Below are 55,057 nucleotides of genomic sequence, written 5' to 3'. Positions count from 1 at the left end.
CGGCCTCGCTGCTGGAAAGGACAGGGAACGAAGGATTCTCCGCCAGGAAAAGGGCCAGATGGGCCATCTCCCCTTCCGGGGAAAACCCCAGGGCCTTCAGGCGCTTTCCGATGACCCCGGCAGTATAGAGATCGTCCAAGGCCATCTGGCCCTCCTTCCCCGCACAGACCAGGTGTACCTCCTCCCCGGTTTCCCTGGCTTTCTCCGCCACCGCCTGGGCATTTTGCAAGGAACCGAGAAGGATGTGCCTGGCTCCTAGGGCGGCATGGGCGGCCCGGGTGCCGTTGGTGGTGGCCATGACCACGGCCTTACCCACCACCCCATTCACCTCCCGGGGGGAGTTGCCCAGGTCAAACCCCTCTGGGGGAAGCCCTCCCACCTCCCCAGCCAGGAGCTCCCCATCCTGGCGCAAGGCCCGGGCGGCCTCCGCTCCCCGGGCCAAAACCAGGGCCGTGGCCCCAGCTTTGAGGTAGAGGGCGGCAGTGGTGGCCCGGATCACATCCACCACAATGGCCGTGCCCCGGTAGGTGCCGGGAAGGGGCAAGGGATCCACCCTGAACCTCATAGGAGGTCTTCCAAGGCCTCCGCCACCCGCTCCGGGGTGAAGCCCAGCTTCTCGTAGACCTCGGGGTAAGGGGCGCTGGCCCCAAAGCGGTCCAGGCCCACCACCTTGTGGGCGTACCGTTCCCAGCCCAGGGTCGCCCCCGCCTCCACCGCCAGGGTGGGGAGGCCGGGGGGAAGCACCTCCTTCCGGTACGCCTCGGGCTGGGCCTCAAAAAGCTCGAAGGAGGGCAGGCTCACCACCCGCACCCGACGGCCCTTTTCCGCCAGGAGGGCTTTGGCCTTCAAGGCCAGGTGCACCTCGCTCCCCGTGGCCACGATTACCCCTTCGGGCCTTTCTGCATCCTCCAACACGTAGCCGCCCCGGAGGAGCCCCTTGGCCTTCTCCGGGGAAAGGAGGGGCACCGCCTGCCGGGTGAGGATGAGGGCGGTAGGGCCTTCCTTCCGCTTCAAGGCCACCTGCCAGGCGTAGAAGGTTTCGTAGGCGTCGGCGGGGCGGATCACCCAGAGGCCCGGCATGGCCCTAAGGCTCATGAGGTGCTCCACGGGCTGGTGGGTGGGGCCATCCTCCCCCAGGGCGATGGAGTCGTGGGTGAAGACGAAGACCGTGGGGGTGCCCATGAGGGCCGCCAGGCGGATGGCGGGGCGCATGTAGTCGGAGAAGACCAGGAAGGTGCCCCCGTAGGCCCGGTAGCCCCCGTGAAGGTTGAGCCCGTTCAGGATGGCGCCCATGCCGTGCTCCCGCACCCCGTAGTGGATGTAGCGCCCCGTGGGGTTTTGCGGGGAAAAGTCCGCCATACCCTGAGCCTGGGTGTTGTTGGAGGGGGTGAGGTCGGCGCTTCCCCCGAGGAGTTCGGGCATCCGGGGGGCGATGGCGTCCAGGGCCTTGCCGCTGGCCGCCCGGGTGGCCACGGGCTTGTCAAAAGCTGGGGGCTCCTCGGGAAGAGAGGGCAGGTCGCCCCTTAAGCGGCGCAGAAGCTCCTGGTGCAGGTCGGGATAGGCCCGGGCATAGGCCTCCATGAGCTCTTCCCAGGCCTCCTGCCAAGCCCTTCCCTTCTCCCGCATGTCCATGTGCCGGTAGACTTCCTCGGGCACTTCAAAGGGCGGGTAGGGCCAGCCTAGGTTTTGGCGGGTGGCCTCCACGGCCTCCGGACCCAAGGGCTCCCCGTGGGCCTTGTGGGAATCCTGCTTGGGGGAACCGTAACCAATGTGGCTCCGCACGGCAATGAGGGAGGGCCTTTCGTCCAGCTGGGCCAGACGGATGGCGTGGCGGAGGGCCTCGAGGTCGTTGGCATCCTCCACCCTTTGGGTGTGCCAGCCGTAGGCCCGGTAGCGGGCTAGCACATCCTCGGTGAAGGCCAGGTCCGTGGAGCCGTCAATGGAAATGTGGTTGTTATCCCAAAACACGATGAGCTTGGAAAGCCGCCAGTGCCCCGCCAACGAGCTGGCCTCCCCGGAAACCCCCTCCATCAGGTCCCCGTCCGAGGCCAAAACGTAGGTGTAGTGGTTCACCACCTCGTAGCCCGGGCGGTTGAACTCCGCAGCCAGCTTCCTCTCGGCCAGGGCCAGGCCCACCGCGGTGGAGATACCCTGCCCCAAGGGACCGGTGGTCACCTCTACCCCTAGGGTGTGGCCGTACTCGGGGTGGCCCGGGGTCTTGGAGCCCCATTGGCGGAAACGCTTGAGCTCCTCCAGGGAAAGGTCGTAGCCCGTAAGGTGCAAGACCGCATAGAGGAGCATGGAACCATGGCCTGCGGACAGTACAAAGCGGTCCCGGTTAGGCCAGCTGGGGTTCAGGGGATTGTGGCGCATGACCTCCCGGTACAGGAGATAGGCCAGGGGAGCCATGGCCATGGGCATACCGGGGTGGCCGCTTTTGGCCTTTTCCACGGCGTCTATAGCCAAAAACCGGATGGCGTTCACCGAAAGGCTGGTAAGGTCCTTGGTCTCGGTCATGGTGCCTCCAGGGTACGCTCCCGTGAAGGAGGGCACAAGCGGAGCCAGGGGGCCCTACTATAAGCCAAGGCTTATGTAGAAGCCCTTTTTCCCCGGTGAAAGACTATACCATTTCCGCCCTCCTCCCTCCTTGCTGAGGCTCTGGCCTAAGTACCCCGTCGTGGCTTGCCCCACGACGGGGCCCCAAAGAAGCCATGGGCACGCCACTTTGGCTTTGGCCGATGGGGCGGGCTTTGCGTGCGGGTGCTTAGCTTTCAGGGAGAAACCCGAGTGCCAAAAGTCCGCTGGCAATACCACCCCGAACCTCTCGGCGGCGGATAGCCAAGTGTTTTCCAAATCGCTCCCTTACCCGAGGAACCATCCGCTTGCCTTGGCCCCCCAGGGCTGCTAGAATCCTCTAGGTGTGGGCGCCCGTAGCTCAGCAGGATAGAGCGGGGGCTTCCTAAGCCCTAGGCCGGGGGTTCGAATCCCTCCGGGCGCACCAAGGCCAGAAGCGCTTTCCCCCCTCCTTTGCGGAGGGGGGAAGCCTTTTCAAGCCTCAGGAGCGCACCGGCCGCCTGCCGCGGGCGGGGGCTTCGGGCAGGGCCTCCACCCGCTTGGCCCGCTCCAGCTTCACCCCCTGCACCTCGGCTAGGCGAGGCAGGTCCTGGGGGCGCAGGTCCACATAAAGCGCCTCCTCCCCCTGGGCGATCTTGCCCACCTCGAGGCCCCTCTCCTTCAGCAAGGCCACCAGCCGAGGCAGGGTGAGCCTAGGCCCCGTGGCCTTGAAGGTGAGCCAGCCCTCCTCCCCGGTGAGGAGGCTCTTCTCCTTGGGGGCTCCGCCCAGGAGGAGGGCCATGAGGGCGGCCACCACCTCCACCCGCCCCTCGGCGAAGAGCTTCCCGGCAAAGTCCAGGTAGAGCTTGTAGTCCCGCTCCGGCACCCGGGCCAGCCGGGCCAGGAGGTGGTGCCACTTGGCCTCCAGGACCTCTTCCGGCGTAGGGGGGTTCACCCGCTTGAAGGTGCGGCCCACCGCCCGTTCCAGCTCGGAAAGCTCCCTCCTCTCCCGGGGCCCGTAGAGGATGACCACCTCACCCCCCCTCCCCGCGCGGCCCGTGCGCCCGGAGCGGTGCTGGTAGGTTTCCGGCTTGTCGGGGAGGCGGTGGTGCACCACCAGGTCCACCTCGGGGATGTCCAGGCCGCGGGCGGCCACGTCCGTGGCCACCAAGATCCGCACCTCCCCCTCGCGGAAGGCCCGCATGACCCGCTCCCGGTCCGTCTGGGAAAGGTCCCCGTGGATGGCCCGGGCCGGATGGCCCAGGCGCAGGAGGCCCGTGGCCACCTCCTCGGTTTCCGCCTTGGTGCGGGTGAAGACGATGGCCCGCTTGGGGGCCTTCACGTAGAGGAGATCGGAAAGAAGGGCCAGCCGGTCCCCGGGGGCGGGCACCGCCTCCTCCTGGTAGGTGACCCCCTCCTCCCGCACCACGTTGATGACCACGGGGGAGCGCATGTAGCGCTCGGCGAGCCTCCTGGCCCAGGAAGGCAGGGTGGCGGAGAAGAGGAGGGTCTGGCGCTCAGGGGGGGTGGCGGAGAGGAGGGCCTCCACCTCCTCCTCAAAGCCCATGGAAAGCATCTCGTCCGCCTCGTCCAAGACGGCGATCTTCACCTGGGAAAGGTTCAACACCCCCTGCCTTAGGTAGTCCAGGGCCCGGCCCGGGGTGGCCACCACCACGTCCGCCCCCCGGAGGAGGTCCTCCTTCTGCTTGCCGTAGCCGGTACCCCCGTACACGGTGACCACCTTTAGGTGGGGGGCCACCGCCTGCAGCTCCCCGGAGACCTGGAGGGCCAGCTCCCGGGTGGGGGTGAGGACCAGAGCCCTGGGGGCACGACCCCGCTCGGAGGAGGCCTCGAGGCCTTGCGCGATGGGCAGGGCGAAGGCCAGGGTCTTGCCGGTGCCCGTGCGGGCCTGGCCGATGAGGTCCTTGCCCTCCAGGGCCAGGGGCAAAGCCGCCGCCTGGATGGGGGTGGGGGCGGTGATGCCCCGACGCAACAGGGCTTCCTTGATCTCGTCCTTCAGGGGAAAGTCTTTGAACTCCATTCTCGCTCGCTTCCCGGGCCCCACCCGCGCCCGAGGAGGAGGGGTAGGGCCCGTAAACCTTTCAATCTTAGCGAACCAAGCACCCGCACGCAAAGGTTACCCCATCGGCTAAAGCCGAAGCAGCGTGCTTATCGCCTCTTTGGGGCCCCCGTCGTGGCTCGCGCCACGACGGGGTACTTAGAGCACGAATGTCAAGGGGATGACCTCCACCTCCTGGCCCTCCTGCACGTTCTGGTCCGGAGGGATCACCACCAAAGCGTTGCCCTGGGCCATGGAGCGCAAAACCCCGCTGCTTTGGTTCCCGGTGGTGCGCACCACCAGCTCCCCCTCAAAGGACAGCACCCCCCGGCGGAAGACCTTCTTGCCCGGCGCTCCGCGAAAGGGGGTGAGGGCCCTGGCCTTGAGGGCGCGGTAGGGGGGCTCGGTGCGCTGGAGAAGCCGGAAAAGGAAGGGTCTCCCGTAGAGGAAAAAGGTCACCATGCTGGAAACCGGGTTCCCCGGCAGGCCCAAAACGGGTAGCTCCCCCAGACGGGCGAGGAGGAGAGGCCCCCCGGGCTGCTGCTTCACCTTCCAGAAGAGGACCTCTCCCCTCTCCTCCAGCACCTTCCGCACCACGTCGTACTCCCCCATGGACACGCCCCCGGAGGTGAGGAGGAGGTCCAGCCGTCCCGCCCCCTCGAGGCGGGCAAGCACCTTTTCCGGCTCGTCCTCCACCTTGCCCAGGAGGACAGGCTCCCCCCCGGCCTCCCACACCAGCCCCAGGAGGCTATAGGCGTTGGAGTTGTAGACCCCCCCATAGGGCAGGGGTTCCCCCGGCTCCACCACCTCATCCCCGGTGGCGAGGATCCCCACCCGGGGGCGGCGGAAGACCTTCACCCGGGGGTGGCCCATGGCCGCGGCCAGGCCCAGCCTGCTGGGACTGAGGAGGTCCCCCCGCTTCAGGTACACCTCACCCCGCCTCAGGTCGTCCCCCTTAGGCCTTATGTCCTTGGGACTCGCAGGGGCGAAGAGAAGGACCTCGTCCCCTTCCCGCCGCGTGTCCTCCACCCGGATCACCGCATCCGCCCCTTCGGGAATGGGGGCCCCGGTATAGACCGCCACCGCCTCCTTCGGCCCCACCCGGCCCCCGAAGGGCTTTCCCGCGGGAGATTCGCCAATCACCTTAAGGCGCACCGGGCTTTCTCGGGAAGCCCCCAGGGTGTCCTCCTGGCGGCAGGCGTAGCCGTCAATGGCGGTGTCGTCCTGGTCGGGGTGGTCCACCAAGGCGGCGAGGTCTTCCGCCAGCACCCGTCCCAAAGCCTCCTTCAGGGGGAGTACCTCCACGCCGGGCTCCCCCCTGGCCTCGGCCAGGACCAGCTCCAAGGCTTCTTCCACCGTGAGGCTCGTGCGCATGAGGCCAGTCTAGGCCAAGGGAAGGCGCCTCAGGAAGAGCCCTCCCCCTCCCCGTAGGCCGCCCGCAGGCGGCCAAAGGCCCAGGGCCAGAGGGCGATGCCTAGGGCGTAGAGGGTGAGGGTGGCGGCAAAGAGGTAGTGGAAGGCGGCCAGGCCCAAGGCCTCCTGGGCCACCCCGGAAAGGGCGCTTCCCAGGGCGAAGAGGAGGCTCCAGATCCCCGATTCCACCAGGAAAAAGCCGGGCCGCTCCCCATCCTCCAGGTAGTCCATGACCAAGGCGGCGTAGACCGGCCCGGCGGCGTTCATGAGGGCCCCCCGCACCAGGAGGGCCAGGGTGACCACGGGAAGCCAAGGAGCCCAGGCCAACAGGGCCAGGAAGGGCAAGGAGAGGGCCTGCACCAGGACGATGGCCCCGAGCTTCCCCACCCGCCGCACCAAAAGGGGCTGGAGGAGCATGGCCAGCCCTGTGGCCAAGGAGGAGAGGGCAAAGACGAACCCCGTGGCCCCATAGGTGAGGCCGAACTTCTCCTTGAGGAAGAGGTTCAAGAAGGGGATGACGAGCCCTGCCCCAAGGCCGATGACCACTTGGGGCAGGAGGAGTCTAAGCCACACCCCGAAGCGGCCCCGAAACCGGGGTGCCTGCCCTTCCCCCTCAGGCAGGCCCAAAACCAGGGGAACCGCCATGAGGAAAAAGGGAAGGGCGAAAAGGAGCACCCACCGGGCCCCCACCCACTCGGAGAGGAATCCCGCCAGGAGGGTGGAAAAGAAGCCGCTGGCCGTGGTGAGGGCCGCCTGCAGGCTGAAAAGCGCCACCCGCCTCCCCGGGGGCACCAGCCGGGCCATGAGGGGGGCCGCCGCCCCCTGCAGGAGGGCGCCCGCCAGGCCGTAGCCCGCCAGGGAGGGGAAGACCAAGAGGCCAAGGCCCAGGAGAAGGCCGCTTCCCACCGCCAACAGGAAGGCCAGGTGGAGGCTTCTCAGGTAGCCCAGCCTAGGGATGAGGTAGGCCAGGGGCAGGGCGAAGACCACCCCGGTGAAAAGGAGAAGGGCCTGGGCCAGGCCGATGGCCTGGCGGCCAAAGCCCAGGGCCTCGAGGTGGAAGTTCAGGAAGAAGTAGACCAGGTTCCCTCCGAAAGACCAGAGGAAGCTGGCCAGGACCAGGCGGTAAGCGGGGGAGGCAAGGAGTCTTGTCATGGGCAATCCTTTCCAGATGGATACTCCGCGCCAGGGCCCACCCAACCAGCAGGCAAGGAGAGAAGCCCACGCCGTGCGCACCCCCCCTGCGGCATAGACCCTAGCGGGACGCCTAACCCTCCCTGCGGCTCGGGCAGTGGGGGGCCAACGGGCAAGCGGGGCACCGGGGCTTCCTAGCGGTGCAGACGTACCGCCCGTGGAGGACCAGGGCATGGTGGGCGAAGACCCAGTCCTCCTTGGGGAAAAGGCGCTCTAGATCGGCCCCGATCTTTTCCGGGCTCCTGGCCTCGGAGAGGCAAAGCCTTTGGGCCAGGCGGGCCACGTGGGTGTCCACGGCGATGCCCGGTACCCCGAAGGCCGCCCCCAGCACCACGGTGGCCGTCTTCCAACCCACCCCAGGAAGGGCCATGAGGGCCTGCTTATCCTGGGGCACCTCCCCTCCGTGCGCCGCCACGAGCCGCTTTGCCAGAGCCACCAGGTTCCTGGCCTTGGTTCGGTAGAGCCCGATGCGCCTGATGTAAGGCTCCACCTCCTCCGGATGGGCCTCCGCCAAGGTCTTGGCGTCGGGGAAGCGGGCAAAGAGGGCGGGGGTGGCCTCGTTCACGCTCTTGTCCGTGGCCTGGGCGGAGAGGACCGTGGCCACCAGGAGCTGGAAGGGGCTATTGTGCTTGAGCTCCGTTTTGGCCCCTGGATACGCCGCCTTTAGGGCCTCTAGGATGGCCAAAGCCCGCCGTTTCTTTGCCTTTTGCCCTTCCTTAGGGCAACCCACGCCCTCCACTCTACAATGGGGGTGTGGAAAGGCCAAAGCTGGGGCTTATCGTCCGTGAGCCGTACGCCAGCCTCATCGTGGAGGGCAAGAAGACCTGGGAGATCCGCAAACGCAAGACCCGCCACCGAGGCCCCTTGGGCATCGTCAGCGGGGGCTACCTCATCGGCCAGGCAGACGTGGTGGGGGTGGAGGGCCCTTTTCGTGTGGAAGAGCTTCTCCCTCACCAGGACAAGCACCTGGCGGAAGAAGCTTTCCTCAAGGCCTACGCCGGGGATGAACCACTTTTTGCTTGGGTTTTAGAAAACGCCCTCCGCTACGAAAAGCCTTTTTACGTGCCCCGAAGGCCAGGACGGGTCATGTTCGTAGACCTCTCCGAGGTATGGCCATGAGTCCGCCGTAGCCCACGTAGACCAGGAGGTCCGGGTCCAAGGCGGCGATGACCTCCGGACGATGGGTGGCGGCCACCAGGGTGATGCCCACGCCCCGCACCAGCTTCCCCAAGCCCAGGGCCACCCGCCGAGCGGTGGGCACGTCCAGGTGAGCGGCAAACTCGTCCAGGAGAAGGAGGTCCGGCCTCTCCGCCAAAAGGAGGGCCAGGCGGTAGCGCTCCCTCTGCCCGGTGGAAAGCTCCCGGGGGCGGGCGCGGTACAAGACGGCATCGGAAAGACCCATGCGGTTCAGCACCTCTATGGCTGCACCCACGTCTTTCAGCTTCTGGTACAGCCTTTCCAGGATGGGTTCCTCCCCCAGCTCCACCTCCCGCTCCCCCGGGATGTAGCCCACCCGCCTCCCCGGCGGCACCACCACCTCGCCGGCGTCGGGGGGCTCCCCCAAAAGGAGGCGCAGAAGCGTGGTCTTCCCCGCCCCGCTGGCCCCCGCCAAAACCACCACGCTCTTTGGGGGTATCTCCAGGTCCGCTCCCCGGAGGACCGCCCGCTCCAGGATGCGCGCCCTCACCCCAAAGGCCGACAGGGCCTCCTGCACATCAGGGGAAAGGTCCGAGAGGTCCAGGTGGCTCCGGTAGGCCTTGTGCACCCAGAGAAGGCGGATGGGCCCAGGAAGCCCCTGGAGGGGCGTGAAGCGGGAAAAGAATAGCCTGCCCCCGTGGGCCCGGGCATAGGGATCTTCCCGCAGAAAACGCTCCAGGTAGTCCTCGGCCTCCCCGGTGAGGGGGTAAAAGAGCACCGGCCGGCCGGAGGCGGTATCAAAGAGGTAGCGGAAGCCCACCTTCTCAAAGAAGGGGTGGTAGCGGGCCATCTGGGCGATGGTGTAGACCAGGTGCTTCTCCCGGCGCCCTTCCGGAGCGGCCCGCTCCCGCACCCACTCCAGGGCCAAGCGCACCAAAAGGGACCCGAACCCCTCAGAGCGGTAATCCGGGTGAACCACCACCCGGGCGATGCGGGCCGCTGCGGTGTGCACGCGGTCCAGGGCGCTCTCCCAGTCCGGTCCACCCTCGTAGGTGGGGTGGAACCAGTCCGGGGGGAAGATCCGCTCCCGGATATCCCGCTCCAAACCCTTGGGGGTCCTGCGGTGCATGCGAGGAATGGGCGGATCCAAGCGCAGGTAGCCCACGATCCTGGGCTCAAAGGGCAAGCGCTCCACAAGCTCCAGGAGCAGAAAGCGGCTTGCCGGGGTGGAGCCCTTGATCTCCTTCAAGCGGGCCTCGCCCCCACAGGGGCAGAGGGGCTTGCTGTTGGCCTGAAGGGTACGGCCACAGCGGGGGCAGGACCAAAGGGCCACCACTTCTTTTTCGGAGGCGTAGTGGTACTGCTCCAGCTCAGCGATGGCCTCAAAGTCAGCCTCGTACATGGCCTCCCGCGCCCGGAGGCGGTAGCGGTAGGCCTCGCCCCCCAAGGGGCCTTCCCGGACGTGGGCCACTTCGCGGGAAAAAAGGGGCCAGATGGGGAAACTGCCTTGGAGGGTATACTCGTCGAAGCCCAGGAGGGGCTTCTTGAACTCGGTGGCAAGGCGGACCTGGTCCCCGGGGCGGAGCCATTTGGCGGCGTCCCCCGTCATGCGTAAGGCAAGGCCCCCCTCGAGGACCACCTCCCCGTACCAGCGCCAGCGGACCCTGCGCCCTACAACCCGCATCGCTCAGTAGGCCTTGGCGAAGACCACCCGCTTGCCGTAGGCGGAAGGCCGGCCGCAACGCACGCAAAGACCCTCCTCCCGCTCGGCCTCAAAGGGCACGCAGCGGGTGGTGGCGGTGGTTTCCTCCTGGATAGCCTTTTCGCAGGCCTTGTCCCCGCAGTGGAAGGCCAGGGCAAAGCCCCCCTGCACCGCCTCCTTGAATTCCCCGTAGGTGTCCACCTTACGGGTGTGGGCCTTTTGGAAATCCAGGGCCCTTTGGTAGAGGGCCTGGTGGAAAGCATCCAGCTTCTCCGGCAGGAGGGCGGGAAGAACCTCCAGGGAGAGGCGTTCTTTGCCCCCCAGGCGGCTAGCCAGCACGGCCTCGCCCGCCTCGAGGTCCTTGGGGCCAAGCTCAATGCGGAAGGGCACCCCCTTGAGCTCCCACTCGTGGAACTTGTAGCCCGGGGTGTACTGGTCCCGGTCGTCCAGGTGGACGCGGAGGCCCGCCTGGAGAAGGCGCTTCTTGAGGTCAAAGGCCGCCTCCAGCACCTGCTCCCGGCTTTCCTCCCGGTAGATGGGCACCACCACCACCTGGATGGGGGCCAGGCGCGGGGGGAGGATGAGGCCCTGGTCGTCCCCATGGGTCATGATGATGGCCCCGATGAACCGCCAGGAAAGGCCCCAGCTGGTGGTGTGCACGTACTTCACCTGCAGGTCCTTGTCCTGGAACTTGATGTCAAAGGCCCGGGCGAAGTTCTCCCCCAGGTAGTGGCTGGTGCCCGACTGGAGGGCCTTGCCGTCTCGCATCATGGCCTCGATGGTGGTGGTGTAGACCGCCCCGGCGAACTTCTCCTTCTCGGTCTTGAGGCCCTCGATGACGGGAAGAGCGGCGTACTCCCGGGCCAGCTTGGCGTAGATGCCCAGCATCCTCCGCACCTCCTCCTCCGCCTCCTCCCGGGTGGCGTGGGCGGTGTGCCCCTCCTGCCAGAGGAACTCGCTGGTGCGGAGGAAAGGCCTTGTGCGCATCTCCCAGCGCACCACGTTCCCCCACTGGTTGAGGAGCTGGGGCAGGTCGCGGTAGCTCTTGATCCACCGGGACCACATGTAGCCGATCACCGTCTCCGAGGTGGGGCGCACCGCCAAGGGCTCCTCCAGCTCCTCCCCCCCGGCGTGGGTGACCACGGCCAGCTCCGGGGAAAAGCCCTCCACGTGCTCGGCCTCCCTCTTCAGGAAGCTCATGGGGATGAAGAGGGGGAAGTAGGCGTTTTGGTGGCCCGTTTCCTTGAACATGCGGTCCAAAACCCCCTGGATGTTTTCCCAAAGGGCGTAGCCATAGGGGCGCACCACGATGGTGCCCCGGACCGGTCCGTAGTCGGCGAGCTCGGCTCGCTGGATCACCTCGAGGTACCACTCGCTGAAGTCCTGGCTTTGCGGCGTTAGGCCCTTCTCCTTCGCCATACCCGCCCATCATACTTGCAGGAAGGGCCCTTAAGGGTAAAATCGGGGTGCATCACAGGAGGTGGTTATGCGGAAGGTTGGGTATATCGTGTTGGCCGCGCTGGCCCTGGGCCTTTTCGCCTGCAACCAGCAGGCTCCGGGTGGGGCCAGCCTCTCGGTGCAAAGCGCTCCGGAGAAGGGCCGCTACTTGGTGGTCTTCAAGTCCGAAACCCTCCCCTCTAACGCCCAGGCCTTGGTCCAAGGCGCCGGGGCCCGGGTGCTCAAGACCCTGGAGCCCATCGGTGCCCTCACGGTGGTGGCGGACCGGGCCGCTGTAAGCCGCCTGGCCCGGAACCCCCAGGTGCTGGCGGTGGGCCCCGAACGGTACTACTCCCTGCCCAAGACGGAGCGCATCCTCTATCAGGAGGAAACCTATGGCGCGCCCTCGGCAGCCGACAACCTCTACAAGTACCAGTGGGACATCCGGCGGATCGGCGCCCCGAAGGCTTGGGAGAGGGTGCCCCTCGAGGTCCAGGCCCGGGCCACGGTGGCGGTGCTGGACACCGGGGTCATGGACAACCACCCCGACCTGGTAGGCCAGATCGTGGACTTCCAGGCCACCAACTACTGCTACGAAACCGCGGGCCCCAACAACACCCCCAGCTACCCCAAGTACAGCCTCTGGATCGACTTTGACCACTTTGACCCCAACAACCTCTGCACCCCCGCACCTTACGTCACCTACGAGGCCCACGGTACCCACGTCTCCGGCACCGTGGCCGCCCGCTTCGGGGGCGGCCGGGTGGTGGGGGTGGCCCCCGGGGTCCGGATCGCCGCCTACAAGGTGTTTGACCGGATCCACTTCACCGAGGGCGGGGAGGAATACGACGACGTGGGCGCCTTCGACGGCCCCATCTTTGAGGCCATCCTGGACGCCGCCAAGAAGGGCTACCAGGTCATCAACATGAGCCTGGGAGGCACCCTGGACACCCGCAACCGGGAGGACGTGGCCGCCATGGTGGCCTGGGACCGGGTGATGAAGTACGCCAACCGCATGGGCACCCTGATCGTGGCCTCGGCGGGGAACAGCGCCCAGAACGCCAATGGCTACATCGTCCACATCCCCTCCGACCTGCCCACGGTGGTTTCCGTTTCCGCCACCGGCACCGCCACGCCCCTTTGGCAGTACCCCTACCCCACCGACGAAACCTTGAATGCCGTGCCGGGACAGGACGTCCTAGCCTTCTACTCCAATTACGGGGCCGCCGTGGACCTTTCCGCCCCCGGAGGCGACTGTGGCCTGGACGAAAGCGGCCAGAGCTGGTGCGCCAAGCCCGCCAGCCAGCGGCCTGCGGGGTGGCGCTACCACCTGATCCTCTCCACCGTCATCGTCAACGAAACCACCCCTGCCTACGCCTGGTACGCGGGCACCTCCATGGCCAGCCCCCACGTGGCCGCGGTGGCTGCCCTGGTGCGGGCCCTCCACCCCGAATGGGGCCCCGGCGAGGTGCGGGCCCACCTGAAGGCCACCGCCGAGCCCATCGGCAGCCGCCAGCTCTTCGGCCACGGCCTGGTGAACGCAGACCGAGCAACTCGGTAGTCGCTAAAGCCCCCTGGCCCCCGGGCAAGCCGGGGGCCTTTTCCCCATAAAATGGCGGCATGGACCTCTTCGCCGTGTTCAAGGAGCTTCAGCAAAAAAGCGACACCAAGATCCTCCTGGTGGTCCTGGATGGGGTGGGGGGGCTTCCCCTGGAACCCGGGGGGCCCACGGAGCTGGAGGCCGCCAGAACCCCGAACCTAGACCGGTTGGCGGGGGAAAGCGCCCTGGGCCTCCTCACCCCCGTCTACCCCGGCCTCACCCCCGGAAGCGGCCCCGGGCACCTGGCCCTCTTCGGCTACGATCCCTTCCGCTACGTGGTGGGCCGGGGGGCGCTAAGCGCCCTGGGCCTGGGGGTGGACTTCCGGGAAGGGGATGTGGCCCTAAGGGGGAACTTCGCCACCTTGAGCCCGGAAGGCCTGGTCCTAGACCGCCGGGCGGGCCGCCCGAGCACGGAGGAAAACGCCCGGGTGGTGGCGAGGCTAAGGGAGGCCATCCCCCGCATTGAGGACGTGGAGGTCCACTTCCACACCGAAAGCGAGCACCGCTTCCTGGTGGTCCTCCGGGGGGAGGGGCTTGGGGACGGGGTAACGGACACCGACCCCCAGAAGACGGGGCTTCCTCCCCTAAAGGCCCAGGCCCTGGACGCGGCCTCCGCCAAGACCGCCCGGGTGGTGAACCTGCTCTCGGAGCGCGTCCGCGAGGTACTGCAAGGCGAGCCCAAGCTGAACGGGGCCCTCTTCCGCGGGGCCTCCCGCAAGCCCGCCTTCCCCAAGGTGGAGGAGGTCTTTGGGCTAAAGGCGGCGGCCATCGCCAGCTACCCCATGTACAAGGGCCTGGCCAGCCTGGTAGGCATGGAGGTGCTTCCCGTGGAAGGGGAAGGGGACGCCCACGAGGGGAAGCTGAAGGCCTTACAGGAAAACTGGGAACGCTACGACTTCTTCTACGTCCACTTCAAGAAGACCGACGCCAAGGGGGAGGACGGGGACTTCTGGGGCAAGGTGAAGGAGATCGAGCGCTTTGACACTCTTCTTCCGGAAATCCTTGCCCTAAAGCCGGACGTTCTGGCCCTCACCGGGGACCACTCCACCCCCGCCCTCCTAAGGGCCCATTCCTGGCACCCCGTGCCCCTCCTCCTCAAGGCCCCCTACCTGCGGAAGGACGGGGCGCAGCGCTTCACGGAGGGGGAGGCGGCCAAGGGAAGCCTCGGGCACCTAAGGGGGGTGGAGCTCATGCCCCTCCTCCTGGCCCATGCGGGAAGGCTCCTCAAGTACGGGGCCTAAAATGGGGCTATGCTCCGGTACCGCATCCGGGTGGAGGAGTTCCTGGCCCTCGCGGAACGGGCCCCGGAGGGGGTGCGTCTGGAACTCCTGGACGGGGAGGTTTACGAAATGGCCCCCATCGGCAGCGGCCACGCCAGCCTGGTCACCTACCTGAGCAAAACCCTGGAAAGGCTCTACGGGGACCGGGCCATCGTCTCGGTGCAGAACCCCATCCTCCTCAACCCCTACTCGGTTCCCCAGCCGGACATCGCCCTCCTAAAGCCCCGCGAGGACTTCTACGTCCAGTCCTTTCCCGAGCCAAAGGACATCCTCCTGGTGGTAGAGGTGGCGTATACCACCAAGGACGCGGACGAAAGGAAGTTGGCCCTTTACGCCCAAGCGGGCATCCCGGAAAGCTGGCTGGTGGACGGGGAAACCGGCCTACTGGAAGTCTACCGGGAGCCCCGGGGAGGCCTTTACCGTCTAAAGCGCCTGGTGGAGCCAGGAGAGGAGGTGGCACCCGAGGGCCTAGGGGCCCCCTCCCTTGTCTGGCGCCCCCCCAGGCCCTAGAGGTACCCCGCCCGCTTGAGCTCCTCCGCCACCGCCTCGAGGACCCGCTCGTAGGCCCGGTCCAGGTCAACGTTCTTTAAGGTGGCCCCGGCGGCAGGCACATGCCCCCCTCCCCCCAGCTTCACGGCAATGTTCTGGGCGGAAACCCCACCCCGGGAGCGGATGGACACCTTCACCCCTTCCTCCCGCTTGCGCAAGAAGGCCGAGACCACGCTCCCCTCCACGTAGCGGATGAGGCCCACGAAGTCGTCGGAGTCCTCCTCCTCCCGCTTAGCATCCTCGGGAAGGTGGGCGGTGACGAGAAGCCCCCCAAAGTGGAAGGCCACGGTGGAAAGCACCTGGCCCATGAGGCGGAAGTAGGAAGGGGGGCGGAATTGCAGGCGGTCCGTGAGCTCGGCCAGCTTCACCCCGTAGCCCACCAGCTCCGCCGCCACCCGCAGAACCTCGGGGGTGGTGTTGGCGAAGCGGAAGTTGCCGGTGTCGGTGAGGATGCCGGTCAGGACAGGGGTGGCAATCTCCGCCGTCCATTCCACCCCTAGAAGGTCGATGAGATCCTTCACCATCTGGGCGGTGGCCGCCTTGGAGGGGTCCACCACGGCGATGTGGCCGAAGCGGGGGTTGGTGCCGTGGTGGTCGATGTTGATGACGAACCCCTCCACCGGCACCCCCACCACCCGGGAAGGCTCGGCGCTGTCCAAGGCCACCAGGGTGGCCCCCACGGGGAGCTTTTCCACGGGGTCCGAGTACTCCTCCTCCTTGGGCAAAAAGCGCAGGAAGCGGGGGGGCTCGGCCACCCAGCGGGCGTCCTTGCCCAGGGCCTTCAGGGCCCGGTAGAGGCCCAAGGAGCTACCGATGGCATCCCCATCGGGGTCCACGTGGGTGGCGATGTAGATGGGACCCTCCACCGCCTTCAAGACCTCGGCCACCAGGCGCATCTTTTCCCAGTACTTGGGTTCGGGAGCGTTCCCGTCCATAGGCCCCAACCTATCACGCAAAGGGGTTTCTCACCTCGAGGCCTCCATAGGCCCCAGGGTGGAGGCCCTCGCTCCACACCACCCGGGCCTTTAGGGCCCGGGCGCTTTGCAGGATGAGGGCATCCCAGAAGGAGATTCGGTGGCGCTCTGCCAGGTGAGTGGCCTTAAGGATATCCCCTAGGGTGGGCTCATGCACCCAGGCCTTACCGAGGTCGGTCAAGACCTGGCGGGCCACCTCCGGGGACAGGGGGGTTGGAAGCTTCCGGGTGGTGACCACGTAGAACTCCTGAAGCACCTGAAGGGATAACGCCAAGCGCCTTTCCCCCATAAGGCGCTCTAAGAGCGCCACGGCTCGGTCCCGTTTGGCCGGGGAGGAGCGGTCGTAAGCGTAGACCAAAACGTTGGTATCCACAAACTCAGGGGGCTCTATCATGCACCTCCTCCCGGGAGGGCAAGGGCATGCCCCCGGTATCCAGGATCCCCTGACGCATCCAGGAGAGTTGCCGACCAAAGGCTTCTTCTAGACCCTCCTCCCGCTCCACCTCCCTCTCCAAAAGCTCCGCTACCCAGGCGTTTAGGCTCAAGCCCCGCTTGAGGGCCAGAGCCCGGGCCCGGCGCACCAGCTCGGGGGAAAGCCTCAGAGTCAGATTCCGACTCATGCCCTCAACTTAGCACATCATTGCGTGCAAGGCCCGGCTATAAGTTCCACCCCCCCGCCACCTCGAGGACCTGCCCCGTCACGTAAGGCTCCCGCACGAAGAAGAGCACCGCCCGGGCGATCTCCTCCAGGAGGGCCAGCCGGGCCATGGGAATCTCGTGAAGGGGCTTGGACACGGAGTTTTCCGCCACCCCCGGGGCCACCACGTTGGCGGTGATCCCCGCTCCGGCAAAGCGTTTGGCGATGGCCTTGGTGTAGAGGACTACCCCGGTCTTGGCGATGGCGTAGGGGGTGATGTGGGGCCGGGCCAGGAGGTTTCCCGCCCCGGCGTAGCCCAGGTTCACGATGCGGCCAAAGCCCTGGGCCACCATGAGGGGCAGGACCTTCTGGGTAAGGAGGAAGGTGCTGGTCAGGTTGGAGTCCAAAATCCAGCGCCACTCCTCCAGGGAAACCTCCTCGATGGGCTTGTAGAGGTAGTCCCCCACGTTGTTCACCAGAACGCCGATCCCCCCCAGGTGGTAGCGCACCTCCTCCACCAGAGCCGCCACCTCCGCCTCCTCCGTGAGGTCGGCACGCACCTTGATGGCCTTTACCCCAAGGGCTTCCGCCTCCTGGCGCGTGGCCTCCGCCAGCCCTTCCGAGGTGCGGTAGTGCACCGCCACCGCGTAGCCCTCCTTGGCCAGGGCCAGGAGGATGGCCCGGCCGATGCCCTTGGCGCTCCCCGTGACCAGGGCGGTTCTCATACCTCCTCCAAGTACCGCTCCAAAAGCTTGCGGGTGAAGGTGTTTAGGGGGAAGGAAAGCCCCTCCTCCGCCTTTACCCAGGCCCACTCCAGGATCTCTTCGTTGGGGCGCACCACGCCCTCGGCTTCGGCGAAGTAGTTGAGGAGGAGCATGTGGGTGGGCTTGTGGAACTCCTGGCTGAAGATAGCTTCCTGCACCAGGGCGAAGCGCACCCGGGAAAGCCTGAGGCCCACCTCCTCCCAGAACTCCCGCCTCAGGGCCTCCTCCAGGCCCTCCCCCCACTCCACCTTTCCCCCAGGCACCCCCCAAAGCCCCCGCCACTTGGCCGTGCGCACCAGGAGCACCCGGCCGGCCTGCTCCACCAGGGCCCCTACCGTGGGGATGGGATAGCGCGGATGATCCTCCATAGGTACCAGAGGCCAAGATACAGGCCCTGGAGAAGGACGAAGGTGAGGTAGGCCCCAGGCTGGTGGAAAACCAAAAACACCCCCAGGAAGAAGAGCTGGGTGGTGAGGCCCAGGTTCACCACCCCGGCCACGGCAGCCTCGTCCCAGAAGCGCTGGGGGTCTAGGCGGAAGCGGGCCTGGAGGTAGCGCTCCCAGGCGGTGATCCCCCGGTCCTGGGGCAGGAAGAGGAGGCGGTAAATCCCCCGCAGGAGGCGGAGAAGAGGCCCATCGGGGTCGCGCCGCTCCGCCCCAAGGGGAAACCCCCGGACCTCCTTATAAAGCCTTTCCAGGTTGAAGTCATAGGACTGGACCAGGGTGAAGACCAAGAAGGCCAAAAGGGCCAAGCCCCAGGCCCCGGTGCGCGCCCCCAGCGCCAGGAAAAGGGCCAGGTTGCCCAGAAGGTCCAGCTCCGTGTCCAGGTAGCGCCCAAGCTCCGTGACCTCCCCCCGCAGGCGGGCCAGCTGGCCATCGGCGTTGTCCAAAACGGTCTTGAGCTGGAGGAGGAGGGCCGCCGGGAGGTCCCGGCCTAGGACCAGAAGCCAAGCGGCCAGGAGGACAAGGCCGGTGTGAAAGAGGACCAGGTGGTGGGGGCGGATGGGGGTGCGGAAGAGGAGGAGGACCACCAGGTGGGCCAAGGGGCGGTAGAGGAGGACATTTAGGAACTCCTGAACAGGCCTCTCCTTGGCTCCCGGCACCATGGTCAGTCCTGGATGTGGGAGAGCACCCGGGCCACCACCGCCTCGAGGCCCATCTCGCTGGTGTCGATGACCAAAGCATCGGGGGCCGGGGCGCTTTGACCCCGGTCCAGCTCATCCCTTAGGAGGAGGTCCCGTAGCACCTCTTCGTAGTCCTGGGGCCGCTCCTTGGCCCGCCTCCTGGCCCGCACCTCGGGACGGGCAGTGAGGTAGAACTTGTGGGGCGCTTCCGGGAAGACTGCCGTCCCCATGTCCCGCCCCTCGGCCACGAAAGGAGGGGGCACCTCCTTGAGGCGTGCGTTCACCCAGGCCCGCACCCCCTTGTGGCGGGCCACCTGGGAGACCACCCGGTCCACCTCGGGAGTGTGGAGGAAGGGGGTAAGGTCTTCCCCATCCGCCAGCACCCGGTTACCCTCCCTTTCCGGCAGGAGGCGCACACGAAAACCTTCCAGAAGGGCCAGAAGCCCCGCCTCGTCCCCCGGGTCCACCCCCGCCCTGAGGGCCAAAAAGGCCGCCGCCCGGTAGAGGAGGCCGCTGCTGAGGTAGGGCACCCCCAAGGCCAGGGCCACCCTTTGGGCCACGGAGCTCTTCCCCGAGGCCGAGGGCCCGTCGATGGTCACGATCCCGCGCATAGCCGCTGGAGGTCCCCGAAAAAGCCGGGGTAGGAGATCTCCGCCCAATGGGGCTCCCAGACCCTGACCCCCACGGGCAGGCCCGCCACGGCAAAGGCCATGGCGATGCGGTGGTCGTGGAAGGGCTCCACCTCCCCTCTTTGCACCCCGCCCCCCTGGATGCGGAGCCAGTCGGGCCCCTCCTCCACCGTCACCCCCAGGGCCCTCAGGTTGTGGGCGATGGCCCTCACCCGGTCCGACTCCTTCACCCGGAGCTCGGAAAGGTTCGGTATGTGGGTTTCCCCTTCCGCCCAGGCGGCGGCGGCGGCCAGGGCGGGTACCTCGTCCACCATGAGGGGGATGAGGCCGGGGTCCACGGAAACTCCCTTCAGGGGGCTATAGCGAGCGCGTATCCAGCCCACGGGCTCCCCCGCCTCCCCTTCCAAAACCCGCCACTCCAGGTCGGCCCCCATCTCCTGGAGCACCTTGAGAAGGCCAGTACGGGTGGGGTTCAGGCCCACCCCCTCCACCACCACCTCGGAGCCCGGGGTGACCAGGGCCGCCACCAGGAAAAAGGCCGCCGAGGAGAAGTCCCCGGGCACGGTGAGGTCCCTGGCAGGGAAGGGGTCGGCCCTACGGGTGCGGATGCGCGGGCCCTCGGCTTCCAAGGGAAGCCCGAAGTGACGGAAAAGCCTTTCCGTGTGGTCCCGGGTGGGCACAGGCTCCACCACCTCCGTGACGCCCTCGGCAAAAAGTCCGGCCAGGAGGAGGGCACTTTTCACCTGGGCGCTGGGCACGGGAAGGGTGTAGGAAATCCCGTTTAGGGCCCTTCCCCGCACCGCCAGGGGGGCCTTTTTACCCCCTTCCCTTCCCTCTATGGAGGCCCCCATGGCCCGGAGGGGCTCGGCCACCCGGCCCATGGGACGGCGGCGCAAGGAGGCGTCCCCGGTGAGCACGGCGAAAAGCCCCTCCTGCCCCGCCAGGATGCCCAAGAGGAGGCGCATGAGGGTGCCGGCGTTGCCGCAGTCCAGAACGTCTTCCGGCTCCTTAAGGCTTAGGCCCCGCCCTCGCACCCGGAAGTGGGGGCCTTCCTCCGCGATCTCCGCCCCCAAGGCCTGAAGGGCGCGGGCGGTGGAGAGGGTGTCCCCGGCCTTCAAGGGGTAGAAAAGCCTCCCTTCCCCCTCGCTCAGGGCCAGGAGCATGAGGCCCCGGTGGGTCACGGACTTGTCCCCCGGCACCCGCAAGGCACCCCGCAGGGGGCCACAGGGGGCCAGGTCCAAAAAGGCGCGGTCCATGCCCCCTAGTCTCCTTGGCCCTGGGGGCTTCGGTCAAGGGCGGCTGGGGATTACAATGGACCCAAACCATGGCCCTGGCGTGGCAAAGCCCGGTCTACCTGGAAAGGAGGCGGCTTTTGGACCTTCTGCCCGAGGGGCCGGGCTTCGCCATCCACCTCGAGGCCCCCGCGGGCTTCGGCAAGAGCGTCCTGGCAGGGCAGCTGGCCGCCAGGCTCCCCTTGCGCACCCTTTGGGCCAGCGCCCTCCTGGGAGAGCCCAAGGCCCTCCTGGCCCGCTCCTTAGGCCTTCCCGAGGAAGTGCCCTGGGGGGCGGTGGTGGCGGCCTTGCAGGAGGTGCCCAGCCTGGTGGTCCTCGAGGACCTCAGCGGGCAGGAAGACCTTTCTCCCCTCCTGCGCACCCTCCCCTGCCTCCTGGTCCTGGCCAGCCGCAAACCCCTCCCCTACCCCGAACTCCCCAAGCTCCTGGCGGAAGGGCGGCTGGTGCACCTGGGAGCGCAGGACCTGGCCTTCACCCCGGAGGAGGCCCAGACCCTCTTCGCAGGCCGGGAAGGGTGGGAGGAGGCCCACCGGGCCACGGGGGGCTGGCCCTTGCCCCTTTTCCTCTCGGCCCTCACCGGGGAGCCCCCAAAGCCCCAGGCCCTCCTCCAGGGCCTTAGGGAGAGCCTATCGCCGGAAGAGCTGCAAGAAGGCCTCCTCCTGGCCGCCCTGCCCTACCTGCCCCTAGCGCACGCCACCCCGGCCACGGAAAGCCTTTTCCAAAGGGGCCTCCTCCGCCGCCTCCCCCAGGGCTTCCGCCTGCACAACCTCCTGCGGGAAATGGCCCGGAAAAACCTCCTCCCCGAGGTGCAGGAGGCGGTGCGCCGGGCGGAGGGAAGGCTGCCTCCAGAGGTTCTGGCGGAGGCCTTCTATGAGGCCGGGCTCCACCGGGAGCTTCTGGAGCTCATGGAGCGGCCCATCCAGATAGACCTTCCTGCGGAACGGCTCCTCCGCTTCGCCGACCTCCTCAGGCAAGGAGGCCCCCGGACCCATCTGCGCCTGGGAGAGGCCCTTCTCCAGTGCGGTAAGAAGGAGGGCTTCCCCCTTCTGGAGCCCTTGGTAGAGGCGGAAGACCCGAGGGTGGCCCTCACCGCCTGCGGCCACCTGGCCTACTACCTGGCGGAGCCCATGCTGGGCCAGGACCTCCCCCGGGCCCGGGCCTACCTGGAGCGGGGCCTGGGGCTCCTGGAGCGGGTGCCCGAAGAGCTCGCGGGCCGCTTCCTGAACGACGCCGCCCGGGTGCCCTACGAGGAGGGAAGGCCCGAGGAAGCCCTGGCCCTCCTGGAGGAGGCCCTGCGGCGCCTTCCCCCAAGTAGCCCCTTCCGCCCCAGCCCCCTCCTCAACCTGGCCCTCCTGGAGTTCGAGCTGAAAGGATCCCTTCTGAAGCGCATCGCGGCCCTGGAGGAAACCTTAGGCTCCCTGAGGGTCTCCCGCCCCTTTGTACTCCCCGGCCACCTGCGGGACCTGGGCCGGTTCTACCTCCTTTTGGGGGAACGGGAGAAGGCCCGGGACTACCTGAAGCGGGCGGCGGAGGAGCCCGGAAGCCCCCTGGCGAGCCTCGAGGCCCGGATGCTCCTCGCCCACCTGGAGGGGGATGCCGAAGCCCTCCGCCGCCTGGTGGCCCAGGCGGAGCTCTGGGAAAACCGCTACCTGGCAGAGGAGGGCCGGGCCCTCCTGGCGGAGCTCACGGGGGACGAGGGCCTCCTTGAAGGCCTTTCCGGCTTCTTCCCCAGCCTGGCCCGGGCGCGGTTGCGCCAGGACCCTTCCCTCCTCCCCCCCTATCCGGAAGAGCGCCTGGAGCGGCTTTACTGGCAGGCCGCCCGCTACCGCCTCCTGCGGGAGGGGGGGGACCTGGAGGCCCTGATCTCCCTGACCGATGCCAGGGAAAGGGTCCTCCCCGGCCTCCTGCCCCTAGGCCTCCTCCCCCGGAACCGGCCGGAGCTGGCCCGGGCCTACCCCTTAGGGGAGGTGCTGCGAAGCGGCTGGAAAGAGGCCATCGCCCTCCGCCTCGAGGAAATCCCCCCCTTGAGGGTGATGGTCCTGGGCACCTTCCAGGTGCACACCCCCCTGGGGCCTGCAGAACTCCGGGGCAAGGCCAGGGAGGTCTTCGCCCTCCTCCTCCTGGGCCTGCCCCGGGAAGAGGTGGCCTTCGCCCTTTGGCCGGACATGCCTGAGGCGGCGGCCCTCAACAACCTCTACGTCTGGCTGGCCCGCCTGCGGAAGCTCCTGGAGCCCTGGGGGGTGGCCACCTACCTGGGGGAAGAGGGCCTAAAGAGGGTGGAGGCCGACCTCTTCGCCTTGGAGGAGGCCCTGCAACGGGAGGACGCAGAGAGGGCCCTGGCCCTTTACCGCGAGCCCCTCTTCTCCGGCCTGGACCACCCCCATCTGGACCGCAAGCGGGAGGAGGTCTTCCACCGGGTGCGGGCCCTTTTCCTGAAAAGGCGGGAACCCCGCCTCCTGGAACGCCTCTTGGAGCTGGACCCCCTGGACGAGGAGGCCCTCTTGTCCTTGGTGGAGCGCTGCCTGGAGCAAGGGCAAAGGGCCCGGGCGGAAAGGCTCCTGGAGGCCTACCGAAAGCGGCTTAAGGAGGAGCTGGGGGAAAGGGCTTCCCCCCAGGTGCAAGCCCTCCTCAGGCGCCTCCGGGGCTAGCCCCCAAAAGGAGCCCCTCTCCTTCCAGCTGGACCTCCTCCCCCGGCTCCAGGAGGAAGGTGGCAGGAGGAAGAAGGGCCTCCCCCGAAAGCCAGGCCTCCCCCTCCAGGAGGGTGAGGAGGAGGTCAAGGGGGGGCTTTAGCCGTAGCCGCCCCCGGAGGGGGAAGCGGTACAGCTGAAAGTAAGGGGTCTGGAGAAGGCGCTCCCCCCCCGCCACGGGCTCGGGGGCGAAGGCGGGCAGGGGGGTAGGCTCCAGGAGGGCCACCTCGAGGGCCTTCTCCAGGTGGAGCTCCCGGGGACGGCCGTAGTCGTAAAGCCGGTAGGTCAGGTCCGAGGGGGTCTGCACCTCGTAGACCCGCGTCCCCGGGCCCAGGGCGTGCACTACCCCCGCGGGGAGGTAGACCACCTGGCCCGGGGCCACCCGCACCCGGTGGAGCACCGCGTCCAGGGTACCCGCCTCAGCCCGTCGCCGCACCTCCTCCTGGCTCACCCGCCGGGCAAAGCCGTAGACGATCTCCCCCGGGGCAAGGACGTACCAGGCCTCGTACTTCCCGGGCTTTCCCTCCACCCTTTGGGCGTAGGCGTGGGGAGGGTGGACCTGCACGGAAAGCCAATCCGCCGGGTCCAAAAGCTTCACCAGAAGGGGCGCTTCCGCAAGCCACACCTCCCCCACCCCGGGGCCGAACCCCAGGGCGCTACCCCCCCAGACCCTTTCCACCGGCTTGGGGTTCAGGCGCCGCATGGGGGTTAGCATAAGGGGTATGCGCGACCTGGACCGCGAGGAAACCTACCTGGCCGACCGGCGGGGCCTGGCCCTGGAGCTGAGGGACCTGGTGGGCTCGGGGCCCGTGCCTAAGGAGGCCTACCCCGGCCCCCACGCCGCCTTGGGCTATGGGGAGGGCCACTTCGCCGCCCGGCTGTCCGGCCTTCCCGACTGGACGGAGGAGGGAACCCTGTTCGTGCTGGAGGGAGGGTACGACCTGGGAGAGGCCGCTGCCCTTTCCCTTCTGGCAGAAACGGAGCGGGTGCAGGTGGTCAAGGTGGGCCTCCGCCCCGGGGTTGAGGTCTACCTGTCCCCTAGCCCCCTGAACCCTTACCGCTACCTGCGCTTCCTCCTTCTGGCCACGGGACAGGAGGAAACCCTCTCAGAGGTGGATAGGGCTTTGCTGGAGGAACGAAAACGCCTCACCCCGGAAATCCCCCTCGAGGAGAACCCCGCCAAGTTCCTGGCCTACACCCTGGTGGAGCGGATCCCCCTCCTCTACGCTCCCTTTTACCGTCCCTTGGAGGAAGCGGCGCAAAGCCTTTTCGCCCGCATCGGGAAAAGCCTGGCCCTCACCCCACCCCATAGCGCCCTGGAGTTTTTCCTCACGGGCCTCGAGGCCCGCCACGAGCAGGGAGACCCCCTGGCCGCCGTCCTCCTAGGGGAGGGGGAGGCGGTGAGGCTCGCCAAGGAAATCCTGGAAACCCGGGTGGACGCGGTGGCCGAGGTGCCCCCCCCGGAAGGCAGCCGCCTCGCCCAGGCGGTGGCCCTCTGGTACCGCCTGGCCTGGACCGCCTACTACCTGGCCCTCCTCTACGGGGTGGACCCCTCCGACCCCGAGGTGCTGGAGCGCCTGCGGGAGGCCACCTGATGCCACCCCACCCCGACTCCGTCAGGGTGGGGGCCCCGGTGAAACCCCCCCACCCCAGGCCGCGCAGGAGTGGGCGCCCTCCAAATACCGGGCTTGCCCTGCTTCCTCTCCTTGCGGCGGAGCGCACCGAACCTTAGGGGAGATCAGGCCCGTGGAAACACCCCCTTTTCCCAAACCGGAAAGCCTGGAAGCGGCCCTTGCCCTGCAGAGGGCCCTGGCCCAGCGGGTGGTCCTTGAGGGAAGCCTGGAGGGGGTGAGGCTCCTTGCCGCCTTGGACGCCTCCCATAAAAAGGGAAAGCCCCTGGTGGCGGTGGCGGTGCTCTACCACCTGGAGCGAGGCCCCCTCTTCGTGGGCCGGGGGAAGGTGCCGGAAGAGGAGCTCTTCCCCTACATCCCGGGCCTCCTCTCCTTCCGCGAGGCCCCCGCCTACCTGGAGGCCCTGAGGCACCTCCCCGAAGCCCCGGAGGCCCTCCTGGTGGACGGGCAGGGCATCGCCCACCCCCGGGGCCTGGGCATCGCCAGCCACCTGGGGGTGCACCTGGACCTGCCCAGCGTGGGGGTGGCGAAGAGCCTCCTCTTTGGCCGCCCGGAAGCCCCTCTCCCCCAGGAGGCGGGAAGCGCCGTAAGGCTCCTCTCCCCCCAAGGCCAGCCCTTGGGGTACGCCTACCGGAGCCGCACCGGGGTCAGGCCCCTCTTCGTCTCCCCAGGCCACCGCGTAGGCCTGGAAGAAGCCCTGGCCTTCGTGCGGCGCCTTCCCACCCGCTTCCGCCTCCCTGAGCCCCTGCGCCTGGCCCACCTCGAGGCAGGCCGGGCCCTGGGGGCCTTAGACTAGCGCTCGTGGAAAACCCCCAGCCCAACCTGGTGTACCGGATGGCCTGGCCCGTGGCCCGCGGCCTCCTCCACCTCCTCTTTGGCTACCGGGTGGAGGGAGCGGAGAACGTCCCCCGGGAGGGGCCGGTGATCCTGGCAGCCAACCACCTTTCCATCCTGGACCCCATCGTCATCGGGGCCGGGGTGCGGCGGCCCGTGAGCTTCCTGGCCCGGGCCGACATCTTCCGCCTACCCTTCCTCTCCTGGCTTTTGCCCCGGCTTTACGCCATCCCCGTGGAGCGGGGGCAAAGCGACCTCTCCGCCATCAAGGGGGCCATCCGCGCCCTGGAACGGGGCATGGCCTTCGGCATCTTCCCCGAAGGCACCCGCAGCCGCACGGGCAGGCTCCAGCCCTTCAAAACCGGGGTGGCGGCCATTGCCCTGCGCACGGGAAGCCCCGTGGTGCCCGTGGCGGTGGTGGGCACGGACGAGGCCTGGCCCGTGGGGCACAAGCTCTTCCGCCTTCGCCGTCCCATCCGGGTCATCTACGGCAAGCCCATTCCCGTTCCAAGGGTCGGCAAGATCTCCCACCCAGAGCTAGAAAGCCTGACGCGGGAAATAGAGGCTCGGGTACGGGAACTTCTTCCCCCCAGGTACCGCTAGAGGCAATACTTTCGTTATCACACATTGCTATACTTGGTGGTAGAAATGGCTCTGGCTATTGCGCCCCCGCGTTTTCGCGTGATATAGTCCCTGCGGAAGGGAAAAGAGGAAGGAGGTGAAGAATGGCAGCAAAGAAAACGGTCACCAAAGCGGATCTGGTGGATCAGGTGGCTGCCGCCACGGGCCTCAAGAAGAAGGACGTGAAGGCAGCGGTGGATGCGTTCCTCTCCAAGGTGGAAGAGGCCCTCTCAGGGGGGAACAAGGTCCAGCTTACCGGCTTCGGCACCTTTGAGGTGCGCAAACGCAAGGCCCGCACCGGCGTGAAGCCCGGCACCAAGGAGAAGATCAAGATCCCCGCCACCCAGTATCCCGCCTTCAAGCCGGGCAAGGCCCTTAAGGAAAAGGTCAAGAAGTAAGGTATTCCCTTCCCCCGGGGGGCTTAAGCCCTCCGGGTTTATTACGCCTACTACCCTTTCGCTCTCTGCCGTGCCCCTAGGCATCCCAGAACACCGTGGGGGCAAGGATTTTCCGGGGCCCCCACCTTGGCTTTCGCCAAGGCGAGGTGGTATCAAGCCCCGCCCAGGGCTCCTCCTGGTTTGACCTTGGGCACCACCCGGGGAGTTTCCTTTTCTGGACGCTCCTGGGGAGTGCTTGCCTCCTCCTCCAGGGGCAAGCCCTCCACCACCCTTTGGAACTCCTCGGCGGTGAGGGTTTCCCGCTCCAAGAGGGTCTCCGCCACCCGCTCTAGGACCTCCCGCTTTTCCTGAAGAAGGTGCTTCACCCGCTGGTACTGCTCCTCGATGAGGCGGCGCACCGCCTCGTCGATGCGCTTGGCGGTTTCCTCAGAGTACTGGCGCACGTCATACCCGCCCAGGTAGGTGTCCTCCCGCACGGCGTAGGCCACCGGCCCGAACTCGGGGTGCATGCCCCACTCGGTGATCATGCGCCGGGCCAGCTCCGTGGCCTGGCGGAAGTCGTTCTCCGCCCCCGTGGTCACGTCCTCGAAGACCAGCTCCTCCGCCGCCCGTCCAGCCAGGGCTACGGCGATCTGGTCCAAAAGGCGCTTCCTGGACCAGTGGAGCATATCTTCCCGCCGGGGCATCATGAAGCCCAAAGCCCGCCCCCTGGGCACGATGGTCACCTTGTGCACCCCGTCGGCGTGCTCCAGGAAGTGGGCGGCCAGGGCATGCCCCGCCTCATGGTAGGCGGTGATCTTGCGGTCCCGGGGGGTGAGGACCAGGCTCTTCTTGGCCGGCCCCATCATCACCCGGTCGGCAGCCTCCTCGAGGTCCTTCATGGTGATCTTCTTCCGGCCCTCCCGGGCCGCCAGGAGGGCCGCCTCGTTCAGGAGGTTCTCCAGGTCCGCGCCCACGAAGCCCGGGGTGCGCTTGGCCAAAAGGGCCAGGTCCACGTCCTCCGCCAGGGGCTTGCCCCGGGCGTGGATGCGGAGGATCTGCTCCCTGCCCCTCACATCAGGGGCATCGATGGCCACCTGGCGGTCAAAGCGCCCCGGGCGCAGGAGGGCCGGGTCCAGGACGTCGGGCCGGTTGGTGGCGGCCATGACGATGATGGTGGAGTCCTTTTCAAACCCGTCCATCTCCACCAGGAGCTGGTTCAGGGTCTGTTCCCGTTCGTCGTTGCCGCCCCCCACACCCCCGCCCCGGCGGCGGCCCACGGCGTCGATCTCGTCGATGAAGACGATGCAGGGGGCGTGGCGCTTGGCGGTTTCAAAGAGATCCCTAACCCTGGCCGCCCCCACCCCCACGAACATCTCCACGAAGTCGGAACCGCTGGCGGTGATGAAGGGCACCTTGGCCTCCCCGGCCACCGCCCGGGCGATGTGGGTCTTCCCCACCCCAGGGGGGCCCACCAGCAGGACCCCCTTGGGAATCCTGGCCCCCATCTCGTGGAAGCGGGCGGGGTTCTTCAGGAATTCCACGATCTCCTTGAGTTCCTCCTTGGCCTCCTCGGCTCCGGCCACATCCTTAAAGGTCACCTTGGGGGCCTCGGTGAGCACCTTGGCCCGGCTCTTGGTGAAGCTGAAGGCGGAGTCCGAGGGCCCGGCGCGCCCGCTGCGGGAGAAGTAAAAGAGGGCGCCCACCAAAAGGCCCACCAGGAGAAGGGGCCACAGGAAGCCCAAAGGGCTTTGGCCCTGGGGGGGCTCCACCCGCACGTTGACCCCCTTGCGCATCCAGGCCTCGATGGTCTGGTTGTCCGGGGGGCTGGCGGCGTAGGTGGTGAAGGTGGAGCCATCGGTGAGGGTGCCCTGGATGCGGGTCTCCCCGGCCCGCACCACCACCTCCTTCACCCGACCCGCCTGCAGGTCCTCCAGGAAGGTGGTGTAGTTCACCCCACCCCCGGGGTTCCCCACCGTACCCGCCAGGCTGAAGGCCCAGGCCAAAAGGAGCAGGCCCAACACGAAGACCAAGAAGTTCAAGGGAAGCCGGAACATGTCTCCTCTTAGGGTACACGCCCTGGGAGAAATCCGGGTAGCCCAGGGCACCATGATATGATCATGCTCAAGTCTCTTGACTTATTCATGTGGCATGGTCTATGCTTGAGACGAGAGGTGTAGCTATGGCTAAGGCAGTGGGCATTGACCTGGGCACCACCAACAGCGTGATCGCCATCATGGAGGGCGGTAAGCCCGTGGTCTTGGAGAACGCGGAGGGCGAAAGGACCACCCCCAGCGTGGTGGCCTTCCGGGATGGCGAAACCCTGGTGGGCCGCATGGCCAAGCGCCAGGCAGTCCTGAACCCTGAGGGCACCATCTTTGAGATCAAGCGCTTTATCGGCCGCCGCTGGGAGGAGGTCCAGGAGGAGGCCAAGCGGGTCCCCTACAAGGTGGTCCCTGGACCCGATGGCGGGGTGAGGGTGGAGATCAAGGGCAAGCTCTACACCCCCGAGGAGATCAGCGCCATGGTCCTCCGCAAGCTGGTGGAGGACGCCTCCAAGAAGCTGGGGGAAAGGATCACCAAGGCGGTGATCACCGTGCCCGCCTACTTCAACAACGCCCAGCGGGAGGCCACGGCCAACGCCGGGCGCATCGCAGGCCTCGAGGTCCTGCGCATCATCAACGAGCCCACCGCGGCCGCCCTGGCCTACGGCCTGGACAAGAAGGGGAACGAGACCGTCTTGGTCTTCGACCTGGGGGGCGGCACCTTTGACGTGACGGTGCTGGAGATCGGCGAAGGGGTCTTTGAGGTGAAGTCCACCTCCGGGGACACCCACCTGGGCGGCAGCGACATGGACCACGCCATCGTGAACTGGCTGGCCGAGGAGTTCAAGCGGGAGCACGGGGTGGACCTCAAGGCGGACCGCCAGGCCCTCCAGCGCCTCATCGAGGCGGCGGAGAAGGCCAAGATCGAGCTTTCCAGCACCGTGGAGACCACCATCAGCCTCCCCTTCATCGCCCTGGACCCCGCCAGCAAGACCCCCTTGCACCTGGAGAAGAAGCTCACCCGGGCCAAGTTTGAGGAACTCATCGAGCCCCTCCTGAAGCGCCTCAGGGGCCCGGTGGAGCAGGCCTTGAAGGATGCGGGGCTCTCCCCGAGCCAGATCGACGAGGTGATCCTGGTGGGCGGGGCCACCCGGGTGCCCGCGGTACAGCGGGTGGTGAAGGAGCTTTTGGGCAAGGAGCCCAACCGCTCCGTGAACCCCGACGAGGTGGTGGCCATGGGGGCCGCCATCCAGGCGGGGGTGCTGATGGGCGAGGTGCGGGACGTGGTCCTCCTGGACGTCACCCCCCTCTCCCTGGGGGTGGAGACCAAGGGCGGGGTGATGACCGTCCTCATCCCCCGGAACACCACCATCCCCACCCGCAAGTGCGAGATCTTCACCACCGCCGAGCACAACCAGACCGCGGTGGAGATCCACGTCCTCCAGGGCGAGCGCCCCATGGCCGCGGACAACAAGAGCCTGGGCCGCTTCCGCCTCGAGGGCATCCCCCCCATGCCCGCCGGGGTTCCCCAGATTGAGGTCTGCTTTGACATCGACGCCAACGGCATCCTCCACGTGACCGCCAAGGAGAAGTCCACGGGCAAGGAGGCCTCCATCACCATCCAAAACACCACCACCCTCTCCGAGGAGGAAATCCAGCGGATGATCGAGGAGGCCAAGCGCCACGCGGAGGAGGACCGGCGCCGCCGGGAGCACGCCGAGCTCAAGAACACCCTGGACTCCACCCGCGTCCAGGCGGAGAGGATCCTCCAGGAGAAGCAGAGCACCCCCGAGGCCAAGGCGCGCCTCGAGGCGGCCATCGCCAGGGCCAAGGAGCTTTCGGAGAAGGATGCCTCCGACCCCGAGCTGAAGGCCGCCACGGAGGAGCTTCTGAAGGCAGTGGAGGCCTACGAGAAGGCCGCCACCGCCGGAGCCACCGGGGCTTCCGGCCGTGGCCCTGACGACGTGATCGACGCCGACTACAAGCCCGCCGACTAAAGCCCCCCTGCCCTGGCCCCTGCTGGGGCAGGGGCTTTCCCTTACCCCCTCTTGGAGGAAGCATGGAGAAGGAGCGTGAGGAAACCCAACAGGAACAGGCCGCCCAGGTGGAGCAAGACCTCAAGGCGGTGGGCGAGGAGGCCATAGCCCTGGAACAACGCCTCCTGGCCGTGGAGGAGGAGCTCCGAGCCCTGAAGGACCGGTACGTGCGCCTCCTGGCCGACTTTGACAACTACCGCAAGCGCATGGAGGAGGAACTTAGGCTAAGGGAACGGGAAGGGATCCTCAGGGCAGTCAGGGCGCTCCTCCCCGTTCTGGACGACCTGGAGCGGGCCTTGGAGTTCGCCGAGGCCAATCCGGAGAGCATCCTCAAGGGGGTTAAGGCGGTGCGGGAAGGCTTCTTCCGCATCCTAGCAGGGCTTGGGATCGAGGAGGTGCCCGGGGAAGGGGAGGCCTTTGACCCCCGCTACCACGAGGCCATCGGCCTCCTCCCCGGGGAGCCCGGCAAGGTGGCCCGGGTCTTCCAGCGGGGCTTCCGCCTGGGGGAGGCCTTGGTGCGCCCGGCCCGGGTGGCGGTGGGTGAGGAGAAAAGCCCTGAAGAAGAGGGCGTGGAGTAGGCCATGAAGGACTACTACGCCATCCTAGGGGTACCGAGAAACGCCACGCAGGAGGAGATCAAGCGGGCCTACAAGCGCCTGGCACGCCAGTACCACCCCGACGTCAACAAAAGCCCTGAGGCGGAGGAGCGGTTCAAGGAGATCAACGAGGCCTACGCCGTCCTCTCCGACCCGGAAAAGCGCAAGGTCTACGACACCTACGGCACCGCCACCCCACCCCCGCCCCCACCCCCCGGGGGGTACGACTTCTCGGGGTTTGACGTAGAGGACTTCTCCGACTTCTTCCAGGAGCTCTTCGGCGGGGGGCTCTTCGGGGGCATGGGCCGCAGGGCCCGTCCCCGGAAAGGCCGCGACCTCCGGGCCGAGCTGGCCCTGACCCTGGAGGAGGCCTTCTGGGGCGGGGAAAAGGTGCTGGACGTAGGGGGCAGGCGCGTTTCCGTGAAGATCCCCCCCGGGGTCCAGGAGGGAAGCGTCCTGCGCCTTCCCGGCATGGGGGGCCCTGGGGAGCCGCCGGGGGACCTTCTCCTCACCGTGCGGCTTCTCCCTCACCCCGTTTTCCGCCTCGAGGGCCAGGATCTCTACGCCACCTTGGACGTGCCTGCACCCATCGCCGTGGTGGGGGGCAAGGTGCGGGCCCCCACCCTGGAAGGCCCGGTGGAGGTCACCATCCCCCCTAAGACCCAGGCGGGAAGGAAGCTTAGGCTCAAGGGCAAGGGCTTCCCCGGGCCCCATGGCCGGGGCGACCTCTACCTGGAGGTGCGCATCGTCATCCCCGAGCATCTCTCCCCGGAGGAGGAAGCCCTTTGGCGGAAGCTAGCGGAGGTGCACCATGCTCGCGCGTAGCGAGTGGCTCTCCCTCGAGACCCTGGCGGCCTACGGCCTCTCCTTGGGCGCGGTGCGGGCCTACGTGGAGATCGGCTTTGTGGAGCCCTTGGAAGTGGGGGATGCTTGGTACTTCCGGGAAGAGGACCTTTTCCGCATGCTCAAGGCGGAGCGCATCCGCCGCGACCTGGGGGCCAACCTGGTGGGGGCAGCCTTGGTGGTGGAAATCCTGGAACGCCGCTAAAGCCCTGGCGTTTCTCCTCGAGGCGGTTCAGGAATCGGGACATCCCTCGCCCCCCTTTCCCCTATAATCAGGGCAGAACGCGCTGGCATCTCTCCGTTGGGCGAACCTCTCCGCAACACAGGGTGTTCCGCTTTATGCTTATAGATTGCTTGACATTGGCTTTATCAAGTGATATGATCGAGCTAGTAGGAGGCAAAGGGGTATGAACCTGGAACGCTGGACGCAAGCCGCCCGCGAGACCCTGGCCCAGGCGCAGGTCCTGGCCCGGCAGATGCGGCACCAAGCCATCGACCTGCCCCACCTTTGGGCGGTGCTCCTGCGGGATCCCTCCGGCCTGGCCTGGAGGCTTTTGGAAAAAGCCGGGGTAGACCCCAAGGCCTTGAAGGAGAGCCAAGAGAAGGAGCTTGCCCGCCTGCCCCGGGTGGAGGGGGCGGAGGGCGGGCAGTACCTGACCCCCCGGCTCTCCGGGGTTTTTGGCCGGGCCGAGGCCCTCATGGAGGAGCTTAAGGACCGCTTCGTGGCCCTGGACACCCTGGTCCTGGCCTTGGCGGAGGCCACCCCCGGCCTCCCAGGGCTGGAAGCCTTGAAGAAGGCCCTGCAAGAACTCAGAGGAGGTAAGACCGTGCAGACGGAACACGCGGAAAGCACCTACAACGCCCTGGAGCAGTACGGCATCGACCTGACCCGGCTCGCCGCCGAGGGCAAGCTGGACCCGGTCATCGGCCGCGACGAGGAGATCAGGCGCACCATTCAGATCCTCCTCCGCCGCACCAAGAACAACCCCGTGCTCATCGGCGAGCCGGGGGTGGGTAAGACCGCCATCGTGGAGGGGTTGGCCCAACGCATCGTCAAGGGGGATGTGCCGGAAGGCCTCAAGGGCAAGCGCATCATCTCCTTGCAGATGGGCTCCCTGCTGGCCGGAGCCAAGTACCGGGGCGAGTTTGAGGAGCGCCTGAAGGCGGTGATCCAGGAGGTGGTGCAAAGCCAAGGGGAGATCATCCTCTTCATCGACGAGCTCCACACCGTGGTGGGGGCAGGTAAAGCCGAAGGCGCGGTGGATGCGGGCAACATGCTGAAGCCCGCCCTGGCCCGGGGGGAGCTCAGGCTCATCGGGGCCACCACCCTGGACGAGTACCGGGAGATCGAGAAGGACCCCGCCTTGGAAAGGCGCTTCCAGCCTGTCTACGTGGACGAGCCCAGCGTGGAGGAGACCATCTCCATCCTGCGGGGCATCAAGGAGAAGTACGAGGTGCACCACGGGGTGCGCATCTCCGACCCGGCCCTGGTGGCGGCGGCGGTCCTCTCCCACCGCTACATCACGGAAAGGCGCCTCCCCGACAAGGCCATCGACCTCATCGATGAGGCGGCGGCCCGCCTGCGCATGGCCCTGGAAAGCGCCCCGGAGGCCATCGATACCCTGGAGCGCAAGAAGCTCCAGCTGGAGATTGAGCGTGAGGCCCTCAAGAAGGAGAAGGACCCCGACTCCCTGGAGCGCCTGAAGGCCATCGAAGGGGAGATCGCCACCCTCACCCAGGAGATCGAAAAGCTCAAAAGGGAGTGGGAGGCGGAGCGGGAGGTCCTGAAGCGGCTCCGCGAGGCCCAGCAACGACTGGACGAGGTACGGCGGCAGATCGAGCTGGCCGAGCGCCAGTACGACCTGAACCGGGCCGCCGAGCTCCGCTACGGGGAGCTTCCCCGCCTCGAGGCCGAGGTGGAAGCCCTTTCCGAGCAACTTAAAAACGCCCGCTTCGTGCGCCTGGAGGTGACGGAGGAGGACATCGCCGAGGTGGTCTCCCGCTGGACGGGGATCCCCGTGGCCAAACTCCTGGAAGGAGAAAGGGAGAAGCTTTTGCGCCTGGAGGACGAGCTCCACAAGCGGGTGGTGGGCCAGGAAGAGGCCATCCGCGCCGTGGCCGACGCCATAAGGCGGGCCCGGGCGGGCCTCAAGGACCCGAACCGCCCCATCGGGAGCTTCCTCTTCCTGGGCCCCACGGGGGTGGGCAAGACCGAGCTGGCCAAGACCCTGGCCGCCACCCTCTTCGACACCGAGGAGGCCATGGTGCGCATCGACATGACGGAGTACATGGAAAAGCACGCCGTTTCCCGCCTCATCGGGGCCCCGCCCGGCTACGTGGGCTACGAGGAGGGGGGGCAACTCACCGAAGCGGTTCGGCGGCGGCCCTACACCGTCATCCTCTTTGACGAGATCGAGAAAGCCCACCCCGACGTCTTCAACATCCTCCTGCAAATCCTGGACGATGGCCGCCTCACCGACTCCCACGGGCGCACCGTGGACTTCCGCAACACCGTCATCATCCTCACCTCCAACCTGGGTAGTCCCTTGATCCTCGAGGGCATCCAAAAGGGCTGGCCCTACGAGCGCATCCGGGAGGAGGTCTTCGCCGTCTTGCAAAGGCACTTCCGCCCCGAGTTCCTGAACCGCCTGGACGAGATCGTGGTCTTCCGGCCCCTCACCAAGGAGCAGATCCGCGAGATCGTGGAGATCCAGCTCCAGGGTCTCCGGGCTCGCCTGGCGGAGAAGCGCATCACCCTGGAGCTCACCGAAGGGGCCAAGGACTTCCTGGCCGAAAGGGGCTTCGACCCCGTCTTCGGCGCCCGGCCCCTCAAGCGGGTGATCGGGCGGGAGCTGGAAACCCCCCTGGCCAAGAAGATCCTGGCCGGAGAGGTGAAGGAAGGCGACAAGGTGGTGGTGGACGCAGGTCCCACGGGCCTCACCTTCCGCACCGCCGAGCGCGTGGAGGCTTAGAAAGGAGGCCCCATGGACGTGGTGGAGGTGCTCAAGAAGGCCTACCAGGACGAACTTTTGGACGCCCTTCGGGCGGAGAGGGCCGCGGAGGGGGTGCCCTATCCCCACCTGAAGGCCCTTCTCCTGGAGGTGGCCAAGCGGGAGCGGGCCCACGCCGAGGCCCTGGCGGAGGCTCTCCACCGCCGGAAGGTTCCCATTCCACCCACCCCTAGGGTGGAGGAAGCCGGATGGGAGGCCATGCTCCGCCTTCTCTCCGAGGAGGGCTTTGACCGGGCCTACTACCTGGAAAGCACCTTCCCCGACCCGGAACTGGAGGCCCTCTTCACCCGGTTGGGCCAGGAGGAGAGCCTCAACCAAGAGGCCGTGCGCAAGGTGGTGGCCCTTTTGGGAGGTGGTCTATGATCGGGAAGGAAGACGTTCGGCGTATCAAGGAAAGCCTGGCCCTCAAGGAAGGGCCGATCCTCTCCCTCTACTTGGACATCAACCCCGCCAAGCCGGAAAACAGCAACCGGGCCTACGCCCTAAGGGCCAAGGACGCCATGAAGGCCCTGGGGGTGCCCAAAGAACTCCAGGAAAGGGTCCTGGAGGTATTGAAGAACCAGGTCCTCGAGGCCAAGACCGCCGTGTTCTTCGTGGGAGAAAAGCTCTTTGAAACCCTGCTCCTCCAGGTGGAGCTCCCCTTGGTCTCCAGCCTCAAAACCACCTTCCTGGGAGAGGAAGAGCATCGCCTCCTCACGGACGGCGCCCTGGCTCACTACGGCGAACCCTTCCTCCTGCCCCTTCTCTATGCCCTGGACGAGTACGAGCGCTACGGCGTGGTCTACTTGGACCAGGAGCGCTGGCGGGTCTTCGAGATCTTCTTGGGCGAGGTGGCGGAGGTGGGCGACGCCTTCTTGGCCCTGGACACGGAAGCCTGGCGCAGGCTCTCCCTGGACGCCCCCGGGCGGCGCTTCCACCTGGGGGGCATCTCCCGGGGCGGAGCCGGCCAGGACCTCTTCGCCAAGCGCCTGGCCGCCTGGGAGGAGCGCTTTTACAAGACCCTGAGCCACGAGCTGGAAAAGATGGTCCAGGAAAAAGGGTTCACCCGCCTGGTGCTCATGGGTCCGGAGGAGCACACCAAGCTCTTCCTGGGTTACCTGCCCAAGCGCCTGAAGGAAAGGGTGGTCGCCCTCCTGCCCTCCTTGCCCCACCCTGGGGCCACGCCGGGCGAGGTGCTCAAGCGGCTGGAGCCCGTTTTGGAGGAAGCGGAGCGCCGGGGAGAGGTAGAACTCCTGAAGAAGCTTGAAGAGGCCTATCCCAAGGCGGTCTTTGGCCCGGAGGTCTTGGAAAGGGTTCAGGAGGGCCGGGTGGAGCTCTGGGTGCTTCCCTGGCACCTGGACCAGGCCGTGTACGCTTGCGATGGCGTGTTCTTCCCCGAAGAGGCCAGGGCCTTGGCCTACTGCCAGAACCCCGAGGCCAAGCCCCTGGCCCTGATCCTGCCCGAACTGGCGGCGGGCTACGCCGCCAAGCTGGAGTTCGTGCGGGGAGAAGCGGAGAAGGAGCTTCTGGAGCGCGGGGGCATGGCCGCGCTCCTGAGGTGGTGAGGAGGTGAGGAAGATGGTGCGGTTTGATCCTTTCAGGGAGCTGGAGGAGTTGCAGGAGCGTTTGGCAAGGGCCTTCGGCGCCACCCCCCAGCAGGGGCCCAGGGTGTACGCCCCGCCGGTGGACGTGCTGGAGGACGAGGCAGGCCTGCACGTGCTGGTCTACCTCCCTGGGGTGGACCCCGAGAAGGTGGAGGTGGTGGCCGAGGAAGGCGTGCTTTCCGTGAAGGCGGAGCGGCCCTTCGAGAAGCGGGAGAACGTGACCTACCACCGCCTGGAAGGCCCCTACGGTACCTTCGCCCGGAACTTCAACGTGCCCAGCACCTTTGACCTCTCCCGGGTGCAGGCCCGCTTCCGCCACGGGGTCTTGCACCTCCTCGTGCCCAAGGCCGAGGAAAGCAAGCCCAAGAGGATCCAGGTGCAGGTGGAATAGGAGGTGAGGTATGCGGCGGACCACGCGGTACATCCTGGCCACTTCCAACCCCATGGGCGACCTCGAGGCCCTGGAGAAGCTGGTGAAGCTGGCCCCGGACACTGGGGCAGACGCCCTCGCCCTGGTGGGCAACCTCATGCCCAAGACGGCGAAAAGCCGCGACTACGCCGCCTTCTTCCGCATCCTTTCCGAGGCTCATCTCCCCACCGCCTACATCCCCGGGCCCCAGGACGCCCCCATCTGGGAATACCTCCGGGAGGCTGCCAACATCGAGCTGGTGCGGCCCGAGATGCGCAACGTCCACGAGACCTTCACCTTCTGGAAGGGACCCTACCTGGTGGCCGGAGTAGGCGGGGAGATCACCGATGACGGCGAGCCCGAGGAACACGAAGCCCTGCGCTACCCCGCCTGGGTGGCGGAATACCACCTGAAGGCCCTTTGGGACCTGAAGGACTACCCCAAGATCTTCCTCTTCTACACCAATCCCTACCACAAGGGCCTTGGGGAAGGGGGGTCCCATGAGGTGGCCCACCTGGTCAAGACCCACAACCCCCTCGTGGTGATCACCGCCGGTAAGGGGCAGAAGCACGAGATGCTGGGGGCAAGCTGGGTGGTGGTGCCGGGCGACCTCTCCGAGGGTGAGTACAGCCTCCTGGACCTGCGGGCGAGGAAGCTGGAAACCGGAAACGTGCGCTAGGCCCCGGGGGCCCCGCCTGAGGGCGGGGCCCTATGCTCCTAAAAGGAGGTCAAGATGTTGGAGAAGCTTTGGCCCTTCGGCCGGAACCGGGTGCGCAAGGCCTTTGAGGAAGCTTTGGAAAAGGCCTTTAAGGAGACGGGGGAGCTCCTGGAGCCCCTTTCCGAGTTGCAGGAGCACGAGGACCACTACCTCCTCCGGGTGGAGGTGCCGGGCTTGGGCCCCGAGAACCTGGAGGTGCGCCTGGAAGGGGACCAGCTGGTGGTGGAGGGAGAAAAGCGGGAGGAAAAGCGCACCAAGCACCTCTCAGAAATCGTCTACGGCAGGATCTACCGCGCTTATCTCCTCCCCAAGGACGCCAAGAAGGAAGGCCTCGAGGCCAAGCTCCACAAGGGCGTGCTGGAGGTGAGAATCCCCCGGGAGAAGCGCCCCCCTGAGCCTCCGGTGAGGATCCCCGTGCAAGAAGGCTAAGAGATCCACCAACCCTTGGCTCTGCGCCTTGGGTTGGTGGTTTCTTTATCAGGTATCTTGACACTATCATTATCAACTCCTATCCTGAAGTCAGGAGGTGAGCAGGTATGTTGATGAAAGCAGCCGAGTTTGAAAAGCTCTTCCGCCTAGCGGCGGGACTGGACGTGGACAAGAACGACCTCAAACGCCTTTCCGACTTTCTGAGGAACAAGGTCTACGACCTTCTAGTGGTGGCCGAGCGCCACGCCAAGTACAACGGCCGGGACATCATCCTTGAGCCCGACCTTCCCCTCACCAAGGGGCTCCAGGAAACCCTCAAGGAGTTCCGGACCATGGACACCACCCTGGAGCTCACACCCGTGCTGGACGCCTTAGCCGCTTTACCCCCCCTAGACCTGGAGATCTCCGAGGACGTGCGTAACCTGCTTCCCGAGGTGGCCGGGGCCCTGGTGGTGGCTTACGCCCGGGTACTCAAGGAGCTGGATCCCAAGCTCAAAAACCCCCAGACCGAGCACCACGAGCGGGCCGAGCGGGTTTTCAACCTCCTGCTCTAGCATGAGCCAGGATTTTCTGCTCTCCCTTTACCGAAGGGCCACCCGCCTGGTCTTCAACCTGGTGGTGGTGGCCCTCCTCATCGGGCTTTTTGTGGGGGTGGGGCGCACCTTCATGGAGCTGGGTCTCACCCTTACGGAACCCACGGTGCGCCTGGGCCTGAAGGAGCTGGTCACCAACGTCCTCAGTTTGGTCATCGTGTTGGAGCTGGTGCGGGTCTTCGTAGAGTACTTCGAGCTGGAAAGGGTGCGCCTCGAGGTCCTCCTGGAGATCGGGGTGGCCCTGGCCCTGCGGGAACTTCTTCTCCTCCTTTTCGCCGAAAAGCTCTCTGGGCTGGACCTCTTCTTCTGGACCCTGGGCATCCTGGCCCTGGTGGCCGGGCGCACCCTGGCCGTACAGTTCTCGCCGAGGAGGTAGCCATGAAGGTGGAGGAAGTGGTCCTGCCCGGGGTAGGGCGCAAGTACACCGTCACCGTAGGCAGCGGGGACCGCATCGTGATCGTGGTCCACAGCTCCGGCAAGCGGGAACTCCAATACTTTGAGGCCGGGGAGGACGAAGAGCCCAGCGCCGCCCTGGACCTCACCGACGAGGAGGCCCGGGAGCTGGGGGCCATCCTGGCAGGAGTTCTCTTCCACCCGGAAGCGGTGGGGGACACCCAGAGCAAGCTGGGGCAGAAGGTCATCGAGTGGATCCGCGTTCTCCCAGGCTCCCAGCTGGCGGGTCGGAGGGTGGGGGAGCTTCCCTTGCCCCAAGGGGCCCACCTTCTGGCGGTGGACCGCCCGGGGGCACCCTTGATCCCCAACCCCGATCCGGAAACGGTCCTGGAAGTGGGGGACACCCTGGTGGTGGCCGGCACCCGGGAGGCAGTGGAAGCCTTAAAGAGGAGCCTCTGATGCACCCTTCCGTGGAGGCCTTTGCCCTGACCGCAGGGCTCCTGGCCCTGGGGGCGGCCCTGGTTCACCGCTTTGGCTTCCCTCCCTTGCCCATCTACCTTCTTACGGGCCTCTGGGTGGGCGGGGCCTTGCCTGTGGAGGACCTCGAGCCCCTTCCCTCCCTGGGCCTTCTCCTCCTCCTCTTCTCCGTGGGGCTGGAGTTCGGCCCTGATCGCTTAAGAAGCCTCTCGGGCAAGGCGGTGAGGGCTGGTTTTTACGATGGCCTAGCACTACCCGTGGGCTTTTTCCTGGGGCTCATGGCCGGGCTGGACTGGCGGGGGGCGGCCCTTTTGGCGGGCGTCATCTACGTGAGCTCCAGTGCGGTGATCGTCAAGCTGATCATCGACCTGCGGCGGGCGGCCAACCCGGAAAGCGAGGTGGTCCTGGGAGTATCGGTCCTCGAGGACCTGGTGGTGCTGGTCCTCCTGGCCCTCCTGGGGGGTCAGGGCCTCAGCGGTTTCCTCCTGAGCCTCTTCCTGGCCACCGCTTACTTGGCCTCGGCCCGCCTCCTGGGACCAGGACTGGTGCGCTTCATGGAAAGCCTTTCCGACGAACTGGTCCTCCTCCTAGGAGCGGCCTTCACCACGGGGACCGCCCTCCTCTTCCAGGCGGCGGGGGCTTCGGTGGGGCTGGGGGCTTTTTTGGCAGGGACCCTCGCCGCCGCCTTGGGGTTAAGGGAACGCTTGGAGCGCCTCTTCGGCCCGGTGAGGGACCTGGGGGTGGCCCTCTTCTTCCTGGTGGTGGGCGCAGGGGCCCGGGACCTCTTCCAGGGCCTTACCCCAGCCGTGGTGGTCCTGGCCCTGCTGGGCCTCCTGGTCAAGCTCCCCCTTAACCACCTGGGGGGCACCCGGGCAGGCCTCTCCCGCAAGCGTGGGCTTTACAGCGCCCTCTACCTGGTCCCCAGGGGGGAGTTCAACCTGGTTCTGGGGGCTTTAGCCCAGGCCCAAGGCTATCCTCTGGTGGCCCAGGTGGCAGTACTCTTGGTGCTGGTTTCCATTCCCTTAGGGGCGCTCCTCATCCGCTTTGCCCCGGACATCGGGCGCTGGCTCTACCCTAAGGGTCAAAGGGCAAAGCCTGCCCAGGCCAAGGCCCCCTAACCCCCCGAAGGGCCCGTAGGCAGAGATTGCTCCATCGGCCCACGAGGAAGCGGCTTTCCCGTGGCCCTTCGGGAGTTCTTGTTGTGGCCCAAACCACAACAGGGCGCTTATGCCCAGAAAACCAGCCCTTGCAGACTCCCCCAGGAGGCTTTATGTTGAATGCGAGGGAGCACCTATGGAGATTTTTTTCCAGCTCTTCTGGCTCTTTTTCATCCTCTCGGCCCTATCTCCCTACTTGCAGCAACAGATGCTCCTGGGGGCCCGGGCCCGCAAGATCGCTGAGCTGGAAAGGAAGCGCAAAAGCCGCGTGATCACCCTCATCCACCGCCAGGAAGCCGTAAGCTTCCTGGGTATCCCCATCAGCCGCTTCATCAACATCGACGACTCGGAGCAAGTTCTAAGGGCCATCCGCCTCACCGACAAGAACATGCCCATTGACCTCATCCTCCACACCCCTGGGGGCCTGGTCCTGGCGGCGGAGCAGATCGCCGAGGCCCTTTTGCGCCACCCGGCCAAGGTCACGGTCTTCGTGCCCCACTACGCCATGTCCGGGGGCACCCTCATTGCCTTAGCCGCAGACGAGATCGTCATGGACGAGAACGCCGTCTTGGGCCCGGTGGACCCCCAGCTCGGCCAGTACCCCGCGGCCAGCATCCTCAAGGTGCTGGAGAAAAAACCCATCCAGGAGATCGACGACCAGACCCTGATCCTGGCGGACGTGGCGGAAAAGGCCCTCAGGCAGGTGAAGGCCACGGTGAAAAGCCTCCTCATGAAGCGCATGCCCGAGGAGAAGGCCGAGGAGGTGGCCACCCTCCTCTCCCAGGGCACCTGGACCCACGACTACCCCATCGACGTGGCCCAGGCCCGGGAGATGGGCCTTCCCGTGAGCACGGAAATGCCCCTCGAGGTCTATGAGCTCATGGACCTCTACCCCCAGGCCCAGGGGGGCAAGCCCAGCGTGCAGTACGTGCCCGTACCCTACCGCCACCAAGAGCCCAGGAGGCCTTAGGGTGTTCCCCCTCTACGACCTCAACCACGCCCGCCGGCCCGCTTTCGTGGTCAAGGGCCTGGTGTTCTTTAACGCCTTGGCCTTTCTCTGGCAACTTTCCGTGGGCCTGGAGTGGTCTGCCGAGGCCTACGGTTTTATCCCCGCCTTGTTCTTTCAGGACCCCTGGGGCCAGGGCTACCGCCTCCTCACCAGCATGTTCCTCCACGGGAGCTTTTTTCATATTCTATCCAATATGTGGTTCCTCTGGGTCTTCGGGGACAACGTGGAGGACCGCATGGGCCATGGCCGCTTCTTCCTCTTCTATCTCCTTGGAGGCGTGGCAGCCGCCCTAGTCCAGGGCCTCTTCAGCCCCTTGAGCACCATCCCCATGATCGGGGCCAGCGGGGCGGTGTCTGCGGTCTTGGGGGCCTACTACGTCCTCTTCCCCCGGGCCTATGTGGTCTCCGTGGTCTTCTTCATCTTTCCCCTCTTCGTCACCTTCCCCGCCGGGTTCTACCTGGGCTACTGGGCCTTCCTCCAGCTCCTGCAAGGCCTCTTGGGCCTCCCCGGGGTGGCCTGGTGGGCCCACCTGGGGGGGTTCCTCTTCGGCGCCCTCATGGCCCGGCGCTTTGCCCCCAGGTGGCGGCGCTGGTAAACTTTAGCCCATGAAGGTGGTCGAACTCATGACCCCAAACCCCGACACCATCGGGCCAGAGGCCACCCTCGAGGAAGCCGCCCGGCGCATCCTGGAAAAGCGCTACGGCAGCCTCCCTGTGGTGGACAAGGAGGGGTGCCTCCTGGGGCTTCTCCAGGTGGAGGAACTCCTGCCCCACCCGGAGAACGTCCCCTTCTCGGACGTGGAAGCCTTGCAGCTTTTTGGGGAGTGGGTGGATGGGGAGTTTTTGGAGGATATCTACCGGCGCTACCAGAAAACGCCGGTAAAGGCGGTGATGCGCACGGATATCCCCCGCCTGCATCCCGAGGATCCGGTGGGAAAGGCTTTGCAAACTCTCCTCACCAGCGAGGTGCGCCACCTGCCGGTGGTGGACCAGGGCAATAGGGTGGTGGGCATCCTCACCCGGAGCGACTTCCTCAAGCTCATCCTAAGGAGGCGGTGATGCATGGAGCTGGGCACATCCTCGAGGTCTTCTACCTCATCCTGGCTGCCCAGGTCATGGCCTTCCTCTTCAAGCGCCTGAACCAGCCCGTGGTCATTGGCGAGGTGCTGGCCGGCATCTTGGTAGGCCCTGCCCTCCTGGGTTGGGTGCACGAGGGGGAGATCCTGGAGTTCATCGCCGAGCTTGGGGCCATCTTCCTCCTCTTCATGGTGGGCCTGGAAACCCGGCTCAAGGACATCCTGGCCGTGGGAAAGGAAGCCTTCCTGGTGGCGGTTTTGGGGGTGGCCTTTCCCTTCGTGGGGGGGTACCTCTTTGGCCTCCAGATCGGCTTCGCCACCCTGCCCTCCCTCTTCCTGGGCACCGCCTTGGTGGCCACCAGCGTGGGGATCACCGCGCGGGTCTTGCAGGAGCTTGGGGTGCTCTCCCGCCCCTACGCCCGGGTCATCCTGGGGGCAGCCGTCATTGACGACGTGCTGGGTCTTATCGTTCTAGCGGTGGTGAACGGGGTGGCTAAAACCGGGCAGGTGGAGACCGGGGCCATCCTGCAACTCATCCTCCTTTCCGTGGTCTTCGTGGGCCTGGCGGTGGCCCTTTCGCCCCTCTTCGCCCGCCTGCCCCTGGAAAGGCTTCCCGTGGGCAGCCCGGTGGGCTTCGCCCTGGCCCTGGGGGTAGGCATGGCCGCCCTGGCCGCCGCCATCGGCCTGGCCCCCATCGTGGGGGCCTTTTTGGGGGGCATGCTCCTCTCTGAGGTGCGGGAGAAGTACCGCCTCGAGGAGCCCATCTTCGCCATCGAAGGCTTTTTAGCCCCTATCTTTTTCGCCATGGTGGGGGTGCGGTTGGAGCTGGCTGCCCTGATCTCCCCCGCCACCCTGGCGGCGGGAAGCGTGGTCACGGTCATCGCCATCCTGGGCAAGGTGCTGGGTGGGTTCCTGGGCTCCCTCACCCAGGGCGTGCGTTCGGCCCTCACCGTGGGGGTGGGCATGGCTCCCCGGGGAGAGGTGGGGCTGATCGTGGCCGCCCTGGGTCTGGCCGCAGGCGCCGTGAACGAAGAGGAGTACGCCATCGTCCTCTTCATGGTGGTCTTCACCACCCTCTTCGCCCCCTTTGCCCTAAAGCCCCTTATCGCCTGGACGGAAAAGGGCCTGCGCCAGGCTAAGGAGTAGCCCGGTAGGCGGCATAAGCGGCGAGCACCTTGGCCAGGTACTCCCGGGGCTCGTCCCGCTCCTGGAAGCGGAGAAAGGCGTAGAGGTCCCCCTCGCGGGCGATGCCCCTGAGGGTGTAGCCGATGCCCCCGTTGTAGGCGGTGAGGGCACAGGCCAGCTGCTCCAGGCCTTTGAAGGCGGAGCAGCGCTCCAGGAGCCAGCGCAGGTAGCGGGCGGCGTAGCGGATGCTGGCCTCGGGGTCAAAGGGGTCGGCGGGGGGCTCCCCCAGCATCCGGGCCACGTCGGCCCAGGTGCTCCGCAAAAACTGCGCCAGCCCCAGGGCCCCCGTGGGGCTTACCGCCAGGGGGTCAAAGCGGCTTTCCACGTGGAGGAGGGCGTAGAGGAGATCGGGGTCCAGCCCCTCCCTTTGGGCGTATCCCTCCACCCACGCCCGGTAGGGGCGGGGGTAGGCCATGGCGGTGGGCCAGGCGGCGCGGATTCCCTCCCGGTAGGCCCCCAGGCGGTAAAGGAGGGGCACCAGGACAGGCCAGTCTTGGGGGCGCTGCCAGAGGGCGTAGCGCACCACGCCCCGGGCCCAAGCCTCCTTACCGGAGGCCACCAGGGCCTCCACCAGGGGCGCCTCCGGCGGGGGCGAGGAGGAAGGGGCAGGGGGCGGGGGCCCGGGCTCCTTCCCCAGGAGAAGGCCTAACCCCCCCGGCACAAGGCTTAGGGCTTCCTCCCCAAGCTCCCCTAGCCCCAGCTCCCTCGCCAGGAAATAGGCCCGAAGGGCGGCATCATCCGCATAGCGGCTCGAGCCCCGGGCCAGGTCCAAATAGAGCTCCAGGGCCTCCCTCCTGAGGCCCAGCCGCTCCAGAACTCCCGTGGCCCGCCACAAACCTTCTGGGGTGCTCCTCCGGTAGGCGGCCACCGCCTCGAGGAGCCTTCCCATCTCCTCCAGGATCCGCCCCTGAGCGTAGCGGCTTTCCGGGTGGTCATAGCGGGCCAAGGCCTCCAGGGCCTCCTCCCTTCGCCCAAGCCGCCAAAGGGCGTAACCCAGGCCCAGGTACCCCCTGGGGTCCTCTCTGGCCCACTCCCGGTAAAAGGGCAAAGCCTCCTCATAGCGCCCTAGCCGGAAAAGCGCCTGGGCGCGGAGGTCGGGACGCACCCCCAGGGGAAGAACCCGCAAAAGAGCCTCGTAGGCCCGCCCCCGGAAGAGGGCTTCCCAAAGCCTCTCCCCCTCCCCCAGGGAAAGGAGGGCGGCCACCGCCTCCTCTTCGGGCAAAAGCCTCTGCCAGGCAGAAAAGGCCCGGGGGTCCTGGGCTTTCTGTAGGAGGAAAGCGGCCTTGCGCCAGGCGGCTTTCGCTTCCCAGCCCGGTTCAAAGGCCCGCACCTCCTCCAAGAAAAGGGCGTAGCGCCAAGCGTACTCCGCCCGTTCCGCCAAGGGGACCTCCTCCCGGTCCACCAGCAGCCAGCCCGAAAGCATCCGGGCATACCCTTCGCCGCCCAGGGCCACCTGGCGCATCTCCTCCACCCTTCCCCCCTCCAGGGCAGCGAAGGGCTCGGGAAGGCCCTGGGCCTGGCAGGAGGTAAGGGCCAGGAGGAAGGAGAGAAGGAACCCACGCACACCCCTACCCTAGCAAAAGCCCCATGGCAAGCCCAAAGGCCAGGCTCCCCCTCCGCCTTGGGAGAGGCATTCCTTTCCTTAACGGAAGCCCCCTGGTAAAACCCCGAGGCCTGAGCGTAGCCTAGTAGGGCTTATGGAGGGTCGTGTTCCCCCCCACAACCTCGAGGCGGAACAGAGCGTCCTTGGGGCCATTCTCCTGGATTCCGATGTGCTGGACGAGCTGGAAGGCCTCCTCCCCTCCCCCGAGGCCTTTTACGCGGAGGCCCACCGCAAGATCTACGCCGCCATGCAGGCCCTAAGGTCCCAGGGGAAGCCCGTGGACCTGGTGACCTTGGCAGAGGAGCTATCCCGCCGGGGGGAGCTGGAAACCCTGGGAGGGGTCAGCTACCTGGTCCAGCTTTCCGAGGCCACCCCCACCGCCGCCTATGCGGAGCACTACGCCCGCATCGTGGCGGAGAAATGGACCCTAAGAAAGCTCATCCAGGCTGCAGGCGAGGCCATGCGCCTGGCCTACGAGGAGGCGGGAAGCCTGGACGAGATCCTGGACACCGCGGGCAAGAAGATCCTCGAGGTGGCCCTCACCCAGACGGAAACCGAGGCCCGCCCCATGCGGGAGCTGGTGCACGAAACCTTTGAGCACATTGAATCCCTCTTCCAAAACAAGGGGGAGGTGGCCGGGGTACGCACGGGTTTCAAGGAACTGGACCAGCTCATCGGCACCCTGGCCCCGGGCTCCTTAAACATCATCGCCGCCCGCCCCGCCATGGGAAAGACCGCCTTTGCCCTCACCATCGCCCAGCACGCCGCCCTGAAGGAGGGCATAGGGGTGGGCATCTACTCCTTGGAGATGCCCGCCTCCCAGCTCACCCTGCGCCTCATGTGCTCGGAAGCCCGCATCGACATGAACCGGGTGCGCCTGGGCCAGCTCACCGACCGGGACTTCTCCCGCCTGGTGGACGTGGCGGGAAGGCTTTCCGAAGCCCCCATCTACATCGACGACACCCCAGACCTCACCCTCATGGAGCTCAGGGCCCGGGCCAGGCGGCTTAGAAGCCAGTACGAGGTGGGCCTTCTCATCATCGATTACCTCCAGCTCATGTCCGGCCCCGGGGCGGGCAAGCAGGGGGAAAACCGGCAGCAGGAGATTGCCGCCATCTCCCGCGGGCTTAAGGCCCTGGCCCGGGAGCTCCACATCCCTGTCATCGCCCTGAGCCAGCTCTCCCGGGCGGTGGAGGCCAGGCCCAACAAGCGCCCCATGCTCTCGGACTTGCGAGAGTCGGGTTGCTTGGCTGCAGACACCCTAGTCCAGCTGGCCGATGGCTCAAGGAAACCCATTCGCGACCTGGTAGGCAGGTCGGGGTTTTCCGTTCTGGCCCTCAACGAAGCTACCATGAAGCTGGAGGCAGCCAAGGTAAGCCGGGCCTTTGCCACGGGGGTAAAACCCGTCTTTGTTCTCAACACGCAACTGGGCCGCCGGATTCGTGCCACCGCCAACCACAAGTTCCTAACCCCAAAGGGATGGAAGCGTCTGGATGAGCTTCGGCCCGGGGATTGGGTAGCCTTACCTCGGAGGCTGGATGTGGCCGCCCAACAAACCCTTAGGGACGAGGAACTCGCCCTTCTCGGGCACCTCATCGGGGATGGTTGCACCCTACCCCGTCACACCCTCCAATACACGACGCGAGATCCAGACCTTGCCCACGGAGTAGTTCAACTGGCCACAGCCGTGTTTGGGGACGCACTCAACCCCCAGATCAAGGCTGAACGGGGGTGGTTCCAGGTTTACTTGAGCGCAAACCGGCGTCTAGGGAAGGGTATCCGCAATCCCCTAGCGGAGTGGTTGGAGGAACTGGGTATCTGGGGGCTAAGGGCTCACGAAAAGCGGGTGCCGGAACCGGTATTCACCCACCCTCCCTTTGCCATTGCTCGATTCCTTCGCCACCTCTGGTCCACCGACGGGTGCTTTCACATGTCAAGGGGGGAAAAACCTTACCCAAGGGTCTACTACGCCACCAGTAGCGAACGGTTGGCTTTGGACGTCCAGACCCTTCTGCTCCGCTTAGGCATCAACTCCCGTATTCGGCGCATTTCGCAAAAGGGAAAGGGCCGCGACCAGTTCCATGTCATCATTAGTGGACACCATGACCTAAGCGCTTTCCTTTATCAGGTGGGCGTTGTGGGCGCCCGTCAGGCTAAGGTTGCAAAGGAAGTGGAGGCTTACCTTCAAAGCCGCAGCGGCAATCCTAACCGGGATGTGATCCCTGCAGAAGTTTGGCTGCCTACCATTCGGCCCGTGTTAGGGGCATCAGGGCTTTCCCAGCGGGAACTCTACCGCGCCGTGAGCGTGGCCTACGCAGGCAGCGCGCTCTTTAGGCAAAACCTAAGCCGGGACCGGGCCTTGCGAATGGCCCAGGCCCTAAAATCGGAGGCTTTGGGCCAGCTGGCTACCAGCGATGTTTACTGGGACAAGGTAGCCTCCATCCGACCGGACGGGGTGGAGGAAGTATTTGACCTCACCGTCCCTGGCTTGCACAACTTCGTTGCCAACAACATCATCGTCCACAATTCCATCGAGCAGGACGCCGATTTGGTGATGTTCATCTACCGGGACGAGTACTATAACCCCCACTCCGAAAAGGCCGGGATCGCCGAAATCATCGTGGGCAAGCAGCGCAACGGCCCCACAGGCACGGTGGAACTCCAGTTCCACGCTGCCCACGTGCGCTTCAACGACCTGGCCCGGGAGCCCTAGGTGTGGCCCGCCTGCAAAAGGGCAGCCGCCCCTTGGGCCAAGGCCTCCTTCAGGTCCCGGTGGCCCAGGGAGAGGCCCAAGGCAAGGGCCTCGAGGTAGCTTTCTTCAATAAAGGCAATCTCTATGGCGATGATCTTCTCAAAAGCCTCCACCGCGCTGTAGACCTCCGGGCCACGGAGGGCAGTGCGCAGGTGCTCGAGGGAGAGCTCCTGCACGATCCCCATAGCGGGAATCATGGCCCTGGGTCCGATGCCCAGCCTGGCATGGACCAGCCCGATGCGCCTGCGCCCCTCTGCATAAGCACGGTCGTACACGCCCGAAAAAAGCTCCCCGTACCAGCGGGCGAAGGTGCCGTAAAGCCGCTCCACCCTGCCAGGTACCGCATGGAGGATGGCCCCAAGCTCCTCGTCCCGCCCCAGGTAGTCGTAAAAGGCCAAGGCCACCTCGGGCGCCAAGGGCGCCATGAGGGTGCCCAGGTCCCGCAGTATGGCCGCATGGGCTTCGGTGAAACCGGTGCGGCGCTTGAGCAGGTCCAGAAGGGCCCCGGAGTCCACGGGACAAATGTACCTTTCCCTGATCCCTCGTGTCTAGGCCAAAACCCCAGGATCAGGTTCCCTGGGGTCCCCCCTCCCAGGCCCCTCTTTCTTTGTCCCCCATGGCCATGGGGTAGCCTTACTCCGTGCTCACCCCCTGCTCCACCTGCTGGCTCACGGGCTCCACCATGCGGAAGTGCTGAGCGGGGTCCAGGAGGAGCTTCTCCAGGCGGGCCGCCTTCTCCTCCCGCTTGGCCTCCCGAAGGACCCGGATGTAGGCGGAAAGGAGCTCCCGCACGTCCTCTATCCCCCTCAGGTCCAAAGGCTTCACCGCCACCTTGGCCCCCTTGGCCAGGCGGCGCCGCATGGCCTCCTCCGTGAGGCCCATCTCCGGCCAGTGGCGCAGGTAGACCCGCCCCCCGGTCATGCCCGAGCAGATCCAAGGGCCAGGGTCCCCCAGGACCAAGGCCCGCCCCCGGGTCATGTACTCAAAGGCAAACCCCTTGGCCTGGGCTCGGGCCGCCAGGTTGCCGAGCTCGTCCCTCAGGGGCCTTTCCGGTTCGCCGCCCAGGATCACATCCGCCCCGGAAAGCCGGATGCAGAAGCGGCTATCCGCCACCCCCTCCACGATGAGGAGACCCCCTATGGCCCCGTAGGCGAAGCTCTTGCCCACGGAGCCATCCACGTAGGCCCCGTAGGGGTTCCGGCCCTTGAGGATGGCCACCGTGCCCCCGAAAGCGCTCTTGGCCACCCCGTCCTGGGCACCCCCTTCCACCACCACCTTCATGCCCTCGAGGTTAAAGGCCGCCAGGCCATTCCCGGCCACGCTCCCCGCATCAAAGCGAAGCTCCACCTCGGCGTCGAAGCCCTTGCCGTAAAGCCTCCTCCGGGCGATCTCCCCCGCCAGGTGGGCCCCCAGGGCGCGGTCGGTGGAGTTCACCGGACCCTCCTGGAAGACCAGCTTGCGGCTTCCCTCCCCATAAGCCCCCATCACCACCTCGGTGATGGTGCGGGTAAGCTGGTTCAAGGGCTTGCGGAGGACGTGGGCCGAGGTGTCCTTAAGCCACTCGGGCTCCTCCACGGGCAGGAAGAAGTAGGAAAGGTCCAGCTCCTCCAGGTGGTCCCGCTGGTAGAGAAGGTCCACCCGGCCCCTGAGCTCCCGTAGCGAGCGGGCCCCCAAGGCGGCTACCAGCTCCCTTAGGGCCTCCCCCTTGGCCTCAAAGAAGCGGGTGAGGTGCTCCACCGCCCGGTCCAGATCCTGGGGCACGAAGCGCTTGAGCCCGTGGGCCAAAGCCTCCTCCACCGTTTCGATCTGGGTGGTGATGCCCACGTGGCAGGTATCCAGCTGGCACCCCCGGCAGATGGTGCAGCCGATGGCCACCATGGCCATGGTGGCCATGCCCACCCGGTCCGCGCCCAGGAGGACCATGCGGAGCACGTCGTAAGCGGTCTTAAGCCCGCCGTCGGCCCAAATCTCCACCTTGTCCCGCAAGCCTGCCCGCACCAAAGCCCGGTGGGCCCGCCGCACCCCGAGCTCCACGGGAAGCCCCGCGTACTTGAGGGCGTGAAGCCTGGCCGCCCCCGTCCCCCCCTCAAACCCCGAAAGGGTGATGACGTCCGCCCCCGCCTTGGCGATCCCCACGGCGATGGTGCCAATCCCGGGGATGACGGGCACCTTCACGGAAACCAGGGCCTTGGGGTTCACCGTCTTCAGCTCTTCGATGAGCTGGGCCAGGTCCTCGATGGAGTAGAGGTCGTGGTTGTTGGAGGGGCTGATAAGGTCCACCCCAGGCACAGCGTTGCGGGCGGCAGCCACCTTGGGGGAGACCTTCTTGCCCGGCAGGTGCCCTCCCTCCCCCGGCTTGGCCCCCTGGCCGATCTTGATCTCGATGACGCTGGCGGAGTTCAGCATGTAAGCGTGGACGCCGAAGCGGCCACTGGCCACCTGCTGCCCGCGCCAGTGGGTGTATTTCCCCAGCATGTCGGGGATCTCCCCGCCTTCGCCGTTGATGCAGAGCATGTTGAGGCGCTTGGCCGCCTCCACGTAGGCGCGGAAGGAGGCCTCCCCTTGGGAGCCAAAGCTCATGGCGCTGATGAGGAAGGGCAGGGAGTGGCCCCCCACGGAAAGGTCCACCTCTTCGGGGGAAACCTCGCTCCTTTCGGGGAAGCGCACCTCCAAAAGCTGCCTGGCGGCCACCGGGCTTTCCCGCTCCAGGGAGCGGACCTTCTCCTGGAAGTGGCTGTAGGGGGCCTGGCCGCTGGCCACCTCCTGGGCCGCCTTGTAGATCCTGGGGTTGAAGCGGAAGTCCTTGGCGGGAAGGACCTTTTCCGCCCTCAAGAAGCCCTCCCGCTCCAGGAGGGTGCGCTCCAGCTCCAAGAAGCCGTAGCCCCCCGTTTCTGAGCCGAGGAAGTTCCGGGTGCCGAAGTAATCGGCCAGCTCCGGCTTGAGGCCGAGGGCGCTGAAGATCTTCCCGTAGCCCCTTAGCTCGTGGATGCCCATGGTGGAGATGACCTTCTCCAGGCCCTTGCGCAGGGCTTCCAGGGCGTTGGCCATCCCCTTCCTCCCCTCCAGGGCCCGGGCCTTCTCCTCCAGAAGCCAGGGGGCCACCGCCTCCGCCCCCAGGCCCAGGAGGAAGGCGATGTCGTGCAGGTTCCGCACGCCCCCGGAGTGCACCAGGATGGAGGTGCGCCGCCTCAGGGCCACCCCTTCCGCATCCCGCTTCATGAGGGCCCGGTTCACCGCCGCCACCGCCAGGCCGATATCGATCCAGACCCCTCCTTGGAAGGCCTCCCGGTCGGAGAGGATGAGGACCTCGGCCCCCTCCTCCACCGCCCGCACCGCCTCCTCCTCCAGCCGCCTAAGCCCCAGGAGGAGGCCCTCCTCCACGGTGAACTGGGGCACCAGGGTATGGGTCTGGAAGCGCTCCTTGACCTCGGCCAGGGTCAGGGTGCCGAAGGCCTCCGCCAGGCCCTGGTCCTCCTCCAAGACGATGGGCAAAAGGAGCTCCTCCACCCTGCCCCCGCCCCGGCCGTCGGGCAAGGGGCGGCGGCCCAGGAGGGTGCGGGTGGAGAAGTGTTCGATCTCCCTTTCGCGGTCGATGGCGGGGTTGGTCACCACCGCCACGGTCTCCTTGAAGAACTCGGAGAGGTTGGGCTTCTCCGGGTTCAAAGCGGCCAGGGGACCGTCGTAGCCCAGGGAGCCGATGGGCTCGTTGCCGGTCTTGGCCAGGGCCTCGAGGTAAGCTCCATCCCACCGGTCCCAGCCGAAGGCCCGCTCCAAGCCCAACGGGGGCGGGGCCGGCTTCTCCTCCACCTGGGGCTCGCTCCCCCCGGCCACGGGAGGCGGGGCCTGGCGGATGGGCCCCGAAAGGTGGACCCGGTACCCCGCCACCGGGGTGCGGGCGGCAATCCGCTCCAGCACCAGGCGCTGGTGGCGGTCAAAGGGGTAGACCTTGGGCCCTTCCGGGGTGAGGCGCAGGTAGACCTTTTCCCCGGGAGCCAGGGGCTTGGGTTCGGTGACGAACTCCTCGGCGCTGAATACCCCCCGTTCGGAGGAGAAAACGATCTCGTAAGGGGTTTCCAGCTGCCAAAGGGGCCTAAGGCCCATGGCGTCCGTGGCGAAGACCGCCTCGTCCCGGTGGCGGCTCACGATGGCGGCAGGCCCCTGGGCCAAAGGCCCAAAGCGCTGCCTCAGGGCCAGGTAGAGGTCCTGAAGCTCTGGCGGAAGCCCCTTCACCTCCCCCAGCACCGGGGGGAAGACCAGGTCCATGGCCTCGGGGAGGGTAAGGCCGTAGCGGTAGATGAGCCCCTCCAGCATGCGGTTCAGGTCCTGGGAGTCCGAGCCCCCGGTGCGGGGGATGCCGAGGAAGTCCAGCTCCCGCCTCAGGCGCTCGATGGTGTTGATCTCGCCGTTGTGGCCCAGAAGGCCAAAGGGCTGGACCTGCTCAAAGGTGGAGAGGGTGTTGGTGGAGTAGCGGTTGTGCCCCAGGGCGATGGCGCTTTTGAACTCGGGGCGGGAAAGCTCGGGGTAGTAGCGCTTCAGAAGCTCCGCCGCCCCTCGCACCTTATAGACCACGCTGTAGGTGGAGAGGGAAACCACGTGGACGGGGAAGCTGGCCTCGAGCCTCAGGCCCAGCTCCCACAGGGGCGCATCCCCATCGGGGCTAAGCCCCGCCACCTGGAGGAAGATGGGCTCGGTGCGACGGCCCACCGGGCCCAGCACCTCGCTCACCACCTCCCCCAGGCGGAAGTGCACGGGCCGCACCCCAAGGGGCTGGCCCTCCCGCCTCAGGAGCTCTTGGAACTCCTCGAGGCGCCCCGCCTCGGTTTTGGGCAGGAAAAAGTGCCCCACGAAGAAGCGGGGATTAAAGGCCAGCTCCGGATCGAGCCCCGCCTCCTCCAGGAAGCGGGCCCACAGCTCCCGGGGGATGTCGGTTTGGATCCCGGTCCCATCTCCCTCGCCTCGGATGGCCCCCGCCCGGTGGGCCATGCGGTAAAGGCTTTCCAGGGTCCTCCGCACGATACGGTGGGAGGGCTTGCCGCTTTTCTCCGCCATGGCGATGATGCCACAGGCGTCCTGGCCTAGGGGGATATCCGGGTAGGCTTCCTTCCAGGTCATCTTGGGGCTCCTTCTTGCGGCTCGGGGGTTTGGTGTAGGCAAAGATATGCGCGTCGTTCCTCGGATTATACACCCCCCTGGGGGTAGGGTCAAGGCCAGGACTTTACCCACCTGAGCTCCCCCTTTGAGTTCAGACAAAATGGGGCTGTATGAGGAGCTTGCCGTTTGGACCGGAGGCTCTACGCCCCTTCGTGAGCCCTCTGCTGGATGCCTGGCTGGAGTGCCACGAGGAGAAGGTAGCCCGGTTGCTCTGGGCCATCCTGGCCTCAGGTTCTGCCCGCAAGAGCGATTGGGCCAGAGCCTACCGCCAAGAGGCCACGGAGGAAGCCAACTACAAGGCCATTGACCGACTCCTTCCCCTCCTGGAACCCCAGCGCTACCTCCTGCGCCTCCTGGACCCCAAGACCCCCTTCCTCCTGGTGGACCCCACGGAGGTACCCCGTCCCCAGGCGAAACGGACCCCCTACGTGGGCCGGCTTTCCGACGGCAAGACCCTGGGCTTTTGGGCGGTGGTGTTGGCCCAACCCTACGAGGGCCGGGCGGTGCCGGTGTACGCGGGGAGCTACTGGGAGGGGAAGCCGGAGGGAGGAACCGGACCTGGGAGGATGTGGTGGAGGCGGTGCGGGAATACGTGGAGGAGGAGACGGTGTGGGTATTTGACCGGGAGTTCTCCTTTGCCGGGTAGCTGGAAGCGCTGGAGCGGGCGGGGGTGAGGTATGCGGTGCGGCTGAACCTGGGGACGAGGCCGCGGTTGGAATGGAGAGGGGAGCGGTTGGTGCCCTGGGTGGACCGGGGGCGGGAGGTGAGGTACGAGGGGGTGAGGTACCGGGGGGAGGTGGAGGTGAACCTGGTGGGGGTGTGGCGGGAGGGGATGCGGGAGGCGCTTTGGGTGATGGGGAACCTACCTCCGGAGGAGCTTCTTGGGGTGTACGGGGAGAGGATGAAGATGGAGGAGGGGTTCAGGGACCTGAAGGGGCACATGGGGTTTGCTGGGGTGATGAGCAAGGGGTGGGAAGCGATGGAGAAGACGCTGGCCCTGGTGGCGTTGGCCTACGGGGTGGGGCTTTTTGTCCTCTTGAGGGGGCCTGTGCGCTTTTCCCGGGAGGAATGGGAAGGGATCCTGCGCCAAGCCATGGAGGTCTGGTGGCACAGGCTATTTCCTGTTCCCCCTCATCCCCAGGAGGCAAGGGATGTCCGAACTTAGAGGGGGGGCTCAGCCGGTTGGGTTGGGTTTGCCTTGCAAGCCCTCTTGAGTTATGCATTTCCCCATGGGCAAGCCCGGATTCCCCCGAAGAGAGCCTAGACCCAGTGAAGTCCTGCGCCTCTACCTGCACCTAAGTAGCCATGCATAGACTTTGCCCCACTTCCCTCTCCAGGCGCTCCTGCAGTTTCCTCAACGCCTCCCCCACCCCTCGCCTCCGCTCCTCCACGCCCCCGTAGTCCCGCCGCAGCCACAACCACCCCTTCACCCGCCGCCACACCGTCTCCACCGGGTTGTACCGCGGACTGTACCGCGGCAGGTACACCACCTCCAACCCCCGT

At 66.7% G+C, this 55,057-nt stretch carries 52 protein-coding genes and 1 tRNA gene (1 of these 53 cut by a window edge); 31 read left to right on the top strand and 22 right to left on the bottom strand.

All coding sequences use genetic code 11. From position 1 onward, the window contains the following. On the bottom strand, positions 1-565 hold the 5' portion of the coding sequence (locus L1087_RS02565) for a 2-phosphosulfolactate phosphatase (RefSeq protein ID WP_234557511.1). The gene continues 122 nt to the left of window position 1, outside the view; 565 of the gene's 687 nt are visible here — the first part of the coding sequence; it begins with the start codon at positions 563-565; its stop codon lies off the left edge, out of view. Next, complete coding sequence (gene tkt, locus L1087_RS02560) at positions 562-2,517, bottom strand: transketolase (protein WP_234557509.1); 1,956 nt, start codon at positions 2,515-2,517, stop codon at positions 562-564. Before tkt ends, L1087_RS02565 begins: the two co-directional genes overlap by 4 nt. A 407-nt stretch (positions 2,518-2,924) precedes the next feature. Between tkt and L1087_RS02555 the strand changes: the two genes are divergently transcribed. Continuing rightward, positions 2,925-3,001: transfer RNA gene (locus tag L1087_RS02555), tRNA-Arg, on the top strand. Between the two features lie 54 nt (positions 3,002-3,055). Here the strand turns inward: L1087_RS02555 and L1087_RS02550 are convergent. From L1087_RS02550 to nth, 4 genes are all read right to left on the bottom strand, one after another. Further along, positions 3,056-4,594, bottom strand: coding sequence for a DEAD/DEAH box helicase (locus tag L1087_RS02550; protein ID WP_234557507.1), 1,539 nt, complete (start codon positions 4,592-4,594; stop codon positions 3,056-3,058). A 177-nt stretch (positions 4,595-4,771) separates the two neighbouring features. Next, a complete protein-coding gene (locus L1087_RS02545; protein WP_234557506.1) occupies positions 4,772-5,986 on the bottom strand; it encodes a molybdopterin molybdotransferase MoeA in 1,215 nt (404 codons plus the stop codon). Positions 5,987-6,015: 29 nt separating this feature from the next. Then, on the bottom strand, positions 6,016-7,176 hold the full coding sequence (locus L1087_RS02540) for an MFS transporter (protein ID WP_135343057.1): 1,161 nt from the start codon (positions 7,174-7,176) through the stop codon (positions 6,016-6,018). Positions 7,177-7,288: 112 nt separating this feature from the next. Beyond that, positions 7,289-7,954, bottom strand: coding sequence for an endonuclease III (gene nth, locus L1087_RS02535; protein WP_234557503.1), 666 nt, complete (start codon positions 7,952-7,954; stop codon positions 7,289-7,291). A gap of 14 nt (positions 7,955-7,968) precedes the next feature. On the opposite strand from nth, the gene L1087_RS02530 reads away from it, so the two are divergent. Next, positions 7,969-8,334 (top strand): ASCH domain-containing protein, encoded by a 366-nt coding sequence (locus tag L1087_RS02530; RefSeq protein ID WP_234557501.1) that lies wholly within the window; start codon positions 7,969-7,971, stop codon positions 8,332-8,334. Here the strand turns inward: L1087_RS02530 and L1087_RS02525 are convergent. Next, positions 8,300-10,036: a GNAT family N-acetyltransferase gene (locus L1087_RS02525; protein ID WP_234557499.1), complete on the bottom strand. Its 1,737-nt coding sequence runs from the start codon at positions 10,034-10,036 to the stop codon at positions 8,300-8,302. The two genes, L1087_RS02530 and L1087_RS02525, sit on opposite strands and share 35 nt — an antisense overlap. A gap of 3 nt (positions 10,037-10,039) precedes the next feature. Further along, complete coding sequence (gene proS, locus L1087_RS02520; protein WP_234557498.1) at positions 10,040-11,473, bottom strand: proline--tRNA ligase; 1,434 nt, start codon at positions 11,471-11,473, stop codon at positions 10,040-10,042. A gap of 67 nt (positions 11,474-11,540) precedes the next feature. Here proS and L1087_RS02515 point away from each other — a divergent pair, with 67 nt between their 5' ends. From L1087_RS02515 to L1087_RS02505, 3 genes are read left to right on the top strand one after another with little or no spacing between them, the layout of a single operon-like run. Beyond that, a complete protein-coding gene (locus L1087_RS02515; RefSeq protein WP_038041569.1) occupies positions 11,541-13,052 on the top strand; it encodes a S8 family serine peptidase in 1,512 nt (503 codons plus the stop codon). A 59-nt stretch (positions 13,053-13,111) separates the two neighbouring features. Beyond that, on the top strand, positions 13,112-14,332 hold the full coding sequence (locus L1087_RS02510) for a 2,3-bisphosphoglycerate-independent phosphoglycerate mutase (RefSeq protein WP_234557497.1): 1,221 nt from the start codon (positions 13,112-13,114) through the stop codon (positions 14,330-14,332). A gap of 9 nt (positions 14,333-14,341) precedes the next feature. Beyond that, positions 14,342-14,881: a Uma2 family endonuclease gene (locus L1087_RS02505; RefSeq protein WP_234557496.1), complete on the top strand. Its 540-nt coding sequence runs from the start codon at positions 14,342-14,344 to the stop codon at positions 14,879-14,881. On the opposite strand, the gene L1087_RS02500 is transcribed toward L1087_RS02505, so the two are convergent. The 8 genes from L1087_RS02500 to aroA are packed head-to-tail and all read right to left on the bottom strand — an operon-like array spanning position 14,878 to position 20,303. Then, a complete protein-coding gene (locus L1087_RS02500; protein WP_234557495.1) occupies positions 14,878-15,855 on the bottom strand; it encodes a DHH family phosphoesterase in 978 nt (325 codons plus the stop codon). The two genes, L1087_RS02505 and L1087_RS02500, sit on opposite strands and share 4 nt — an antisense overlap. A gap of 13 nt (positions 15,856-15,868) precedes the next feature. Beyond that, complete coding sequence (locus L1087_RS02495; RefSeq protein ID WP_234557494.1) at positions 15,869-16,288, bottom strand: PIN domain-containing protein; 420 nt, start codon at positions 16,286-16,288, stop codon at positions 15,869-15,871. Further along, positions 16,272-16,514: a YlcI/YnfO family protein gene (locus L1087_RS02490; RefSeq protein ID WP_038045473.1), complete on the bottom strand. Its 243-nt coding sequence runs from the start codon at positions 16,512-16,514 to the stop codon at positions 16,272-16,274. The genes L1087_RS02495 and L1087_RS02490 overlap by 17 nt, the downstream gene beginning before the upstream one ends. Before the next feature lie 37 nt (positions 16,515-16,551). Continuing rightward, on the bottom strand, positions 16,552-17,256 hold the full coding sequence (gene tmpR / locus L1087_RS02485) for a bifunctional dihydropteridine reductase/dihydrofolate reductase TmpR (RefSeq protein ID WP_038041559.1): 705 nt from the start codon (positions 17,254-17,256) through the stop codon (positions 16,552-16,554). Then, the gene (locus L1087_RS02480; protein WP_234557493.1) at positions 17,253-17,663 is read right to left on the bottom strand and encodes an NUDIX domain-containing protein; all 411 of its coding nucleotides are present in this window, start codon (positions 17,661-17,663) and stop codon (positions 17,253-17,255) included. Before L1087_RS02480 ends, tmpR begins: the two co-directional genes overlap by 4 nt. Further along, positions 17,627-18,400, bottom strand: coding sequence for a CDP-alcohol phosphatidyltransferase family protein (locus L1087_RS02475; protein WP_234557492.1), 774 nt, complete (start codon positions 18,398-18,400; stop codon positions 17,627-17,629). Before L1087_RS02475 ends, L1087_RS02480 begins: the two co-directional genes overlap by 37 nt. 2 nt (positions 18,401-18,402) lie before the next feature. After that, a complete protein-coding gene (cmk, locus tag L1087_RS02470) occupies positions 18,403-19,029 on the bottom strand; it encodes a (d)CMP kinase (RefSeq protein WP_135259599.1) in 627 nt (208 codons plus the stop codon). Continuing rightward, positions 19,014-20,303, bottom strand: a complete 1,290-nt coding sequence (gene aroA / locus L1087_RS02465; protein ID WP_234557491.1) for a 3-phosphoshikimate 1-carboxyvinyltransferase — start codon at positions 20,301-20,303, stop codon at positions 19,014-19,016. The genes cmk and aroA overlap by 16 nt, the downstream gene beginning before the upstream one ends. Before the next feature lie 68 nt (positions 20,304-20,371). On the opposite strand from aroA, the gene L1087_RS02460 reads away from it, so the two are divergent. Further along, the gene (locus L1087_RS02460) at positions 20,372-22,987 is read left to right on the top strand and encodes a BTAD domain-containing putative transcriptional regulator (protein ID WP_234557490.1); all 2,616 of its coding nucleotides are present in this window, start codon (positions 20,372-20,374) and stop codon (positions 22,985-22,987) included. On the opposite strand, the gene L1087_RS02455 is transcribed toward L1087_RS02460, so the two are convergent. After that, positions 22,968-23,729 (bottom strand): class I mannose-6-phosphate isomerase, encoded by a 762-nt coding sequence (locus L1087_RS02455; RefSeq protein ID WP_234557488.1) that lies wholly within the window; start codon positions 23,727-23,729, stop codon positions 22,968-22,970. The genes L1087_RS02460 and L1087_RS02455 overlap by 20 nt on opposite strands. 19 nt (positions 23,730-23,748) lie before the next feature. Here L1087_RS02455 and L1087_RS02450 point away from each other — a divergent pair, with 19 nt between their 5' ends. The 4 genes from L1087_RS02450 (at position 23,749) to L1087_RS02435 (ending at position 26,510) form a co-directional block, all read left to right on the top strand. Further along, the gene (locus L1087_RS02450) at positions 23,749-24,621 is read left to right on the top strand and encodes an SIS domain-containing protein (protein ID WP_234557485.1); all 873 of its coding nucleotides are present in this window, start codon (positions 23,749-23,751) and stop codon (positions 24,619-24,621) included. 151 nt (positions 24,622-24,772) lie between these two features. Beyond that, on the top strand, positions 24,773-25,453 hold the full coding sequence (locus L1087_RS02445) for an endonuclease V (protein WP_135259594.1): 681 nt from the start codon (positions 24,773-24,775) through the stop codon (positions 25,451-25,453). A 5-nt stretch (positions 25,454-25,458) separates the two neighbouring features. Next, a complete protein-coding gene (locus tag L1087_RS02440; RefSeq protein WP_084584763.1) occupies positions 25,459-26,094 on the top strand; it encodes a lysophospholipid acyltransferase family protein in 636 nt (211 codons plus the stop codon). Between the two features lie 122 nt (positions 26,095-26,216). Continuing rightward, a complete protein-coding gene (locus L1087_RS02435) occupies positions 26,217-26,510 on the top strand; it encodes an HU family DNA-binding protein (RefSeq protein ID WP_038031078.1) in 294 nt (97 codons plus the stop codon). 152 nt (positions 26,511-26,662) lie between these two features. Here the strand turns inward: L1087_RS02435 and ftsH are convergent, their stop codons facing one another. After that, positions 26,663-28,546 carry an ATP-dependent zinc metalloprotease FtsH gene (gene ftsH, locus L1087_RS02430; RefSeq protein ID WP_234557483.1) on the bottom strand — a complete coding sequence of 628 codons (1,884 nt, stop codon included), beginning with the start codon at positions 28,544-28,546 and terminating at the stop codon, positions 26,663-26,665. Between the two features lie 125 nt (positions 28,547-28,671). On the opposite strand from ftsH, the gene dnaK reads away from it, so the two are divergent. From dnaK to L1087_RS02340, 18 genes are all read left to right on the top strand, one after another. Then, positions 28,672-30,531: a molecular chaperone DnaK gene (gene dnaK, locus L1087_RS02425; RefSeq protein ID WP_135259591.1), complete on the top strand. Its 1,860-nt coding sequence runs from the start codon at positions 28,672-28,674 to the stop codon at positions 30,529-30,531. A gap of 62 nt (positions 30,532-30,593) precedes the next feature. Next, positions 30,594-31,148, top strand: a complete 555-nt coding sequence (locus tag L1087_RS02420) for a nucleotide exchange factor GrpE (RefSeq protein ID WP_135259590.1) — start codon at positions 30,594-30,596, stop codon at positions 31,146-31,148. Positions 31,149-31,151: 3 nt separating this feature from the next. Further along, positions 31,152-31,991 carry a DnaJ C-terminal domain-containing protein gene (locus tag L1087_RS02415; protein WP_234557481.1) on the top strand — a complete coding sequence of 280 codons (840 nt, stop codon included), beginning with the start codon at positions 31,152-31,154 and terminating at the stop codon, positions 31,989-31,991. After that, positions 31,978-32,214, top strand: a complete 237-nt coding sequence (locus L1087_RS02410; RefSeq protein ID WP_038045448.1) for a chaperone modulator CbpM — start codon at positions 31,978-31,980, stop codon at positions 32,212-32,214. Before L1087_RS02415 ends, L1087_RS02410 begins: the two co-directional genes overlap by 14 nt. Positions 32,215-32,416: 202 nt before the next feature. After that, entirely contained in the window at positions 32,417-34,981 is a 2,565-nt protein-coding gene (clpB, locus tag L1087_RS02405) for an ATP-dependent chaperone ClpB (RefSeq protein WP_234557480.1), read from the top strand. Positions 34,982-34,993: 12 nt separating this feature from the next. Then, entirely contained in the window at positions 34,994-35,383 is a 390-nt protein-coding gene (locus tag L1087_RS02400; RefSeq protein WP_038041535.1) for a ferritin family protein, read from the top strand. Continuing rightward, positions 35,380-36,564 carry a VLRF1 family aeRF1-type release factor gene (locus tag L1087_RS02395; RefSeq protein WP_234557479.1) on the top strand — a complete coding sequence of 395 codons (1,185 nt, stop codon included), beginning with the start codon at positions 35,380-35,382 and terminating at the stop codon, positions 36,562-36,564. Before L1087_RS02400 ends, L1087_RS02395 begins: the two co-directional genes overlap by 4 nt. Before the next feature lie 13 nt (positions 36,565-36,577). Next, positions 36,578-36,994: an Hsp20/alpha crystallin family protein gene (locus tag L1087_RS02390; protein ID WP_135259661.1), complete on the top strand. Its 417-nt coding sequence runs from the start codon at positions 36,578-36,580 to the stop codon at positions 36,992-36,994. A gap of 10 nt (positions 36,995-37,004) precedes the next feature. Beyond that, positions 37,005-37,691, top strand: coding sequence for a metallophosphoesterase family protein (locus L1087_RS02385; protein ID WP_234554514.1), 687 nt, complete (start codon positions 37,005-37,007; stop codon positions 37,689-37,691). 54 nt (positions 37,692-37,745) lie between these two features. Beyond that, positions 37,746-38,159: an Hsp20/alpha crystallin family protein gene (locus L1087_RS02380; RefSeq protein WP_038041530.1), complete on the top strand. Its 414-nt coding sequence runs from the start codon at positions 37,746-37,748 to the stop codon at positions 38,157-38,159. 107 nt (positions 38,160-38,266) lie between these two features. Next, a complete protein-coding gene (locus tag L1087_RS02375; RefSeq protein ID WP_234554515.1) occupies positions 38,267-38,713 on the top strand; it encodes a DUF1931 family protein in 447 nt (148 codons plus the stop codon). Position 38,714: 1 nt separating this feature from the next. Continuing rightward, a complete protein-coding gene (locus tag L1087_RS02370) occupies positions 38,715-39,128 on the top strand; it encodes a phosphate-starvation-inducible PsiE family protein (RefSeq protein ID WP_038041527.1) in 414 nt (137 codons plus the stop codon). A 2-nt stretch (positions 39,129-39,130) separates the two neighbouring features. Then, entirely contained in the window at positions 39,131-39,604 is a 474-nt protein-coding gene (locus tag L1087_RS02365; protein WP_038041525.1) for a cation:proton antiporter regulatory subunit, read from the top strand. Further along, positions 39,604-40,740: a cation:proton antiporter gene (locus tag L1087_RS02360; RefSeq protein ID WP_234554517.1), complete on the top strand. Its 1,137-nt coding sequence runs from the start codon at positions 39,604-39,606 to the stop codon at positions 40,738-40,740. Before L1087_RS02365 ends, L1087_RS02360 begins: the two co-directional genes overlap by 1 nt. A 175-nt stretch (positions 40,741-40,915) precedes the next feature. Then, positions 40,916-41,749, top strand: coding sequence for an SDH family Clp fold serine proteinase (locus L1087_RS02355; protein ID WP_135259579.1), 834 nt, complete (start codon positions 40,916-40,918; stop codon positions 41,747-41,749). A gap of 1 nt (position 41,750) precedes the next feature. Continuing rightward, positions 41,751-42,383, top strand: coding sequence for a rhomboid family intramembrane serine protease (locus tag L1087_RS02350; RefSeq protein ID WP_234554518.1), 633 nt, complete (start codon positions 41,751-41,753; stop codon positions 42,381-42,383). A 10-nt stretch (positions 42,384-42,393) separates the two neighbouring features. Next, complete coding sequence (locus tag L1087_RS02345) at positions 42,394-42,846, top strand: CBS domain-containing protein (RefSeq protein ID WP_038041517.1); 453 nt, start codon at positions 42,394-42,396, stop codon at positions 42,844-42,846. After that, positions 42,846-44,009, top strand: a complete 1,164-nt coding sequence (locus tag L1087_RS02340) for a cation:proton antiporter (RefSeq protein ID WP_038041515.1) — start codon at positions 42,846-42,848, stop codon at positions 44,007-44,009. Before L1087_RS02345 ends, L1087_RS02340 begins: the two co-directional genes overlap by 1 nt. Here the strand turns inward: L1087_RS02340 and L1087_RS02335 are convergent. Further along, the gene (locus L1087_RS02335; RefSeq protein WP_234557478.1) at positions 43,999-45,612 is read right to left on the bottom strand and encodes a transglycosylase SLT domain-containing protein; all 1,614 of its coding nucleotides are present in this window, start codon (positions 45,610-45,612) and stop codon (positions 43,999-44,001) included. The two genes, L1087_RS02340 and L1087_RS02335, sit on opposite strands and share 11 nt — an antisense overlap. Positions 45,613-45,745: 133 nt before the next feature. On the opposite strand from L1087_RS02335, the gene L1087_RS02330 reads away from it, so the two are divergent. Beyond that, positions 45,746-48,364, top strand: coding sequence for a replicative DNA helicase (locus L1087_RS02330; RefSeq protein ID WP_234557477.1), 2,619 nt, complete (start codon positions 45,746-45,748; stop codon positions 48,362-48,364). On the opposite strand, the gene L1087_RS02325 is transcribed toward L1087_RS02330, so the two are convergent. Together L1087_RS02325 and L1087_RS02320 are read right to left on the bottom strand one after the other, a co-directional pair. After that, complete coding sequence (locus L1087_RS02325) at positions 48,361-48,918, bottom strand: protoglobin domain-containing protein (protein WP_135259568.1); 558 nt, start codon at positions 48,916-48,918, stop codon at positions 48,361-48,363. The two genes, L1087_RS02330 and L1087_RS02325, sit on opposite strands and share 4 nt — an antisense overlap. A 118-nt stretch (positions 48,919-49,036) precedes the next feature. After that, positions 49,037-53,515 (bottom strand): glutamate synthase-related protein, encoded by a 4,479-nt coding sequence (locus L1087_RS02320; protein WP_234557476.1) that lies wholly within the window; start codon positions 53,513-53,515, stop codon positions 49,037-49,039. A gap of 149 nt (positions 53,516-53,664) precedes the next feature. Between L1087_RS02320 and L1087_RS02315 the strand changes: the two genes are divergently transcribed. Then, entirely contained in the window at positions 53,665-54,228 is a 564-nt protein-coding gene (locus tag L1087_RS02315; RefSeq protein WP_234557475.1) for a hypothetical protein, read from the top strand. A gap of 8 nt (positions 54,229-54,236) precedes the next feature. Further along, positions 54,237-54,719 (top strand): hypothetical protein, encoded by a 483-nt coding sequence (locus L1087_RS02310; protein WP_234557474.1) that lies wholly within the window; start codon positions 54,237-54,239, stop codon positions 54,717-54,719. Between the two features lie 130 nt (positions 54,720-54,849). Here L1087_RS02310 and L1087_RS02305 read toward each other — a convergent pair. After that, a partial coding sequence (locus L1087_RS02305; RefSeq protein ID WP_234557473.1) for a transposase occupies positions 54,850-55,057 on the bottom strand: 208 nt, incomplete at its 5' end.

The organism is Thermus tengchongensis (assembly GCF_021462405.1).
Lineage (GTDB): Bacteria > Deinococcota > Deinococci > Deinococcales > Thermaceae > Thermus > Thermus tengchongensis.
The sequence above is the reverse complement of the archived record's forward strand: the minus strand, read 5'-3'. Positions and strand labels throughout refer to the sequence as shown.

Coding starts and splice junctions, on each gene's coding strand:
- tkt (WP_234557509.1), bottom strand. CDS start 2,517: ATGACCGAGACCAAGGACCTTACCAGCCTTTCGGTGAACGCCATCCGG.
- L1087_RS02550 (WP_234557507.1), bottom strand. CDS start 4,594: ATGGAGTTCAAAGACTTTCCCCTGAAGGACGAGATCAAGGAAGCCCTG.
- L1087_RS02545 (WP_234557506.1), bottom strand. CDS start 5,986: ATGCGCACGAGCCTCACGGTGGAAGAAGCCTTGGAGCTGGTCCTGGCC.
- L1087_RS02540 (WP_135343057.1), bottom strand. CDS start 7,176: ATGACAAGACTCCTTGCCTCCCCCGCTTACCGCCTGGTCCTGGCCAGC.
- L1087_RS02525 (WP_234557499.1), bottom strand. CDS start 10,036: ATGCGGGTTGTAGGGCGCAGGGTCCGCTGGCGCTGGTACGGGGAGGTG.
- proS (WP_234557498.1), bottom strand. CDS start 11,473: ATGGCGAAGGAGAAGGGCCTAACGCCGCAAAGCCAGGACTTCAGCGAG.
- L1087_RS02515 (WP_038041569.1), top strand. CDS start 11,541: ATGCGGAAGGTTGGGTATATCGTGTTGGCCGCGCTGGCCCTGGGCCTT.
- L1087_RS02510 (WP_234557497.1), top strand. CDS start 13,112: ATGGACCTCTTCGCCGTGTTCAAGGAGCTTCAGCAAAAAAGCGACACC.
- L1087_RS02505 (WP_234557496.1), top strand. CDS start 14,342: ATGCTCCGGTACCGCATCCGGGTGGAGGAGTTCCTGGCCCTCGCGGAA.
- L1087_RS02500 (WP_234557495.1), bottom strand. CDS start 15,855: ATGGACGGGAACGCTCCCGAACCCAAGTACTGGGAAAAGATGCGCCTG.
- L1087_RS02495 (WP_234557494.1), bottom strand. CDS start 16,288: ATGATAGAGCCCCCTGAGTTTGTGGATACCAACGTTTTGGTCTACGCT.
- L1087_RS02490 (WP_038045473.1), bottom strand. CDS start 16,514: ATGAGTCGGAATCTGACTCTGAGGCTTTCCCCCGAGCTGGTGCGCCGG.
- tmpR (WP_038041559.1), bottom strand. CDS start 17,256: ATGAGAACCGCCCTGGTCACGGGGAGCGCCAAGGGCATCGGCCGGGCC.
- L1087_RS02480 (WP_234557493.1), bottom strand. CDS start 17,663: ATGGAGGATCATCCGCGCTATCCCATCCCCACGGTAGGGGCCCTGGTG.
- L1087_RS02475 (WP_234557492.1), bottom strand. CDS start 18,400: ATGGTGCCGGGAGCCAAGGAGAGGCCTGTTCAGGAGTTCCTAAATGTC.
- cmk (WP_135259599.1), bottom strand. CDS start 19,029: ATGCGCGGGATCGTGACCATCGACGGGCCCTCGGCCTCGGGGAAGAGC.
- aroA (WP_234557491.1), bottom strand. CDS start 20,303: ATGGACCGCGCCTTTTTGGACCTGGCCCCCTGTGGCCCCCTGCGGGGT.
- L1087_RS02460 (WP_234557490.1), top strand. CDS start 20,372: ATGGCCCTGGCGTGGCAAAGCCCGGTCTACCTGGAAAGGAGGCGGCTT.
- L1087_RS02455 (WP_234557488.1), bottom strand. CDS start 23,729: ATGCGGCGCCTGAACCCCAAGCCGGTGGAAAGGGTCTGGGGGGGTAGC.
- L1087_RS02450 (WP_234557485.1), top strand. CDS start 23,749: ATGCGCGACCTGGACCGCGAGGAAACCTACCTGGCCGACCGGCGGGGC.
- L1087_RS02435 (WP_038031078.1), top strand. CDS start 26,217: ATGGCAGCAAAGAAAACGGTCACCAAAGCGGATCTGGTGGATCAGGTG.
- ftsH (WP_234557483.1), bottom strand. CDS start 28,546: ATGTTCCGGCTTCCCTTGAACTTCTTGGTCTTCGTGTTGGGCCTGCTC.
- dnaK (WP_135259591.1), top strand. CDS start 28,672: ATGGCTAAGGCAGTGGGCATTGACCTGGGCACCACCAACAGCGTGATC.
- L1087_RS02420 (WP_135259590.1), top strand. CDS start 30,594: ATGGAGAAGGAGCGTGAGGAAACCCAACAGGAACAGGCCGCCCAGGTG.
- L1087_RS02415 (WP_234557481.1), top strand. CDS start 31,152: ATGAAGGACTACTACGCCATCCTAGGGGTACCGAGAAACGCCACGCAG.
- L1087_RS02410 (WP_038045448.1), top strand. CDS start 31,978: ATGCTCGCGCGTAGCGAGTGGCTCTCCCTCGAGACCCTGGCGGCCTAC.
- clpB (WP_234557480.1), top strand. CDS start 32,417: ATGAACCTGGAACGCTGGACGCAAGCCGCCCGCGAGACCCTGGCCCAG.
- L1087_RS02400 (WP_038041535.1), top strand. CDS start 34,994: ATGGACGTGGTGGAGGTGCTCAAGAAGGCCTACCAGGACGAACTTTTG.
- L1087_RS02395 (WP_234557479.1), top strand. CDS start 35,380: ATGATCGGGAAGGAAGACGTTCGGCGTATCAAGGAAAGCCTGGCCCTC.
- L1087_RS02390 (WP_135259661.1), top strand. CDS start 36,578: ATGGTGCGGTTTGATCCTTTCAGGGAGCTGGAGGAGTTGCAGGAGCGT.
- L1087_RS02385 (WP_234554514.1), top strand. CDS start 37,005: ATGCGGCGGACCACGCGGTACATCCTGGCCACTTCCAACCCCATGGGC.
- L1087_RS02380 (WP_038041530.1), top strand. CDS start 37,746: ATGTTGGAGAAGCTTTGGCCCTTCGGCCGGAACCGGGTGCGCAAGGCC.
- L1087_RS02375 (WP_234554515.1), top strand. CDS start 38,267: ATGTTGATGAAAGCAGCCGAGTTTGAAAAGCTCTTCCGCCTAGCGGCG.
- L1087_RS02370 (WP_038041527.1), top strand. CDS start 38,715: ATGAGCCAGGATTTTCTGCTCTCCCTTTACCGAAGGGCCACCCGCCTG.
- L1087_RS02365 (WP_038041525.1), top strand. CDS start 39,131: ATGAAGGTGGAGGAAGTGGTCCTGCCCGGGGTAGGGCGCAAGTACACC.
- L1087_RS02360 (WP_234554517.1), top strand. CDS start 39,604: ATGCACCCTTCCGTGGAGGCCTTTGCCCTGACCGCAGGGCTCCTGGCC.
- L1087_RS02355 (WP_135259579.1), top strand. CDS start 40,916: ATGGAGATTTTTTTCCAGCTCTTCTGGCTCTTTTTCATCCTCTCGGCC.
- L1087_RS02345 (WP_038041517.1), top strand. CDS start 42,394: ATGAAGGTGGTCGAACTCATGACCCCAAACCCCGACACCATCGGGCCA.
- L1087_RS02340 (WP_038041515.1), top strand. CDS start 42,846: ATGCATGGAGCTGGGCACATCCTCGAGGTCTTCTACCTCATCCTGGCT.
- L1087_RS02330 (WP_234557477.1), top strand. CDS start 45,746: ATGGAGGGTCGTGTTCCCCCCCACAACCTCGAGGCGGAACAGAGCGTC.
- L1087_RS02320 (WP_234557476.1), bottom strand. CDS start 53,515: ATGACCTGGAAGGAAGCCTACCCGGATATCCCCCTAGGCCAGGACGCC.
- L1087_RS02315 (WP_234557475.1), top strand. CDS start 53,665: ATGAGGAGCTTGCCGTTTGGACCGGAGGCTCTACGCCCCTTCGTGAGC.